General features: G+C 41.1%; 36 protein-coding genes and 2 tRNA genes. 14 read left to right on the top strand and 24 right to left on the bottom strand.

All coding sequences use genetic code 11. The annotated features are described in order from the left end of the window. Both H5202_RS01450 and rluD read right to left on the bottom strand, forming a co-directional pair. Positions 1-389, bottom strand: a 389-nt coding sequence (locus H5202_RS01450; RefSeq protein ID WP_182770305.1) for a polyphenol oxidase family protein, incomplete at its 3' end; no start/stop codon positions are given. After that, a complete protein-coding gene (gene rluD, locus H5202_RS01455) occupies positions 389-1,363 on the bottom strand; it encodes a 23S rRNA pseudouridine(1911/1915/1917) synthase RluD (protein WP_182770307.1) in 975 nt (324 codons plus the stop codon). The genes rluD and H5202_RS01450, both read right to left, overlap by 1 nt. Before the next feature lie 123 nt (positions 1,364-1,486). Between rluD and H5202_RS01460 the strand changes: the two genes are divergently transcribed. The 3 genes from H5202_RS01460 to H5202_RS01470 all read left to right on the top strand — a co-directional run bounded on the left by H5202_RS01460 (position 1,487) and on the right by H5202_RS01470 (position 2,797). Continuing rightward, positions 1,487-2,248 carry an outer membrane protein assembly factor BamD gene (locus H5202_RS01460; RefSeq protein WP_182770309.1) on the top strand — a complete coding sequence of 254 codons (762 nt, stop codon included), beginning with the start codon at positions 1,487-1,489 and terminating at the stop codon, positions 2,246-2,248. A gap of 327 nt (positions 2,249-2,575) precedes the next feature. After that, positions 2,576-2,651, top strand: a tRNA-Phe gene (locus H5202_RS01465). 59 nt (positions 2,652-2,710) lie between these two features. Next, positions 2,711-2,797, top strand: a tRNA-Leu gene (locus H5202_RS01470). A 281-nt stretch (positions 2,798-3,078) separates the two neighbouring features. On the opposite strand, the gene recJ is transcribed toward H5202_RS01470, so the two are convergent. The 4 genes from recJ to brnQ form a co-directional block, all read right to left on the bottom strand. Further along, positions 3,079-4,803 (bottom strand): single-stranded-DNA-specific exonuclease RecJ, encoded by a 1,725-nt coding sequence (recJ, locus tag H5202_RS01475; protein WP_182770311.1) that lies wholly within the window; start codon positions 4,801-4,803, stop codon positions 3,079-3,081. Positions 4,804-4,918: 115 nt separating this feature from the next. Next, the gene (gene dsbC, locus H5202_RS01480) at positions 4,919-5,647 is read right to left on the bottom strand and encodes a bifunctional protein-disulfide isomerase/oxidoreductase DsbC (RefSeq protein WP_182770313.1); all 729 of its coding nucleotides are present in this window, start codon (positions 5,645-5,647) and stop codon (positions 4,919-4,921) included. A 144-nt stretch (positions 5,648-5,791) separates the two neighbouring features. Then, entirely contained in the window at positions 5,792-6,697 is a 906-nt protein-coding gene (xerD, locus tag H5202_RS01485) for a site-specific tyrosine recombinase XerD (RefSeq protein ID WP_182770315.1), read from the bottom strand. 89 nt (positions 6,698-6,786) lie between these two features. After that, on the bottom strand, positions 6,787-8,118 hold the full coding sequence (gene brnQ / locus H5202_RS01490; protein WP_182770318.1) for a branched-chain amino acid transport system II carrier protein: 1,332 nt from the start codon (positions 8,116-8,118) through the stop codon (positions 6,787-6,789). Positions 8,119-8,599: 481 nt separating this feature from the next. On the opposite strand from brnQ, the gene H5202_RS01495 reads away from it, so the two are divergent. From H5202_RS01495 to H5202_RS01520, 6 genes are all read left to right on the top strand, one after another. Next, complete coding sequence (locus H5202_RS01495; RefSeq protein ID WP_182770320.1) at positions 8,600-9,355, top strand: tRNA1(Val) (adenine(37)-N6)-methyltransferase; 756 nt, start codon at positions 8,600-8,602, stop codon at positions 9,353-9,355. Positions 9,356-9,408: 53 nt separating this feature from the next. Continuing rightward, positions 9,409-10,629 carry an ATP-dependent RNA helicase SrmB gene (gene srmB / locus H5202_RS01500; protein ID WP_182770322.1) on the top strand — a complete coding sequence of 407 codons (1,221 nt, stop codon included), beginning with the start codon at positions 9,409-9,411 and terminating at the stop codon, positions 10,627-10,629. A 453-nt stretch (positions 10,630-11,082) separates the two neighbouring features. Continuing rightward, positions 11,083-12,282: an efflux RND transporter periplasmic adaptor subunit gene (locus H5202_RS01505; RefSeq protein WP_182770324.1), complete on the top strand. Its 1,200-nt coding sequence runs from the start codon at positions 11,083-11,085 to the stop codon at positions 12,280-12,282. 2 nt (positions 12,283-12,284) lie between these two features. Next, positions 12,285-15,437, top strand: a complete 3,153-nt coding sequence (locus H5202_RS01510; RefSeq protein WP_182770326.1) for an efflux RND transporter permease subunit — start codon at positions 12,285-12,287, stop codon at positions 15,435-15,437. Positions 15,438-15,582: 145 nt separating this feature from the next. Continuing rightward, positions 15,583-16,215 (top strand): TatD family nuclease-associated radical SAM protein, encoded by a 633-nt coding sequence (locus tag H5202_RS01515; RefSeq protein ID WP_182770328.1) that lies wholly within the window; start codon positions 15,583-15,585, stop codon positions 16,213-16,215. Positions 16,216-16,305: 90 nt separating this feature from the next. Beyond that, positions 16,306-18,567 carry a PAS domain-containing protein gene (locus H5202_RS01520; protein WP_182770330.1) on the top strand — a complete coding sequence of 754 codons (2,262 nt, stop codon included), beginning with the start codon at positions 16,306-16,308 and terminating at the stop codon, positions 18,565-18,567. A 167-nt stretch (positions 18,568-18,734) separates the two neighbouring features. Here the strand turns inward: H5202_RS01520 and H5202_RS01525 are convergent, their stop codons facing one another. The 9 genes from H5202_RS01525 to tkt all read right to left on the bottom strand — a co-directional run bounded on the left by H5202_RS01525 (position 18,735) and on the right by tkt (position 30,174). Beyond that, entirely contained in the window at positions 18,735-20,171 is a 1,437-nt protein-coding gene (locus H5202_RS01525) for a hypothetical protein (RefSeq protein ID WP_182770331.1), read from the bottom strand. An 89-nt stretch (positions 20,172-20,260) separates the two neighbouring features. Further along, on the bottom strand, positions 20,261-20,830 hold the full coding sequence (locus tag H5202_RS01530; protein ID WP_182770333.1) for a hypothetical protein: 570 nt from the start codon (positions 20,828-20,830) through the stop codon (positions 20,261-20,263). A 16-nt stretch (positions 20,831-20,846) separates the two neighbouring features. Then, positions 20,847-21,593 carry a hypothetical protein gene (locus tag H5202_RS01535; protein ID WP_182770335.1) on the bottom strand — a complete coding sequence of 249 codons (747 nt, stop codon included), beginning with the start codon at positions 21,591-21,593 and terminating at the stop codon, positions 20,847-20,849. Between the two features lie 508 nt (positions 21,594-22,101). Then, a complete protein-coding gene (locus tag H5202_RS01540; protein WP_182770336.1) occupies positions 22,102-22,842 on the bottom strand; it encodes a DUF481 domain-containing protein in 741 nt (246 codons plus the stop codon). Positions 22,843-22,958: 116 nt separating this feature from the next. Then, a complete protein-coding gene (locus H5202_RS01545) occupies positions 22,959-24,299 on the bottom strand; it encodes an MATE family efflux transporter (RefSeq protein ID WP_182770338.1) in 1,341 nt (446 codons plus the stop codon). Positions 24,300-24,494: 195 nt separating this feature from the next. Then, entirely contained in the window at positions 24,495-25,559 is a 1,065-nt protein-coding gene (fba, locus tag H5202_RS01550; RefSeq protein WP_182770340.1) for a class II fructose-bisphosphate aldolase, read from the bottom strand. Positions 25,560-25,714: 155 nt separating this feature from the next. Further along, positions 25,715-26,890 (bottom strand): phosphoglycerate kinase, encoded by a 1,176-nt coding sequence (locus H5202_RS01555; RefSeq protein ID WP_182770341.1) that lies wholly within the window; start codon positions 26,888-26,890, stop codon positions 25,715-25,717. A gap of 79 nt (positions 26,891-26,969) precedes the next feature. Next, positions 26,970-27,989 carry an erythrose-4-phosphate dehydrogenase gene (gene epd / locus H5202_RS01560; protein ID WP_182770343.1) on the bottom strand — a complete coding sequence of 340 codons (1,020 nt, stop codon included), beginning with the start codon at positions 27,987-27,989 and terminating at the stop codon, positions 26,970-26,972. Between the two features lie 190 nt (positions 27,990-28,179). Beyond that, entirely contained in the window at positions 28,180-30,174 is a 1,995-nt protein-coding gene (tkt, locus tag H5202_RS01565) for a transketolase (protein WP_182770345.1), read from the bottom strand. A gap of 532 nt (positions 30,175-30,706) precedes the next feature. Here tkt and metK point away from each other — a divergent pair. Then, positions 30,707-31,858: a methionine adenosyltransferase gene (gene metK / locus H5202_RS01570; RefSeq protein ID WP_182770346.1), complete on the top strand. Its 1,152-nt coding sequence runs from the start codon at positions 30,707-30,709 to the stop codon at positions 31,856-31,858. Between the two features lie 172 nt (positions 31,859-32,030). Continuing rightward, positions 32,031-32,618, top strand: coding sequence for a GNAT family N-acetyltransferase (locus H5202_RS01575; protein ID WP_182770348.1), 588 nt, complete (start codon positions 32,031-32,033; stop codon positions 32,616-32,618). A gap of 195 nt (positions 32,619-32,813) precedes the next feature. Here the strand turns inward: H5202_RS01575 and H5202_RS01580 are convergent, their stop codons facing one another. Genes H5202_RS01580 through H5202_RS01590 form a run of 3 tightly spaced genes read right to left on the bottom strand, consistent with a single transcriptional unit; the run spans position 32,814 to position 33,987 of the window. Next, a complete protein-coding gene (locus H5202_RS01580) occupies positions 32,814-33,170 on the bottom strand; it encodes a hypothetical protein (RefSeq protein ID WP_182770350.1) in 357 nt (118 codons plus the stop codon). Positions 33,171-33,216: 46 nt separating this feature from the next. Then, the gene (locus tag H5202_RS01585) at positions 33,217-33,765 is read right to left on the bottom strand and encodes a GNAT family N-acetyltransferase (RefSeq protein WP_182770352.1); all 549 of its coding nucleotides are present in this window, start codon (positions 33,763-33,765) and stop codon (positions 33,217-33,219) included. Between the two features lie 3 nt (positions 33,766-33,768). Beyond that, complete coding sequence (locus tag H5202_RS01590) at positions 33,769-33,987, bottom strand: hypothetical protein (protein ID WP_182770354.1); 219 nt, start codon at positions 33,985-33,987, stop codon at positions 33,769-33,771. 122 nt (positions 33,988-34,109) lie between these two features. Here H5202_RS01590 and H5202_RS01595 point away from each other — a divergent pair, with 122 nt between their 5' ends. Both H5202_RS01595 and argR read left to right on the top strand, forming a co-directional pair. Beyond that, on the top strand, positions 34,110-34,535 hold the full coding sequence (locus H5202_RS01595; RefSeq protein ID WP_182770356.1) for an META domain-containing protein: 426 nt from the start codon (positions 34,110-34,112) through the stop codon (positions 34,533-34,535). Between the two features lie 166 nt (positions 34,536-34,701). Continuing rightward, a complete protein-coding gene (argR, locus tag H5202_RS01600; RefSeq protein WP_182770358.1) occupies positions 34,702-35,172 on the top strand; it encodes a transcriptional regulator ArgR in 471 nt (156 codons plus the stop codon). A gap of 8 nt (positions 35,173-35,180) precedes the next feature. Here the strand turns inward: argR and H5202_RS01605 are convergent, their stop codons facing one another. The 6 genes from H5202_RS01605 to H5202_RS01630 all read right to left on the bottom strand — a co-directional run bounded on the left by H5202_RS01605 (position 35,181) and on the right by H5202_RS01630 (position 42,141). Continuing rightward, positions 35,181-36,173: a Dyp-type peroxidase gene (locus H5202_RS01605; protein ID WP_182770360.1), complete on the bottom strand. Its 993-nt coding sequence runs from the start codon at positions 36,171-36,173 to the stop codon at positions 35,181-35,183. 493 nt (positions 36,174-36,666) lie between these two features. After that, positions 36,667-37,698, bottom strand: a complete 1,032-nt coding sequence (locus tag H5202_RS01610; protein ID WP_182770363.1) for an ABC transporter ATP-binding protein — start codon at positions 37,696-37,698, stop codon at positions 36,667-36,669. A gap of 2 nt (positions 37,699-37,700) precedes the next feature. Then, a complete protein-coding gene (locus tag H5202_RS01615) occupies positions 37,701-39,332 on the bottom strand; it encodes an ABC transporter permease (RefSeq protein ID WP_182770365.1) in 1,632 nt (543 codons plus the stop codon). An 82-nt stretch (positions 39,333-39,414) separates the two neighbouring features. After that, positions 39,415-40,422, bottom strand: coding sequence for an extracellular solute-binding protein (locus tag H5202_RS01620; RefSeq protein ID WP_182770367.1), 1,008 nt, complete (start codon positions 40,420-40,422; stop codon positions 39,415-39,417). A gap of 214 nt (positions 40,423-40,636) precedes the next feature. Continuing rightward, entirely contained in the window at positions 40,637-41,386 is a 750-nt protein-coding gene (locus H5202_RS01625) for a ferredoxin--NADP reductase (RefSeq protein ID WP_182770368.1), read from the bottom strand. 137 nt (positions 41,387-41,523) lie between these two features. Further along, on the bottom strand, positions 41,524-42,141 hold the full coding sequence (locus H5202_RS01630; RefSeq protein WP_182770370.1) for a DUF5610 domain-containing protein: 618 nt from the start codon (positions 42,139-42,141) through the stop codon (positions 41,524-41,526). A gap of 206 nt (positions 42,142-42,347) precedes the next feature. Here H5202_RS01630 and H5202_RS01635 point away from each other — a divergent pair. Continuing rightward, positions 42,348-43,271 (top strand): FMN-binding glutamate synthase family protein (locus H5202_RS01635; RefSeq protein ID WP_182770372.1); only part of this gene is annotated, 924 nt, incomplete at its 3' end.

The raw sequence follows: 43,271 nt of genomic DNA on the forward strand, positions 1-43,271 counted from the left end.
CATAAACCACGCCATCCAGCATGGACTGCGGCAACTTCAGTACCTTGTTGATTACACAATAATATTGGTAAGCAATCGGCTGTCATTACCGTACATACATGTCCAAACTGATTACTGTAACTACCATCGGCTAATGCTACAGCGTTACCCGTCATCAATGTTGTTAAATCTACAACATTAGTACCATGAACTTGCTCAAGCCAGGTTGGCTCGGCAGGTAACGATAATTGCTGAGTTAATATTGCACGATTAGCGAATACATCTTGAGGCTTATCACCGACATGTAGCCCTAAATTTAAACTATCAAACGGGCTAATACTGACACCACCATCACGATTTGTCATCGCGATGGCAACGTTAGCTGGTATTGGCCAATCGTGCTCAAGCATTATAAATACACTATTGGATTAAGCTCTGTATCGACCCGCAGTGCTTTTGTCAGCTCAACCATGTCATCAGGGATCGGCGCATGCCAAGTCATGATTTCACAGGTGAATGGATGAGCAAGTTCTAAACGCACTGCATGTAAAGCCTGGCGCTTAAAGTTTTTGAGTAATTCAAAAAACTCTGGGCTTGCAGATTTAGGTGGACGAGGACGACCACCATAAACAGGATCACCAACTAACTCATGGCCAATATATGCCATATGAACACGAATTTGGTGAGTACGACCTGATTCCAAACGCAAACGTAAACGCGTATGAGCGCGGAACTTTTCAGCTACGCGATAATGAGTCACCGATGGACGACCACCATGGATAACGGCCATTTGAGTTCGTCTTGTTGCATGACGTTCAATAGGTTCATCAACCGTGCCACCCGCTGTCATAGTGCCTAATACAATCGCTTCATACTCGCGAACAATATCACGCGCCTGTAATGCGGCAACCAAATGCGTTTGTGCTTCAACCGTTTTAGCGACAACCATTAGCCCTGTTGTATCTTTGTCTAATCGATGGACAATACCCGCTCTTGGAACATGCTCAATATTAGGGCAATGATGCAATAGTGCATTCATCAATGTGCCGTCGGCATTACCCGCACCGGGATGTACAACTAAACCCGCAGGCTTGTTCACCACTAAAATATGATCGTCTTCATAAACAATGTTAAGGTCAATATTTTGTGCTTTAGCACTCACTTCTTCTTCAAGTGTTGCCTCAACTTCTATCAACTGAGACTCGAAAACCTTTTCCCGTGGCTTGTCGACTGTGATACCGTCAACAGTAATTGCACCAGATAGGATCCATTCCTTGATGCGTGTGCGCGAGTAGTCAGGGAACAAACCAGCTAATGCTTGGTCTAATCTCAGACCGGTTTGTATTGCTGTTATCTCGCTTTTTAGATTAATCTCTTGTGTCATAGGAACCGTACCCCAGTTTAGGGGTCCAAAGTGAATGTGCTATCTGTTACAATCGGATGTTTTCTATTTTACCGTGAAATGGAAAAATTCTTAACAACAACTTAAAAAGAATTGAATTCAAGTATGTATAAAATTGCCAAAAGTGCCGCCCTAGTATTACTTTCACTGGCTATAACAGCCTGTAGTAGCAGTCCAGAAGACGATGATGTTGCCAGTAAAGCATCACCTGATGTCCTGTACTCTCAAGCAAGAACGTCAATGGAATTAGGTAATTACTCTAAAGCCGTTCGTTCACTTGAAGCATTGGACTCTCGTTTTCCATTTGGTCCGCACAAAACTCAAGTTCAATTAGACTTGATTTTTGCGTATTACAAAATGGATGATGCTGCATCAGGAATTGCCAATATTGATCGCTTTTTACGCCTCAATCCAACGCATCCTAATATAGATTACGTCTATTATATGCGTGGTTTAACTAATATGCAGGCAGATAATTACTTATTTCACGATTTAATGAATATTGATCGTACCGATCGTGATCCCAAAAATGCCCAAGATGCATTTAAAGATTTTGATCGATTGATTAAATCGTATCCAAATAGCAAGTATTCTGCTGATGCACAACAACGTATGCAGTTCTTAAAGAACCGTTTGGCTAAATATTCAATTCAAGTTGCAGAATATTATATCAAAATGAACGCATGGAGTGCAGCTGCTGTTCGTGCTCAATCAGTTATGGAGAAGTTCCCAGGAACACCTTCAACTGAACGCGCGTTAGAAATTATGGTTGAGGCATATGGCGAGTTAGGTCAGGAAGAATTACAGCAACACGTTAAAACTGTGATGAAAGTAAACTATCCAACTAATGAGATATTATCTAACTAGTCATTATTTAAGACTTATCGACAGTTAACTAATGTTTCGCATTAAACGCTCCTCGGAGCGTTTTTTTATACCTGGTTTATCAACATTGGCAATTTGAAACGCCATTATTCTATATTTTTTACTTGTTATGGTTACCATACAAGTAAGACGGCACCATAACACTATTTACAGTAGCAACCTTCATAGAAATTAAGTATTTATTAACTATGCCACTTCGGCTGAATAACATTCGATACGCCCAAAATACATCCAAACGAATCGAATTTTGATATAAATATTAAAAACAGGTTGACTCAGTGGGGCAAAATCCTTTAAATTGCGTCCGTCGCCCGAATAGCTCAGTCGGTAGAGCAGAGGATTGAAAATCCTCGTGTCCCTGGTTCGATTCCGGGTTCGGGCACCATATTTACATTGGTGGCGATAGCGACTAATAAAATAAAGTTATTTCGCGATACATGTTTTGCAGGTGTGGTGGAATTGGTAGACACGTCAGCTTCAGGTGCTGATGCTCGTAAGGGCGTGGAGGTTCAAGTCCTCTCACCTGTACCAAATAACTTTATACATTTTAACAAAAAGGCCTCGCTATGCGAGGCCTTTTTGTTTCTGTTACCTGGACATTATGACGAATGTTAAGGTTATACAATACTTAGCGACTCAGATGGCATATAAAATAATCGCCTCACAGCAGCATCACAATCAGTTAATTGGCAATAAAGTTCAGCTGGGCGTTAACGCTAAAATATCGATATCTAGTGACACTCGATCAAACACTTTATTTGCATGTAAGTCAGCCAACTAGCCATAAAATCCGCCACTACATAAAATAGCGATTACATTGGCTCAATATAATCCACCATTAATTGCACAGTTTGATTGCCTCTAAACTCATTCACATCAAGCTTATAGACCACCCGAGCATGTTTAATGGTTGCGTCAGGCCATATGGCTAAATCGATATTAAAAGCAATGCCGTCTAACATTATGCTACCGCATTCAGTCTCAAGTAATAATTTTAAGTGTTTTTCACCAACGATACGCTGTTGGACTACCTTGAATACCCCATCGAACAATGGTTCTTCAAACGACTGCCCCCACGGCCCGGCATTTCGTAATAAAAAGGCAGTATCAAGCGTCATTAACTGGCTCGACAACTCACCATCAGAGAGTAATTCTCCCGTCAGTTGCTCATAATCCAATACTTCTCTTACCGCATCATCGTAAGCTTGTTTAAACTGCTCAAAAACATCTGCTTTTAACGATAACCCCGCCGCCATAGCATGACCACCAAACTTAGTTATCATTCCAGGATAGCGGCCATTAATGCGTTCGAGTAAATCTCGCATATGCAGACCTTTAATCGACCGTGCAGAACCTTTTATGACACCATCACCAGCATCGGCAAAAGCAATAACCGGACGATGATAACGATCCTTAATCCGTGAAGCCAAAATACCAATAACACCTTGATGCCAATCATCCTGAAAAATGGCAATGCCCCACGGTAAGTCTGCTTCATTAAGAGACACTTTCGATAAACTTTTTAATGCCTCTTGCTGCATACCCGTTTCAAGCTCACGGCGCTCTTGGTTTAACCCATCCAATTCGGCTGCCATTCTTCTCGCTAACATGATGTCTTCACACAGTAAGGTTTCAACTCCTAATGCCATTTCATCTAAACGGCCAGCAGCATTTAGCCGAGGCCCGACTGCAAAACCAAAATCAGCGGCAACAATCTTTTCAGGACTCCGTTTCGCCACCTCAAGCAATGCTGTAATGCCAACCCGACAGCGGCCACTTCTAACCCGCTGCAAACCAGCATTGACTAAAATACGGTTATTAGTGTCTAGCGACACAACATCAGCGACAGTACCTAAAGCCACAATATCAAGCAATGTGCCCAGATTAGGCTCAGTGATTTGCTGTTCCTGATACCAATTACGCTGCCTTAATTGCGCACGTAAAGCAGACATCAGATAAAACGCTACCCCAACACCGGCAATAGACTTACTGGCAAACTGACAACCTGGCTGATTTGGATTAACAATAACATCAGCATTGGGCAAAGTACTGCCAGGTAAATGATGATCTGTAACGACAACGGTCATTCCCAGCAACTTTGCTGCTGCCACCCCTTCAATTGACGAGATGCCATTATCAACAGTAATGAGTACATCTGCATTTTTAGTAAAAGCCACCGCTACAATTTCAGGGCTTAAGCCATAACCATAATCAAACCGATTAGGAATAAGGTAATCAACATGCTTAGCCCCCATCATTTTAAGCGCCAGCATACACACACTAGTCGACGTCGCACCATCTGCATCAAAATCCCCAACTATCAGAATTGATTGTTGGGCAGCAATAGCATCCGCAATAATCACGGCGGCTTCTGCAAGCCCTTTCATGGTATCTGGGCGTAATAACTTACTTAGCACTAAATCGCAGTTATCTTCATTGACGCCACGGCGAGCATAGAGCTGTTTTAATAATGGCGGTAAAGTAGCAGGTAAATGACTATCATCAACCTGAGGGCGACGGACTATTTTATGAGACAAAAGGCAACCTTAAACGGGCAATTAGAGAAATGAGCATAACAAAAAGGTGAGCCTAAGCTCACCTTGATTTTACGTTTTTAGCACACGCTTTACGACTTTGATTTATCGGTCTAATTTATAGGTTTGATTCAATCGTACGTAATAAGTCTGCCGGAGCTTGATAACCGGGTACCATCACACCATTTTCTAAAATCAAAGCTGGTGTTCCGTTAACACCAAACGACATACCTAACTTATACTGCGCTGCAATATCAATATCACAACTCGCCGCTTTAACATTGCCACCATTTTTAGCTTCTGTCATCGCTTTTAAAGGATCTTTAGCACACCATACCGCTTGCATCTCGTCTGCATTAGCAGATGGAATGCCCGCACGAGGATAAGCTAAATAACGAATCGTAATACCTAAATCATTATAGCCTTGCATTTGATTATGCAGCTTACGGCAATAACCACAATCTACGTCGGTAAATATTGTGACCACATGCTTTTCGTTTTTGGCTTTGTAAACCAACATCTCATCTTCAAACGGCTTAAGTAACGCTATACGAGGTCCAGCTAAAGCAGCCTCAGTTAAGTTTTTCATGCCTTTATCCATGTCATACAGATTGCCATGAAAAAGCTTTGCGCCATCTTTGGTGACGTAGAGGACTCCGCGGTCTGTTAGTGCTTGATATAAACCATCTATTGGAGATTGCTGAATGAGTATCACGTTGACACCCAAGGTTTCAGTGAGCTTTTGCTTTAACGCTGATTCATTGGATACATCGGTCGCAGATGCCGCGGACACAATAGGGGCAATAATAAGGCTGGCAACAAGGGCTAATGCTTTAGTTAACTTCATAGTAATTCCTATATTACACGGGTTCATAATCAATAGACCCGACTTCGTAAGCAAAACTTACAGATTTAATTTCGCTAACGCAACAAATACTCATTATCTAAAATGTAAGGATTTGAAACCCACACGGATACACAACCCGCTAAGCTAACCGCGTGGATGATGTTGGCTATGTAGTTGCTGTAAGCGTACTTTAGCAACATGTGTATAAATTTGAGTGGTCGATAAATCACTGTGACCGAGTAACAATTGTACCACACGTAAATCAGCGCCATGGTTAAGTAAATGGGTAGCAAAAGCATGGCGTAACGTGTGTGGTGATAAATGACACTGAATTCCCGCTCTAGCAGCATACAATTTAATTCGATGCCAAAAGGTTTGTCTGGTCATCATTTGTCCACGACGAGAGGGAAACAATACATCAGACTGTTTCATATTTAATAACTCAGCACGTGCAAACTTGATGTACTGCTCAACAGCTGTAATGGCCAGTTCACCTAAAGGGACCAAACGCTCTTTGCCTCCTTTACCCATCACCCTCACTAAACCTTGGCGCAAACTAATCTGCTCCATCGTTAAACTTACTAATTCAGTTACCCGTAGCCCTGTGGCATACAAAAGCTCTAACATGGCTTTATCTCGGTGCTCGATCGGATCATCAATATTTGGCTCTGATAACAAATTGTCTATTTGCGCTTCAGACAATGTATCCGGTAATTGGCGAACGAGCTTAGGTGACTTGATTAATGCAGTCGGGTCTTGGCTAATTTTCTGCTTAACCAATAAGTAAGCATAAAAACGCCGTAAACTACTGAGAAGTCTCGCTGTACTACTTTTAGCAAATTGCTTATCAAAACGTTCAGCAAGATAGTCACGCAGTAAGGCCTGGTCAACTTGCAGCAAATCCTTACCTTTAGTCAAAATGTAACGTTCTGCATTTTGTAAATCTGTACGATAAGATACCAAGGTATTATCACTTAGCCCGTTAGTTGACCATAAATCATCAAGAAACTGGTTAATTAAAGGATCGGGTTGATAAACAGGTTTGGCCAAAGCGGTATCCAATAAATAATAAAAAACGACGTTAGATAATCTATCATAACGTCGTTATATTGCTCTGTTAATTATGATCTATTTAACAATTAAGCATCCGCTTTTTGATCCAGATTTTTGGGTATAAACAAACACACAATTGCCGTTAACGCAGTAGGTAGCAACCAAGCCATCCCCTCTGCATGCAGCGGCATAAAGTCAAGGAAGCTCATGTCCATGCCTGCCGTCTGTAGTCCATCAAAAATACCGAAAAACAGTGCAACACTGAGTACTACTCGATGCGAAAAAGCTGGCCTAGGAAAGCGTTCTGTCAAAAAAGTCACCAACACCAATGCTATAGCAACCGGGTAAATAGTCATTAACACTGGAATACTGATACTAATCAATTGCGATAAACCAACGTTAGCCACGGTTGCACATACCACACTTAATAAAATAACCAGCAACTTGTACGATAGTTTTGGCATTAATTCATTGAAGAATTCAGAACAAGCGGTGACTAAACCTACCGCCGTCGTTAAGCAAGCAAGTGTCACAACCGTGGACAGCATTAAGGTGCCAATACTGCCAAAATGATGGGTCACATAGTTTGTTAAAATTTGGCCGCCATTATCTGCCCCAATAGCAAAGTCGCCTGCAGAAGCCCCAAGATAAAACAACGAAACGTACACAAACGCTAAACCACCAGCAGCAATAAATGCTGCACGAACTAAATACTTAGTTTGATCGGCGGCATCGTTAACGCCTTTTTTACGCAATAAATCGATAATGAGCATACCAAACATCAATGATGCCAAGGTATCCATGGTGTTATAACCTTCAATAATTCCTTTAGTTAATGGGTTATTAATATACTCACCTACGGGAAGGTTCACTTCTGCGCCAGGAAGAATAATCACTGAACTGGCTAACCCCACCAATAGTAAAATTAATACTGGTGTCAGTATTTTGCCTACGCTATCGAGTAGTTTCCCTGGGAATAAAGATAAAAACATCACGATGGAGAAAAACACTAAAGTATAAATAAGTTGCGCAATACTAAACTCTTTGCCACCGAGCATCATTAACGCATCAGGATTACTAATAAAGGGTCTTGCGCCAATTTCGAACGCTACCAACGCAGTGCGCGGGGCCGCAAATGCTGGGCCAATGATAATATAAATTGCAATGGCTAATGCTGTCGCAGCAAACGCAGGTAATAACGCCATCACTTTACCGTTAGCTTTAGCAACGGCAATTAAGCCTATCAGTGGCATACCCACTGCGGTAATTAAGAAACCCAACATCGCAAAAGACATATTCTCACCAGCAAGCATGCCAGCAAAAGGTGGGAAAATTAAGTTACCCGCACCTAAAAAAAACGCAAAGGTCATAAACCCCAACCCTAGCGTATCAGTCACACTCATTTTAGTTGTTTGCACTACTAGCCTCGTTTTATTGTTATGTTTTTTAACAAACCTAATTGATTACGCCATAATTAGCTACTGCTGAGCTGAACGAATAATAAATTGTAAAGTTAAAAATACACTTAAAAAATAGTAAACTTTGTTTAGAGAGTAACGAAAATGACTCGTTAGCTCAGCAATCAGCGTTGCATCCCTGTTAAACAGCCTTAATTAGACTATTTACTCGATTTAATGGGTAAAAAAGCGCGCAAACTAATATCAAATATCACCTAAATACTCAAGCATCAGCACGCTAAACCATTAAAAAAAACAATTTAGTTAACATTTATGGCAAAACTTGTGTACATATTCGCCACCGCTATGATTTTTAAGTTAATTTACTATAACAAAAAATCAACTATGCCGGACTGAGGCAATTAATACGCGACAGTAAAAATCAAAGCAGCTATGATCTTATTTGAATAGTCCAGGCAGCCCAAAGAGTAATCAATTATCTATGTCTTTTACGTTTAAGCAATTTCATATCGATGATCAACAATGTGGTATGGCAGTCAGTACTGATGGTGTTTTACTCGGCGCTTGGGCTGAATTATCGCAATCAAACCATATTCTCGATATTGGTGCAGGAAGTGGCTTGTTAAGCCTGATGGCTGCACAGCGAAGTCCACATCACACGAGTATTATTGCAGTAGAAATAGACAATGCAGCAGCAAAGGCCTGCCAATTTAATATTCAGCAAAGCCCTTGGTCAGAGACAGTGCAACTATTTCACGGTGCTATTCAAGACTTTCAACAACTGCACAGTAACAATGATGATCCATTATTCGACCATATTATTTGTAACCCGCCCTACTTTGAGCAGGGCACTCAGGCGAAAAATAGCGCTCGAGCAGATGCAAGACACACCAACACTCTGTCTTTCGCTGAGTTACAAAACGTGATCAGCAAATTACTTGACCCACAGGGCACGGCAAGTGTTATTTTGCCACGGCAAAGTTTAGATAGCTTTACTCAACAACTTAATGCTTATGGCCTATTCGTTGCTAAGCAGCTTGATATCATTAGCATTGAGGGAAAGATAGCTAACAGATCAATATTAGCAATCCAACACACCCCAACAACAACTGAACCACAAACACTCACTAATCCTCCTGTTGAAACTGAGTATCATCAAATGACGATCCGCGATAAACAAGAGCGATACAGCGAAACGATGATAGATTTATGTCGTCCATTCTACTTAAAGCTTTAGCCTGCTCATTAGGTCAGCTATAATACTCAACTATTTTTCAGCGAGACCAGCGCATGCAATTTGAAGATTTCCAGCTCGACCCTAGCTTATTAGAGTCACTCAAGGCCATGGGACACAACACCCCTACCACTATTCAGCAGCAAACTATTCCATTGGCCATGGATCAGCGGGATATTTTAGCGCGTGCGCCAACCGGCACCGGTAAGACGGCCAGTTTCTTACTGCCGGCTTTACAGCACCTTATTGACTTCCCGCGTCGTTTTGAAGGCCAAGCACGTATTTTGGTACTAACGCCCACTCGCGAATTAGCCAGCCAAATTCATCGTTATGCAAGCCATTTAGCCACTGGGCTTGAGCTTAATATCGTCATTATTACTGGTGGTGTGCCATATGGCCCACAAGAAGAAGCACTTGCAGACAATGTTGATTTATTGATCGCCACGCCGGGGCGATTAATGGAATACCTAGATAAAGATAAATTTGACGCGACTGAAGTTGAAATTTTAATTATTGATGAAGCTGACCGTATGCTTGATATGGGTTTCTCATCCGTAGTGCAATCAATTGCTATTGAAGCTCAAGGCCGCAAACAGAACATGCTGTTTTCTGCCACGCTTGAAGGTAATGGAGTTAATCGTTTTGCTCGCGACTTATTAACCGATCCTGTAATGGTCGATGTTGAAGCACCACGCAGTGAAAAAGCTAAAGTCCATCAGTGGGTGCATTTGGCTGACAATCAGGCACATAAATTTGCATTGTTGTGTCATATTCTTCAACAAGAAAATGTTACCCGCACCATTGTGTTTGTTAAAACTCGCGAAATGGTCGCCAGCCTTGAAGGCTTATTGCTAAAAGCTAATATTCCATGTGCATTTATGCGTGGCGATATGGAACAGAAAAAACGCTTCCAAGCTTTAGGCCGTTTTTCTAAAGGTGAAGTTAATGTGCTTTTGGCGACAGATGTTGCTGCTCGAGGAATCGATGTTGACGACATTACTCATGTGATTAACTTTGACATGCCACGTTCTGCTGACGCGTATGTACATCGAATTGGCCGTACTGCTCGCGCTGGCGCAAAAGGAACAGCAATATCACTAGTAGAAGCACACGATATGCGTATTGTGTCTAAAATTGAACGCTACATTGAATTGCCACTGAAACGCCGCGTGATTGAAGAGCTTCGCCCTAAGCATAAAGAAGCCAAGGTCCCAGGTAAGAAAAAAGCCAATGCAAAAGATGCACGAGTAAAATCGAAAAAATATAAGAAAAAGTAACTTTTAGACAAACTTTTTGTTAGCGCCTAAAATACATTGACCAACCAATATTAAAGCGAATTACTCAGTAATTCGCTTTTTTTATCGCTAATGTCTATTTATCATCATTAACTAGCCCTAATACAGCAAAAAGGTGTCAAGATATGTCAGTTTTTGCACAAAAAACACCCACCAAGAAAACCCCCTCTAAACCATTAATTGATATAGATTAAAAATTTAACAGTGTATTTCAACTTTGCTCAAACATATCAAAAATACCCGTTTATTAAGCTTTAATCGTAGAATCATAAAAAACACAAAATTTTGAAACATTTTATTTACATCAAACTATTTAGATAAACGTCATACTCTGTTAATTTAGATGTAATGAGTAATAAAATGAATCCGAATGAACATGTTAGCCAACGAAGTTAACTGTCTTTAGCATTATTTCAGCATGGATACGCAAAAGAAATGATAAAAATCATACTAAGAAGACTGTCACCACTCTTGATCATTATTGTATTTGTTGGGTTAGCCCTAGCACTTATTAGCACCCAAGAAGCACCCGAGCAAAAAGATGAAGCCATCAGTGTACCAATTATTGATGTGCAAACTGTCACGCCGCAAACCTTATCGCTCAACTTACCCTCATATGGCGTGGTTAATCCTAAATATAAAACTCAGTTAGTCACCGAAGTTCAAGGGCGCATGCTAAGTATTTCAGCCAATTTTGTTGCCGGTGGTGTGGTTAAAAAAGGCGAGCAGCTAGCCATTATCGAACCATCAGATTACGAAGCGGACCTTATTCAGGCTGAAGCGACTGTTGCTCAAGCAACCGCTGCATTAAATGAAGAAAAAGCCCGCGGTGTAGTCGCTAAAATTGAATTTAAAGACTTTGGTAAAGGCTTACCGCCAGAACTTGGATTGCGAATTCCACAGCTGAAAAAAGAGCAAGCTAACGTCAAATATGCCGAAGCCGCATTAGCCCGCGCACAACGTAACTTAGCGCGCACCGTTATTCGCGCACCATTTGACGGCATCATTAAAGCTCGCAATGTCGACTTAGGCCAGTATGTCACTCTAGGCACAAATTTAGGTGAGCTATACGACACCAGTATTGCCGAAATCAGATTGCCGTTAGCCAATGAAGATCTCGCGTATTTAGAGTCAGTTGATAATCCAGAAACAGCAGTGACGCTCACGGCACTATTGGCGGGAAAACAAGTCTCTTGGCAGGGCAACATAGTGCGCAGCGAAAACGTCATCGATGAACAAACTCGCATGGTATACCTCGTAGCTGAAATTCATGATCCCTATCTGCGCAACAACAAAACAGAAGGTCAATTACCCTTAAAATACGGCAGTTTTGTTAATGCAATTATCACAGGGCGAACCGTTAATGATGTAGTAAAACTACCTCGCCATGTGGTGCGTAATGGTCAGGTTGCCGTTGTGAGTGCAGACAATATTATCGAAATTCGCAAGGTGAACATTATTCGCTCAGACATTGATACCATTTATATTCAAGGCAGTTTCAAGGCAAATGAACGCGTATCAACCACTAGCATTAACAGCTTGAACTCGGGACAGGCTATTAAAGTACTGGGTGAAGAAACCAAGGTAGAGCCAGTCGATACTGACACCCAAGCCGCTACGACTGCAGGTGAATAATAATGGATACTAATAAAGGAATTATCGCCTGGTTTGCTCGCAACAGTGTCGCCGCCAACTTACTGATGGCAGCCTTGCTTATTGGCGGTTTGTTTAGTGCTGTACTGATTAATAAAGAAATATTTCCAACATTTGAATTAAACCTCATCAATATCAATGTGGCTTACCCCGGTGCTGCGCCACAAGAAATTGAAGAAGGGATTAATATAAAAATTGAAGAGGCTATTCAAGACATAAGCGGCATTAAAAAAGTCACTTCTGTTGCTAGTGATAGTGTTGGCTCTGTGACGATTGAAGTCGAAGACGGCTACGAAGTACAGCAAGTTTTAGATGAAGCCAAGCTGCGTATCGATGCCATTGCGACCTTTCCAGATAACATCGAAAAACCCAATATTTTCCAAATAAAGCCAGAAAACAATGTCATTTGGGTGTCGGTCTATGGCGACATGACCTTGCACGACATGAAAGAAATGGCGAAGAGTATACGCGACGACATTACCGATTTACCCGCGGTCACTCGAGCAAAGGTCACCGGCGTTCGCGACTACGAAATTGGCATTGAACTGTCTGAGGACAAGTTACGCGAATATGGCATTACTTTTACTCAAGTCGCTTTAGCAGTACAAAACTCATCGATTGATTTACCCGGTGGATCTATTCGTGCCCAGGACGGTGACATTCTACTGCGCACAAAAGGCCAAGCTTATACTGCTGAAGATTTTGCCCAAATAGTAGTAGAAACCCGTGCCGATGGCAGCCGGATTATGCTACCGCAAGTGGCCACCATTAATGATGATTTTGAAGAGCGTTTAGAGTACACACGCTTTAACGGCAAACCTGCTGCCGTGATTGAAATTACAAGTATTGACGATCAAAATGCGTTAGATATTTCTTCGCAAGTTAAAGCTTATGTTGCCGAACGTAAAAAGAGCTTACCAAGTAATATTCAACTTGATACCTGGGGTGATTTAACTCACTACCTACAAGGCCGTTTAAACATGATGTTATCGAACATGTTTTATGGCGCCCTGTTGGTGTTTATTATTTTAGCTTTGTTCTTAGACCTTAAACTCGCTTTTTGGGTAATGATGGGCCTACCGGTGTGCTTTTTGGGCACCATGTTACTCATGCCGCTTGAGCCGTTTAACATGTCGATTAACATGCTGACCTTATTCGCGTTTATTCTGGTGCTGGGGATAGTCGTCGACGATGCTATTGTCATCGGCGAAAGTGCCTATACCGAGTTAGAGGAAAACGGACACTCGTTGGATAACGTCGTAAAAGGAGTGCAAAAAGTAGCAATGCCCGCCACATTTGGGGTACTCACTACCATTGCCGCCTTTATCCCGATGATTATGGTCTCCGGGCCCATGGGTATTATTTGGAAATCCATCGGTATGGTGGTGATTTTGTGTTTAGCATTTTCGCTGATTGAATCAAAACTGATTCTACCCGCGCATTTAGCTCACATGAAAATCAAAAAACGCAGAGCACCAACCCATTTTTTATCGCGGTTTAAATTTGCCCTCAACGAATGGTTACAGCATTTCATTCATAACGTCTATCGTCACTTTTTAGAGCGTTGCATTAAACAACGTTACAGCGTGGTGGCAGTGTTTATCGGGGTACTGATTTTGTCGATTGCGTTAGTGCAAAGTGGCAAAGTGCGTTGGGTTTTCTTCCCTGATATTCCATCCGATTTTATTCAAGTACAACTTGAAATGGAAGAAGGCAGCTCTGAACAAAACACCTTAAAAGTGCTACAACAAGTCGAAGATGCGTTGTACAAGATGAACGCCAAACTTGAAGAACAATACGGTTACCCAATGGTGAAACACAGCTACATTGAGCTTAGTTCTCGCAGCAGTGCGTTTGTGTTTACCGAACTGACCAAAGGCGAAGACCGCGAAGTCGACGGCGTCGCAATTGCAGAAGAATGGCGTAAACAGCTGCCCGAGTTATTGTCAGTTAAAAAGCTTAACATCAATGCCAGTACCAACGATGCTGGCGGAGATTTATCATTCCGCTTAACGGCAACCGACCTAGGCCAATTGTCTGAAGCGGCCAAAGTGCTTAAAGCTAAGTTGGCCACTTATGAAGGCGTGTATGATATTACCGATAACTTCTCATCGGGCTCACACGAAATTCGTTTAAACATTCGCCCTGAAGCAGAAGCACAAGGACTAACACTGTCTGATTTAGCTCGCCAAGTGCGTTATGGCTTTTATGGTTATGAAGCCCAGCGTATTTTACGTAATAAAGAAGAAGTCAAAGTCATGGTGCGTTACCCATTAGAACAACGCCGTACTGTAGGTGATCTTGAAAACATGCTTATCCGCACTCCGTCTGGCGCGGCGGTGCCGTTCTCAACAGTGGCAGATATCGAATTGGGCGAGTCATATGCGTCTATTACTCGTGTCGATGGTCGACGAGCTATCACCATTACCGCCAATGTGAATAAAAACAATGTTGAACCATCGAAAGTGGTCGCTGAGATTCAGGAAGATTTTTTACCTGAATTAACGGCACGATTCCCTAAAGTGGCTTCAGCATTAGATGGCGGCAGCTTGGATGAACAAAATGCCATGCTAGGGTTAGCGCAGGGCTTCTTTTTTGCCATGTTTACTATTTATGCCTTAATGGCTATTCCATTAAAATCATACACTCAACCGCTCATTATCATGTCAGTGATCCCGTTCGGCATGATTGGCGCCTTGTTTGGTCATTACATTCTTGGCTTATCAATGAGTGTATTGAGCTTATGCGGTATTGTGGCGTTAGCTGGGGTAGTGGTAAACGACTCGCTCATTTTAGTCGACTTTGTTAACCGAGCACGTGAAGAAGGTAAATCGCTAATGCAATCGGCTATCGACTCTGGTTGTTATCGCTTTAGAGCAATTATCTTAACCTCGCTAACCACCTTTGTTGGCTTGGTGCCGATTATTATGGAGAAAAGCTTACAGGCTAAAATTGTCATCCCAATGGCTACATCGTTAGCTTTCGGTATTTTGTTCTCTACCGTAGTAACGTTAATTTTAGTACCGATTTTGTACATCATTCTTGATGATATAAAACGTCTATTAAGACGATTTTATATTTGGTGGTGGCAACCTAAACCTCCTGAAAGTGAGTTCAGCTCTGACGAGCACCATTAAGCAAATTAATCTCAATGGTTACCAAAAAAAACAGAGCTAAGTCAGCTCTGTTTTTTTTGCAGCAAAATCTGCGAGCTGAGCAACATAGTCACCATTAAAATTCAGCTAAAATAACCTTCATAATATCCATGAAAGACAGCCTGACATGACCGACACAACGTTATCAATACCAACCTCACCTATACCAACGTTAGTTTACGATATTGGTAAGCACCGCTATCTCAATATTACCGCCAGGTGTACCTTAAGATGTCAGTTTTGCCCCAAACATAATGGCTCCAAGCAAGTGCATGACTATGACTTATCACTCACTCGACGTATTACCGCAGAGGACATATTCCCCTTGTTAGGTGATGTGCATGAGGTTGAAGAATATGTCTTTTGCGGTTTTGGTGAACCGACCTTAAACCTTGACTGCTTATTACAAGTTGCTCATGCAATAAAAGCGCAAGGCGGTAGGGTCCGCCTAAACACTGATGGGTTAGGTAATCATTTCCATCGGCGTAATATTTTGCCTGAGCTCAGTCAATGCATCGACAGCTTGTCTATTTCGCTTAACGCCGATACACCTGAAAGCTACCAACAGCATTGCCGCCCAAAGCTTGCCAATTCATACACGGCATTACTTGAGTTTATTGAGCTTGCACCTCGTTACATTCCTCTCGTTCAAGTAAGTGCAATTAACGGACTCGCTAATGTCAACATTGACCGTTGCCGCGATATAGCACAACAAAATGGTGCCATATTTAAACAACGCGAACTTGATAACATCGGTTAAACAAATACCGTCTAATCACAGCTAGACGTTTTCGCCACAGCTGGCTTCATGCTAGTATTGCCACCAAGAGAATGCTAAAAAAGTGGCACCATGTCTAAACACAAAGCAGTGAGTTCTACAAACTCGTTATTAATTTCTTCGCAGGCGACTCATTGGTCGCAACAGCACATTCTTTCGCTGCTAAGCCAATTGATTATTTTATTAATTGCAGTGTTTATTATCACTAGTATGGTGGTCAATTTAGGCGAGCGTCGTCTACAAGAAGATTGGGCAGACCAACGCTATAGTGAGTTACAAACAGTAGCCTCTTTAGCGTCAGACAAAGTGTCATTTTTGCAGTTTAGAACCCAAATTATCGCCAAAGGTGAGTTACTGCGACAATACCTGCAAAATCCATCAGAACAGCTGCAATTAAAAACCATCGAAAACTGGGACTCCTTGACTGACAATATTCCAGAACTGCTTGGGCTGGCATTGTTTAACCCTCAAGGACAACTCCAATTTGCCACTACTGGTAGTTTCAATAACATGCAGCTACCCGCTGCGTTATTAGGCTCGGGCAGAAATATGGGCGGCAACGACATTTACACTTCACCGATGGCATTTACGCCTATTGATGGAATATTAGAGCCCTATTTTTATCAGTTATCATGGATAGAAAATCCAGACCAAAGTATTAAAGGCTATTTGGTCACTTACAATTCGATTGTTAAATTACTTGAAACAATAAAACCGGCTTTTTTTAATCAAAACTCACCATTACTCATGCTTGATACTCAAGGCTTCCTCTATGCTGGAGCCAACCAACCTGCACCACTAGACAATATGCCAGACGCACTTGGCGCAAGTTTAAAGCAATCTTACCCAGAATTGTGGCGTGTGATGGCCATGAATAACTTTGGCCAATTTCACAGCCATGATGCCACTTTCGTGTATTTAAAAGTCGAGCTAACCAGTCAATATGAGACCAAAAGAGAATATTTTTTATTGTCTTATATTCGTCATGACGACATTGCCACTCGATATGCACAATGGCGAACTGTGATTATTATCGCTGGCTGCTTAATCGCACTGTTAGCCAGTTTATTGATTATATTAAGACATCGATTTGTACTTGAGCGACGCGCAAAGCAAAATAGCGTTCAATTGAGCAACGGTTTATTTAACAGTGAATTAAGCTGCTTAATCGTTAATGATAGTGGCCGAATTCAGAGTATTAATGCCAAAGCAGCTGCCGAACTATCTTTGCCCGTTGACGCACTCAAAGACCGCAGTTTGCAACGAGTACTGCATCTTGATGATGATCGCTTCAACCAAATTAAAGAAGCGTTAATTCATCATAAGCAATGGCATGGTGAGATCAGTTTAGAAACGCTTAATAGTAGTATGTTACAAACACATATTCGTAGTAATAAGTGTCCGAACAGTAATGAACATTATTGGTTAGTGACATTTGAAGACATTACCGCATTATTTGAGAGCCAGCGCCAAGCTTATCTCTATCAATTGATGAGCAGCGGAGCGGTTGCTACTGCATTAACAGATGCCAATGGATTTATAATAAAATGTAATAACCAATTTGATAACCTGATGTCTTTACATGGAGACACCCATATTTCGATCACCGAATTACTCGGCGATGAGTTGAAAAATCAATGGCAAAATATTACTGCACAAATTAGCTTACAGGGAGAATGGACTGCGCAAATTATGCCATTTAGCCACAGTCGTTATGAGCATTGTTTAAAAACAACACTAGCAGGTCAGTTGACATTTGAAGGTGATATTGAATACCTTATCTGCACATTTGAGGAGACAACTCCGGCTGTGTCGGCCCAAAGCAGCAGTAACATCATTGGTCATAGAAGTGCCATAGTATTACGTTTAAATGAACTTGAGAATTACTTCTTCAAGCTTAGCGAGCCCACGAAAGAACATTCAAGTTTACTGGTAATGGACATTAGCCCTGAAGGCATTTTCAGCAATATGGGTAATATGAGCCAGCTTGAAAAACGCCAAAAAGACATTGAACTACAATTATTGATTGAGTTACCGCTTAATTATCAAATTGCGCAATGGCAGCTCGGAAAGCTTGTTATCCTGCTGACCGAAACAAATGCAAACTCAGCCCATCAATATGCGATTAATATGCTTCAACGTCTTGAAGAAAAGAATTTAGGTGAAGGAATTAACATTGGTATCGCAAGCTACTTACAGCCACAAAGTCTGGATACATACCTTGCTAACGCAGAAATAGCCTTAAAAAGAGCTAAACAATCTGTTGACCAAAATATTTGCCAAGCCTTTACTCGTCCGACAAATAAGCAAAGTAACAAGCAAAGTAACAATTAAATTAGCAATAACCTCTAACATTGATAGATTAAATAACCTGACGCAATCTTGTTGAACGTCAGGTGATACTCAATTGGGACTGTTGTTTAATCAATGGATAACACCCATTATTTAGGCGACTCGATGAACATCAACATACTGGAATTGGGTCCAATCTAGCGTTAAGTTTACGGCTTGGGATGACTCACCACTTCAGGAAGGATCTCTTCGGACTCAAGCCTAAAAGGCTGAACATTATCAGGCAGTTTACTTTCAGTAATTTCAACAATGCTTGAACGATTCATGGTCACTTTAAAGCGAGCATATTCAGGTTGCTGCTTTCCGTCACGCAAAACCGCTACCAAATTGACTTGATAACGACGTTCTACAGATTCATTGCTAATATTACCTTCGGTTTCTGAGTATATTTTAGCTTTCCCACGTTCTAAATGGCGGGCAAAAGGCACTAAACTGAAATTCACTTGTTCTTGAATTTGCGAATAGTCGGCTTCAAAAGGCTTATTTGTCACCTTAGTGGCAATACGATAATGCAGTACTGCCGAGTCTACTTTGTTCTGGCTGTGGCGTTGCCTCATGATATCGGAAACCGTTTTGGGAATATCTTGGCTGCGCATGAATTCGAGCCAAACTAACTGCTTGGCCACCACGGTTTGAGTGGTGGTATCGCGTAAAATCCGGCTCCATCTTGGACGACCTCGTTGGATAAGCCGCCACATCGCATTACGAAAATCCTCTTTAAATATTTCCCTGAAACCATAAATAACCGCTAATGTCAGTAATAAGGTCAAGGTTAAGCCATTAAAGAAACCTTGGGCTTTTATAATCAACGCCGATACCACCAACATCACTAGCCCTGTGGCGACTCCAGTAACAAATTTCTTAAGCCCTACCCCAAGCGGTTTTAATTCTTCTTTTAATACTACGCCTTGTTGAATAAGTCGACGTAATAGCAACATTTTATTAGAAATACGGTTGGCGTCTAGCTGGGTTTGCATTGAGTTATATTTACATACTTGTTCGCGGTAGTGATTCTCGTTACGACATAAATTGAGTACTTTTTCTTTAACATCACTATAATCTGCACTTCTAGGACTACGTGCTAATGTCTTTAATAATTGCTGCTCACAAAACCAGGACAAGTAATTATCGGCATGCTCAAAATAAGATTTCCACTTAGGATCATTCGGTTCATTGCGTCGAAACTTTTTCAATAGTTGGGCAACCACATCACAAAGCTCATCTAAAGCAGGATAAAACTCATTTAGGTCAAGTTTCTGGTGTAACTCTTTAACATCAGTTTCAATGGCAACAGCAAATTGGTAAGCGAATAAATTGAGGTATAAGCGAAACTCTTCTAAAGTTCGTTTATTTAAACTGACGAAGCGGGACTGAACTAATGGTAAATGCAGACCTTTAGAATAATAAGAACGACGACCAAGAATACTACTGTGATAATAATCCTCTTCGTCTAAAGTATGCGAACCAATACCCATTTCTGTTGGCAAATAAAAATACAGATCAAATACCCGCTGATCACCAGGGCCCATTTGATGGCTGAACTTTATTGATAACGCTTCTTCTTGTTTTACTTTAACTTTTGCCACTATAGATTTCACACACCTTTTAAAATTGACACTGAACTACTATACCGCAAAGGGAATATTAAGCTAAAAGTTAATTTATTCAATCAAAATTAGTTGGAAGTATTTGCCGATAGTAACTGACAGGACCAGATGTTATTGCTTGGAAGAAGTTTTAACGTTGCTCTAGTCATTGTACGATCTAAGTCAATCACCTGAACCTGCTGAGATACGCTAGAGCCTTCCATAAAGTGAGGGGACGTAATACCATATTCATTGCGTAAATATGGTTGTAGACGACTGTTTTGTTGCCAATGGGTAGGTTGTAGCGTTAATTCGAGGTGATAAGTAAATGAGCCCATATCAACATGTTTGACCTTACCTAATAGTTGAGCAATTTCGGTGGCATCTGCATCTGTTGGGGAATCAAGTTTATAAGTCAGTTGAGCTTGATTGTGCTCAATGTCTAACATTAACCATAAATTGCTTTTATCAACGGTTAACGACGATTCTCCTTGTTGACTAAAATAGCCATCGGCATGGCAATTGAAATACCAAATATTATGGGTATTTGCAATTCGATTAAGCACACTAGTAGCAATGAATATAATGAACAGGAAACTTAATACAAAAAAAAGTTTTCCGCGCTTTGACTGTAGTAATCGGCGGGTTTTAATATGCATTAATCGGTTCATTATTCTAGCCACAAATGTGCACCTTTTGCAGCCATTGCTGAGTGATAAATGGCGTATTCATATTATCGATACTGACTTTGATGCTATTAACTAGTGGGGGCGCTTCACTGGAATCAGTTAATGTGAAACTCATATAATCTTGATTTACCGACAAAGCAACCTGAATGGAATTCCAACGAATATTATGACAAAGACGTAATTGCGATGATAAGCAGTCCGCATGTAATATGGCATCTTGCTGATTATTATTGCCGAACACAAACAACTCAACAATACGTCCGTCTGGGGTTAACACTTGCCGCAATACATCGGCTTGAGCAAACTCAGGAGGATTAAGCTTAGAGTAAACAAATAATAATACACATAGTAGAATGACAATAATAAACAGATACTGACCTAAAGATAAGAGCCGTTCAGGTAGTTCCAATATTTTGGTACGCTTAGTGGCTGCAGTTGTATATAAAATGACGCCTTGCTCAGGTACATATTCAATGAGATTGGTATGGCGCTGACACATGTAATTGATAATTTTGCCGATAATATCGAGTAATTCGGCATGAGATAATTGATGAGGACATTCGCCTGAAATAGCCACCGTTTCAAGCATAGATAGCGGAACAACTTGGCCACGATGCTGTACTAGCTGGCTCAAAACCCAATACTCGTGATCATTTAAATGCCACTGGGTTGCAGCGGTCTGATCGACCAACAAACGTCGTGTATTGTCGAACCAACAACATCCTATTTGCATCACACTATCTCAGTGTATCGACTGATTTGAAAAGTATACTCTCAAAGTGAGAGTTGAATGGGTGCTAAGTCAGCTATCCTGTGGATAATATTGCTAATTCGTGAACTAGTTCGCGAATATGGTGATTATTTGCGCAAGGTATAATTGCATGATGACGAATGTAGAAATCGCTAATTTATATCATTATTAATCCCTCCCGATTTAAGATGATAATGGTTAATGCCATCTTAAATACTGGGCTAATAATAGGGCTCGTCATTGAGCTGGTAACAACAGAAATCGAAAGGGGTAATAGTAAGATGATTGAAAATAGCGATTGGATATACATTTATAAGCGAGTTAATGGTGCGATGCCAAAACTGATGAATGAGCATGCTACGAATTGAAAGTGCCTCATCAGTAAGTATCTCTTGGCATACAGACAAATATTGCTGGTAACTATCTATAAAAAAAGCTGGCAAAGCCAGCTTTCTGTTACTTACACTCAAGTTAACTAAAGGTTATTAACTTAAAATGCGTAAAGTAATGTCATGTTTGTTTCAGTGTCAGTACTTTCTTTGTTATCAAGCGGTTCACTGTTATAACGAACAATCACGGCAAATTTCATCGCTAAAGCACCCACAATATTTGCAGTTAATGAGGTTTCAGAGCGCGCATCTAATTTACTACCCCAATCGGCAACAAATTTCTGCTGGAACTTAGAGGAATCGCTGATTTTGGTTTGAAAATCAATCACCGCGTGAGCAACAACGCTGTCGTCGCTATCATAACCTTCTGCCAGTGCTGATTCTTCATCGAGTTGTTGATAAATATAACCAGGACCCGCCTCTGCTTTTAAAGACATTCTGTCGGTATCAATAAAACGGTGACCATAACCAGCTGAAGTCGTAGAAGTGAAATCGTAACCCGTGAATGGATCAACTTCATAGTTAGTGTTAGCAAACAAATAGCTCACATCATTAATTTGATAGTCGCCTTGCACACCAAGGAAATAGCGCTTTGCAGTCACTTCTTCTGTGTCTTCTTTGTATAATCCTTCAAACACATACTCGTTTTCCCAGTCACCTAATTCTTGTTTCAACGCTAGACGCGCTTTAAACGAAGAAGTATCGGTATTACCTGTGGTTAAAGTCGCACCTAATTCTGCTTCACCAGCAAGAGTGGCATCGCCTTCAACAAACTCACTTCCAGCATGTGCTGCAAATGGCATGGTTAGTGTAATAGCTGCAGTAAGTAGCAGTTTTTTCATGTCATTTCGTCCTTTATTTACAATTTACAAAATCTAATGGAGGGGCATGCGCTTAAAATTCCCACGCATACTAACACTTTGATCGCAGAATTGAAAAATAGTCATACTCTTAAGCGCTAAGCAACAAGGCTCTTAGCTTGCCAACGGCCACTGCGCCAACGCCACAACATTGCCAACCCTCTAACCCATTCATCAAGCGCTAAGGCAGCCCAAATGCCCAATAAACCATACTCTAAGTGGATCCCGAGATAATAAGCACCTGGTACTGCAATACACCACATGGAAAACAAACCCATAAAAAACGGAAACTTGGCATCGCCGCTAGCTCTTAGCGCATTAATGACCACTAAGTTAAATGTTCTACCGGGCTCCATGACCAACGTGAGGACAAATAATTGCCCTACAAGGACAATAATGTCCTGTTCATCAGTAAACAGACCAACAAGATTTGGTCCCCATATGGCAACGAATAAAGCCACAATACTGGTCACAATCAAACCTAACTTTAATGCGCGATACATTTGATGCTCTGCGGCTTTTAATTGCTTAGCACCCACCATATGACCAATAATAATTTCATTACCAATACCTATCGATAGACCGAACAATAAGATAAACATACAAATTTGAAAATATAATGACTGCGCCGCTAAGGCTTTATCACCCATTAAACCAACAAATGAAGTGACTACCATAAATTGCAGCATCCACGAGACGTTTTCGCCCGCTGCAGGTAAACCAATATGGAATACCTTTTTAAGCATCGCTTTATCGGGACGTAAAATACTTGGAATATGTAATGGTATTTTGGTATACCGTACAAACAACACCATCATAATGCTCACACCCACTAGTCGCCCGACAACAGTACTAATCGCAACCCCCGCTACACCCATTTGTGGCAAACCAAACCAACCATAGAGTAATAATAAGTTGCCGATAAAGGTGATCACATTCATCGATAATGTTACCCACATGGCTTGCTGGGTAAAACCATGAGCACGCATTCCCGCCGCTAAGCACATGGCCATTGCTTCAGGAATTAAACATAAACCGACAATTTGTAAATACAATTTACCATCGGCCATAAGCTCGGCTGGTAAGTTCATTAAATTCAACATCATGGTTGAGCCGGTTAAAATACCTACCGCTGCGACCAAGCCAACTAAGAAATTGAATCCGATAGATGAATACACCACGGCACTGGCTGCAGTTTTATTATTGGCGCCTAAATACTGGGTAATGACAACACTAGCGCCAATACTAACGAAACTAAATAACGTAATCGCTAGCTCAAACACCATGTTACCTACAGACAACGCCGCCACTCCCTGATACGACACATGGCTTATCATAAAGGTATTAATTGCGGCGGTTAAAAAGTGCAGAGCAAAATCGACGAATAATGGCCAAGTTAATGAAAATAATGATAAAGGTGCATTTGGCTTAACAAGCATAGAATGAGTTCAACTATTGAGAATGGCTAACAGAATAAGGTTATATCAGTAAATAATGACGTTTTAGCGTCAATTTTTAAGGCGAGGATGATGCTAGATAGCGTTTAAAAAAACAACGTTTATCGTAATTTATTTACAAAAAAAATCAGCTCATTCAAAAAATGAGCTGATTTGCTGTTTTACGCTAAAACTGGTTTACATGATTTTAGGATCAAGTTCACCAGATTGATAAGCTTTATACATGGCTTGCAGTGACTTAGGCTTAATTTTAGAGCCCATACCCGCACAACCAAATGCTTCATAACGAGTAGTACAAATGTCAGCCATTGCTTCCATTGATGCTTTCAAGAATTTACGAGGGTCAAACTCTGCAGGATGTTCAGCTAAGAATTTACGCACTGCACCTGTTGACGCTAAACGTAAATCGGTATCAATGTTCACTTTACGCACACCGTGCTTAATACCTTCAACGATTTCTTCTAATGGTACGCCGTAAGTTTCTGGAATTTCACCACCATACTGATTGATGATTTTTAGCCACTCTTGCGGTACAGAAGATGAACCGTGCATCACTAAATGCGTGTTAGGGATACGCGCATGAATTTCTTTAATACGGTCTATACGTAACACATCACCAGTAGGCTTACGACTAAACTTATAAGCACCATGACTAGTACCAATTGCAATGGCTAATGCATCAACATGAGTATCGGCAACAAAACGCGCTGCTTCTTCAGGGGTTGTTAGCATTTGGTCCATGCTTAGAATACCTACAGCACCAACACCATCTTCTTCGCCTGCTTGGCCAGTTTCTAAACTGCCTAAACAACCAATTTCACCTTCAACTGACACACCACATGCATGAGCAAAAGCCACGGTACGACGAGTCACATCAACGTTATACTCGTATGACGCTGGTGTTTTACCATCGGCCATCAACGAGCCATCCATCATTACTGATGACATACCCAACTGGATTGAGCGCTGACAAATGTCAGGATCAGTACCGTGATCTTGATGAATACATACCGGAATATCCGGATACTGCTCAAGTGCGGCAGCCATTAGATATTTTAAAAACTGTGGGCGAGCATATTTACGTGCACCAGCAGATGCTTGCACAATCACAGGGCTGTCTGTTGCTTCAGCCGCTTGCATAATTGCACGCATTTGTTCAAGGTTGTTCACGTTAAATGCAGGGACGCCATAACCATGCTCTGCAGCATGATCAAGCAGTTGTCGTAGAGAGATAAGAGCCATTTTGTTCTCCATTAATAGGGTGATTACTCACCTAGGTCGCTATCGTTTGGACGGATTTTACGCTCTGGCACAACCTACATCCTGTAGGTTATGACAGAACATTTTTTTATAATAATTATTATTAGGTTTTACGGTACAAGTACTTGATGTGTGATCTAAGCGCCACGCTTTTCAAGCATTGCTACAGCAGGTAATTCTTTACCTTCTAAAAACTCAAGGAAAGCACCACCGCCGGTTGAAATATAAGATATTTTATCAGCTATATTGTACTTATCTACTGCCGCTAGCGTGTCACCACCGCCTGCAATAGAAAACGCTTTAGAATTAGCAATAGCTAGGGCAATACGCTTAGTGCCTTCACCGAATTGATCAAACTCAAACACGCCGACTGGACCATTCCAGACGATAGTCCCTGCTTGTTCAATAATTTTAGCCAGTGCTTCTGCGCTATCAGGGCCAATATCAAAAATCATATCGCTGTCGGTCACGTCCGCTACTGACTTTAATGTGGCTGCTGCTGTTGGGCTAAACTCACTTGCTACCACTACATCTGTTGGTACAGGAATATCACCACCACGGCTTCTAGCATTTGCAATAAGACGCTTTGCTTCTTCCACTAAATCAGCTTCATACAATGATTTACCGACTTTATAACCCGCTGCAGCAATAAACGTATTAGCAATACCGCCACCCACTACAAGCTGGTCAACCTTAGTTGATAAGCTTTCAAGCACGGTTAATTTAGTCGACACTTTAGAACCACCTACTATCGCCACCATTGGACGAGCTGGGTTATCAAGCGCTTTGCCTAATGCATCTAATTCTTGCGACAATAATGGCCCAGCACAAGCAATAGGAGCATAAACACCTACACCGTGAGTAGATGCTTGAGCACGATGTGCCGTACCAAATGCGTCCATTACATAGACATCACATAAGGCTGCCATTTTTTTAGACAGAGCTTCATCGTTTTTACCTTCGCCAATATTAAAGCGAACGTTTTCAAATACAACGACTTCACCAACGTTAACATCAACGCCATCAAGATAATCACTCACTAAGCGCACTGAGCAATCTAACGCTTTAGCTAAATAATCGACTACCGGCTGCATTGAATATTCAGTGTTAAACTCGCCTTCTATTGGGCGACCTAAATGAGACATCACCATTACGGCTGCGCCTTTTTTCAATGCGAGTTGAATGGTAGGTAATGATGCGCGTAAACGTGCATCACTTGTTACAACACCGTCGGTGACAGGTACGTTTAAATCTTCACGAATAAGCACGCGCTTATTTTGTAGATCTAAATCTGTCATGTTAATAATTGCCATAATTAGCAGTTCCTTTTTAAGTTAATACAAAGTCTTGCTGCGCAACGGGCTTAACCCATTGCGACATAATCTATTGATATTACCGATCTAACTTTGCTTGAATCATCGCTAAGCTAGTATCAAGCATACGGTTGGCAAAACCCCATTCGTTGTCGCACCATAATAATAATTTGACCAAGTGGCCGGCACTGACACGCGTTTGGGTTCCGTCTACAATACTCGAACGTGGATCGTGGTTAAAATCACACGATACCAGAGGCTCGTCAGTATAACCTAAAATACCATTAAAACTGCCGTTTGACGCACGTTGCAGCACACTGTTAATTTGCTCAATATTGACTTTTTTCTCTAACGTGACTGACAGGTCGATCGCGGTCACATTTATGGTTGGAACTCGGACAGAAATCGCCTCAAACTTATCTTTCATGTGAGGCAAGATACGCTCAATGCCTCGCGCTAATTTCGTGTCTACCGGAATAATGGATTGACCCGCTGCCCGAGTTCGGCGCAAATCATCATGATAAGCATCGATCACTTGTTGATCGTTCATCGCCGAGTGAATGGTGGTAATGGCGCCGCTCTTAACTTCAAAATGCTTATCCAATACATCGATAACTGGGACAATACAATTGGTAGTGCAAGATGCGTTAGAAATAACGGTGTGCTCTGCGCGCAATAAATCATGATTAACACCATATACAATGGTCTCATCAACATCTGCAGAAGAAGGATGGCTGATCAGCACTTGCTTAGCACCGGCATGAATGTGTGCTTCGCATGCTTGACGATCTATTAAGCTGCCGGTGGCTTCATAAACGATATCGATATCAAGTTCAGCCCAAGGCAATAAATTAGCATCGGGTTGATTGAGTAACAAAATACTGTCATCACCAATAAGCAACTGATCACCTTGTAGCTTAACGGTATGCTTGAAACGACCATGAGTCGTGTCATATTGAGTTAAATGACATATGGCTTCTGGCTTTGCCAACTCATTGATCGCCACAATTTGGATTTGTTGACGTTTTCCAGATTCGTACAATGCACGAAGTATTGAGCGACCAATCCGGCCATAACCATTAATTGCAACTCGAATCATTTAGGGTCCAGAGTAATTAACCGAAGCACTTATTATTAAATCAATTATGATAAAAAACACTGATTAATAAGTGACTTAGCATATATTATTTTACGTGAATTAAAGACATAAAAAAACGGCCTACAATAGTATTGCAGGCCGTTATTATACAGATTAAACACCTAATAGATAAGTGTTTAATCTCAGATGATTATCCTAAAGATTGGACAGTTTTTACGACATTATCAACAGTGAAGCCGAAATGTTTAAGTAAATCACCACCAGGAGCAGACTCACCGAAGGTCGTCATACCCACAACCGCGCCATCAAAACCAATATATTTGTACCAGAAGTCAGCATGTGCCGCTTCAACAGCAACACGTTTAGTGACACTTTTTGGTAATACAGATTCTTTGTATGCTGCATCTTGCTTATCAAACTCAGTAGTAGAAGGCATAGAAACTACCCGCACTTTTTGACCTAGTTTGGTTAACTCAGCGGCTGAATCCATGGCTAATTGCACTTCTGAACCGGTTGCAATTAAGATGACATCAGCAGTGCCTTGGCAATCAGACAGTACATAACCGCCTTTAGCTACGTTAGCTAATTGCTCAGCGTTACGTGCTTGGGCTTTAAGACCCTGACGGCTAAAGATTAATGAAGTTGGTGCATCACGACGTTCAATTGCTACTTTCCATGAAACAGCAGTTTCTGCTGCATCACATGGACGCCATACTGCCATATTAGGCGTTAAACGTAAGTTAGCTAATTGCTCAATAGGCTGATGTGTTGGACCATCTTCACCTTGACCAATTGAGTCATGGGTGTAAACGAAAATGTTTTGAATGCCCATTAACGCTGACATACGTACCGCGTTACGTGCGTATTCCATGAACATCATGAAGGTTGCGCCATAGTTAATAAAACCACCATGTAGTGATGCGCCGTTCATAATACCGCTCATACCGAATTCACGTACACCGTAATAGATGTAGTTGCCGGCTGGATCGTCTTGAATACCTTTTGAACCAGACCAAAGCGTTAAGTTAGAACCCGCTAAGTCTGCGCTGCCGCCGAGTAATTCAGGCAACATAGCACCAAAGAAACCAATAGCATTTTGAGACGCTTTACGGCTCGCAATACCTTCAGCTTTATCTTGGCTTTCTTGGATAAAGGCTTGTGCTTTAGCTTCGAAATCAGCTGGTAAATCACCCTTTAATACACGGCGATCATATTCAGCAGCAAGTTCTGGGAATGCTGCTTGGTAAGCAGCAAACTTGTCATTCCATAACGACTCGTTAGCAACACCTTTATGTTTAGCATCCCAACCAGCATAAACATCAGATGGAATTTCAAAAGGTGCATGTGGCCAGTTTAAGAATTCACGAGCGGCTGCAATTTCAGCATCACCTAATGGTGCACCATGACAATCATGGCTACCAGATTTGTTAGGTGAACCAAAACCAATAATGGTTTTACAGCAAATCATTGATGGCTTATCAGTTACAGATTTAGCTTCTTCAATTGCTGCACGGATAGCATCTGGATTATGGCCATCTACACCAGCAACAACATGCCAGCCATAGGCTTCAAAACGCTTAGGAGTATCGTCAGTGAACCAACCTTCAACATGACCATCGATTGAAATACCGTTGTCATCCCAAAATGCCACTAATTTACCAAGGCCTAATGTTCCGGCTAATGAACTGGCTTCGTGAGAAATACCTTCCATTAAACAACCATCGCCTAAGAAACAGTATGTGAAGTGATCCACAATGTCGTGGCCAGGACGGTTAAATTGTGCAGCTAATGTTTTTTCAGCAATCGCCATACCAACAGCGTTACTGATACCAGCACCTAAAGGACCCGTTGTGGTTTCAACACCTGGGGTATAACCATATTCAGGATGACCAGGCGTTTTAGAATGCAACTGACGGAATTGCTTTAGCTCTTCAATAGGCAATTCATAACCAGATAAATGGAGTAAAGAGTAGATAAGCATAGAGCCATGACCGTTTGACAGAACAAAACGATCGCGATCGACCCAGTTAGGATTAGTTGGATTGTGCTTTAGAAAATCATTCCATAGCACTTCGGCAATATCAGCCATACCCATTGGGGCTCCTGGATGACCAGAGTTGGCTTTTTGAACCGCATCCATACTTAGGGCGCGAATAGCGTTAGCGAGTACTTTACGAGAAGACATGCTCTCTCCTGCTTATTTGTGAGATCTAGTGGGCAATTGTGGATAGGCATTTTCCCCTACTAGGCGATGGGACGCAAATTAAAAATTTTCGGGTTTCTTTTTAACCGTTAAATAAACGGTGATTTCATACAATGCCAATAAATAAACATCGTAAACACAGCATCAAATGGTCAACGCGACCATAACATGAGATAAATACAGAGTAATTATTTATTGCCACTTATAAATAAAAAGTATTGTGATTGGCAGAGTTATGGCTCTGATTAGACAATATAATCTCTAATCTATCAAAAACATTGTCTATTTTTATGATAAATACACCGCGCAAACCGATGAACTTTAAAATAAAGTAATATGAATCAAACACTTGATTTTTCACCAGCATAAACATATCTATAATTAACAAAAATAATTATGCTCCATTGCACAATTCTCCAGTTAAATTCGTACAAAGGGGTGTTATCAAATTAGATTTCGACTAAAATAGACGTCTAGACGTATATTCAAATGCAACCAACGAGATTCTCCTATTATGGCAAAGCACTTGTTTACCTCTGAGTCAGTCTCAGAAGGTCATCCAGATAAAATCGCCGATCAGATTTCTGATGCGGTATTAGACGCAATACTTGAGCAAGATCCAAAAGCTCGTGTTGCGTGCGAAACATATGTCAAAACCGGTATGGTATTAGTGGGCGGTGAAGTCACCACTTCTGCTTGGGTCGACATTGAAGAAATCACCCGTAAAACCGTTCGCGAAATCGGTTATACCAATTCAGATATGGGCTTTGATGCAGATTCATGTGCGGTACTTAATGCCATCGGCAAACAGTCACCAGACATCAATCAAGGTGTTGATCGTTCAGACCCTGCTGAACAGGGCGCTGGCGATCAAGGGTTAATGTTTGGCTATGCCAGCAATGAAACTGATGTATTAATGCCTGCTCCGATCACTTACGCGCACAAATTAGTTAAGCGTCAGTCTGAAGTGCGTAAAGACGGTACTCTACCTTGGTTACGCCCAGATGCTAAAAGCCAGGTAACGTTTGCTTATGATGATGGCAAAATTATCGGTATCGATGCAATTGTGTTATCAACTCAACATCGTGAAGACGTTAAACAAGCTGATCTGATTGAAGCGGTAATGGAAACAATCATTAAGCCTGTTTTACCTGCACAATGGTTAAACAAAGACACTAAATACTTTATCAACCCTACTGGTCGCTTTGTGATTGGTGGCCCTGTTGGTGACTGTGGTTTAACAGGTCGTAAAATTATTGTAGATACCTACGGCGGTATGGCACGTCACGGTGGTGGTGCTTTCTCTGGTAAAGACCCATCAAAAGTAGACCGTAGTGCGGCTTACGCTGCACGTTACGTGGCCAAGAATATCGTTGCCGCTGGTCTTGCTGACCGTTGTGAGCTGCAAGTGTCTTACGCTATTGGTGTTGCAGAGCCAACGTCTATTAGTATCGAAACATTCGGTACCGGCAAAGTATCTGAAGAAGTATTGATTAAATTAGTACGCCAACACTTCGAATTACGTCCATACGGCTTAACGGCAATGCTAGATTTGGCTCGCCCAATCTATCAACAAACAGCTGCTTATGGTCACTTTGGCCGTGATATCTTCCCTTGGGAAGCGACTGATAAAGCTGAAGCACTTCGTGCGGATGCCGGTTTATAATCAACCTGCATAATTATCGTCTTAAGCTAGTATTTGTATTGAGCTAAGATGATAAAAAATAAAACCGCCAACTGGCGGTTTTATTTTATCTAATTGGCAACACAATGATTTGATCTAAACATTTGATCTCAACATTTGGTCTCAACATTTTATATCAAGAATGGCTCAGGTTATGTATCAACCTACTTGGATAGACACAAAGATCATAGCAAACCACCAGCCATCAACGGCAACTAATTCCAGTGCGATAAACAGGCCTATTACTGACATCCCAGCAATTAAACAGTGGTCTGCAATCAAGTTATTCTATCGTCAGCATATGCCTTATGCTCGATTAGCCCAGAAAGAATCTGTTGCTGTTATTCATCATCTAAGCTCATCAACTATTGATGGAACAGATGATATTGATGAAGTTGATATAAGCCAGCAAAAAATAATCGCGGCGATACGAGTTAAACCTATTGGCCAATATCAATTAATCAATGGGTTGTTGGTTCATCCAGACTACCGGGGACAACAGCTTTCAAGTCAGTTATTGAAATTTATCGCGCCTCAATTAACCACTAAAAATTGCTTTTTGTTTGCTCATCCGTGGTTAATAGGTTTATATCAACAGCATCATTTTATCGTTATAGATCAAAATGTCGTGATAGGTCAAAATGGTTTATCAGCAATACCAGCAGAAATCACTCAGTTGTATCGTCGCTATCACAGTGAACAACGACCACTAGTGTTGATGCAGCTCAAGAATCAGGATTAATAACTAAGTTAATCATCTAATTCAATAGATTCAACAAGCCAAATTCAGACAAAAATCTGACTCGTATTAACGCAGCTCAAATCTATTGTGCATCAATAAACTCAGCCCGAATAAACGTAGATATAATAAACCTAACGCTATTAGAGTGAGGTTTATTTAAACTAAGCCAGCATAAGTACAAGGGGATTGAACTGGTTAACAATGATCGAAATGCGAATTTTCAATACACATAAACGACACTTGCTGCATTGTCATTACAGGTACCACTTTGACACTGACAGACGCTAAGTTAATCCGCTCGACATCGGTAAATAGTGTAATCCCTGCTTGATAATTATTGGTTACGCCACAAAATAGCCACATGTCTTGCCAGCGGACAAAATACCCCGATAGCTGCAATTGCGGATTATCTGGATTTTGTACATCCGCTTCAACACACTCATACAACTCTGTCGCGTCTGCCAACACCGCGGCTATCAGCTTCATATTATCAAAAGCAGATAGCCTTAAATCCAAATAGGGCGAAAAGAGTCTGTCAAAGTTAGTACTCATCACGTTCCTCATAAATAATCACTTTAACAACACCCTAGCTTGACGATCACGTAATGTTAGCCGTTGCCAATAAACAATAATCACGTTGCTCGAAACTGAATTGATCAATCTCTGTCATTGTGGCTTTTTGTTGATGGGCTGCCAACGAACGCGCATTATCAGCGGCAACATACGTCACCATAAATGGAAAGGTATCCGCCACTTGTTTTTTTAATTCCATCACCAACGCCGAAAACACCCCTTGACCACGTTTCGATTCTTGTACCCAAACAGGTCCATATTGGCAGGTGTTAGTGGTCGATAAAGCTTGTCCTTTTAAATCGGCAAACTTAAGTTTTTGAATAATATGTCGGTATAAAGGTTGTGCGGAAAAAAATGACCATTTTGCCGCCATCACATAACCAATGATCACTCCTTGCTCTTCAGCTACGATAAACCAATGTTGATTAATCAACTGGCTCACCTCTGATTTGGTAAATGAATGAGCATGAAGTTGGCTATTTGAACCTAACAACTCATCATCGACATGGGCACGTTCTAACTGCACAATAGCAGCAACATCGGTTAATAACGCCTTACGGATAATAAATGACAATGATTATTCCTTTGACCCTGAATTGGGAGATTGTTTCTTAGCCCATTCTACCACTAGCGCAACGGGCAGCGGAGACATAATTAATGTTCCAACGCCAATGAGTAAAGCAATAGCCAACATACCACTGACTTGTTGACCGATATCACTTTGCCAATATAAGCCGACACCCACCAACAACATGATTAACCCAACGAAATGTAACACTTTAGCTAATTTGATCATTTGCGACTCTTTAATACGTTAAATAATGTTCATTAACCCAAAACATGACAATTATTTACTCTCTTGTTAATCCTCAAGTAGTAAGATAACGGCAATTTTTTCGTATATGGAACCCTCTCAGCATGATAAAGCATATTCTCGGCGCCACTGTTATATTTTTAGGCCTCAGCGCTTGTCAAAACCACGCTCAAATTGTCTCAAATGAGCAATTAATTGGTACTTGGCATGTCGAAGTTGTCCTCGACACTCCTACCATTAATAATAGCCCAGCAAATTTAGTTTTTGCTCCAAACGGTGAGCTAACCGGTAATAATAGTTGTAATCAATTTTTTGGTCGTTACGCTCTGCAAGGCCACTTACTTCAACTTGCACCATCAGGTTCGACCATGAAAGCCTGCGTCGATAGTTTAATCACCCAAGAAGCTGAACTGATGCAAGCAATTTCATTAGTACAGCAAGTTGATTTATCTAAAGGAAAACTCAATCTATTGTCTATAAATGGTGATACGCTATTAGTACTGACAAAACAATCGTTACCTTTATCCTAAAGCCTATGGTTTAACTAAGTCACCGGATTAGCCATTAGTGTCAGTTTAAAGTTCCATTGAAAAATGAATTTTTATTCAACAAATCTGATTTTTTCTTGACTTAATAAGTCAATCTATTCAAAATGTGCTAGATTTTTGAATAACAACTATAAGATGAATAATCACTATGCCAGCGACAAGAAATCAGGATGAGCTCGTACGAACTTTTAAAGCAATTCTCAAAGAAGAGCGTTTTGGAAGCCAAAGCGAGATTGTTATTGCGCTTCAAGCCGAAGGATTCGGTAATATTAATCAATCTAAAGTATCACGCATGCTCAGTAAATTTGGTGCTGTACGCACTCGCAACGCTAAGCAAGAGATGGTGTATTGCCTCCCAGCCGAGCTAGGCGTACCTACTGCGGGTAGCCCAGTTAAAAATTTAGTATTGGATGTTGATCATAACCAAGCCATGATCGTGGTAAGAACTAGTCCTGGTGCAGCACAATTAATCGCCCGTTTGCTCGATTCAATAGGCAAACCAGAAGGGATATTAGGTACTATTGCCGGTGATGATACTATTTTCATCTGTCCAGCAAGTATAAAAACGATTGATGAGACGTTAGAAACCGTTAGATCATTATTCAATAATAGTGAATAAAAAACCATTTAAATAAAAAAGCAGTGCAATGGCATTGCTTGTTTATTGCCGAAAACAGGCGTATATGCATCATCAAATTGAGTTAAAAAATCCAATGATGGCACAAAGAAAGACGATCCCGTCAGCGCTTTAGTAAACTGCATTAAATGATCATGGTTACCGTGACCATCACCGTGCACCATGCTGCGAAGCATGGCTTCAAAATTATCTGGCGTACGACATACTGAAATAAACATCAAACCTTGTTGTCTAATCGAACCGTATGGCATGCTTTGTCGTAAAATTTCTAATGAGTTCCCATGTGGATCTTTCAAGTTAACTCGTTTTGTGTGACTGGTTAATGGCTTCTCTTCTGACTCATACTCAATATCATCAACTTTGGTACGACCAAAAATATCTTCTTGTTTTTTAAGAGGTAAACGATTCCACTTACTTAAATTATGCATGTATTTTTGAACATGAACATAACTACCCGAGAAAAATGCTTCATCTTCATCGCCGACAAGTGCAACCTGTTGGCGATGTCGGCCTTTAGGGTTTTCAGTACCATCTACAAAACCTGTTAAGTCACGACTGTCCATAAAGCGAAAACCGCGATCTTCATCGACTAACTCGACCAAGTCTTCAAACATTTGGTTAATTTCATTAGCAACAAGATGCAAAATATCATAACGATCACAACGGATATGAATAAATAGGTCATATTCCATTGCCGGTGCGTCACGGTTGCCTTCATTCATGGCAGGAAAAGGCTTTAATAACGCAGGGCGAGCTTCTGGATAAAAAGTATCCCAAAAATTAGCCCCAATACCCACAAAGCCATTAAAAGCACTGTCGGCATATTGATCCGTTAGTTCATAAATATATTGCGCTACATTAGCAATAGATGGACGTAACTGATCTTCAACACCGTCATTGGCATTAAACATCAGGTAAACACTGTGTAAATTTCCTTCTGCGCAAATCCCTAACTGTTCACGAGGCATAACTTGGTTACCCATATTAACTTCATCCACCTTAATACTAAATGTCGGCCTAAACGGTGATAATTTAACGTTTTAATGTAACTGATGAGCGATTAACACCGCTCATCAATTAAGCTTATCATTAACTTAACTTAATCAAACGTAAATTACTTGAAGAGTACTCACATTTAGCCAGTTTGTAATCCCTATTGTACTCATATTCGTGCAGATAACAGCTTGATCATTCATTACAATGGTTAACTAACTCAGCTAAGTTAAAAGAAGAAATAGTAAGCCCAAAAACAGATGTTGGGACTATTTCATCGAAAACTTGCCAATTATTATTACGAATAAGGACAAGCCTTTTATTACTAGCGGTGTATAACGCGTATTCATTGCAAATTAATGCAACGCCGTTAGTAAGGTTGTTAACAACACTGTTAGCAACACAAAGGGCTAATTGGTAAACACCTTTTTCCACAGCTAAGGTTAACTATAATCTAAACTATTGATATTGCTGCATTGATAGCTATTTAAAAATTACCAGTGGATGTGCTGCAATACTAATACCCACTCTTTGACCTGCCATTAACATTGTTGATTGACTACTAACATTCAAAATATCAGCGCCAATTTGGACTTGATAATGGCATACCGTACCAAGAAAATGCCTTTCTACAATGCACCCTCGGCCATTGATGCTAGGATGTAATTCAATTTGCTGTGGTCTCAATAGTAATAGTCCTTGGCTGCCGACAGGCAAAGACAATGCTTCTGTGCTGCTAAGATCGCCCAAGGAATAGTGCACTTGATGGCTGGAGCTAACCGTAACAGGTAAGTAATTACCCGCCCCTAAAAAATCGGCAACGTAGCGATCAGTTGGTGCACTGTACAAGGTTTCAGCTTTACCATGTTGAATAATGGCGCCATCTTTAAATAAAGCCAATTTATCTGCAAACACAAATGCTTCATCTTTACTGTGGGTCACAAACACGGCACTGACATTACGTTGTTTCAATATGGCACGAATTTCCAACATCATATCGTGACGAACTTGCGCATCAATATTAGAAAAAGGTTCGACTAACAATAATAATTCTGTTTGATATGCTAATGCACGTGCAATCGAAACTCGTTGCTGTTGACCGCCAGATAATTCATGAGGGTAACGAGATGCTAATCCGGTTAATTTGACCAGCTCGAGCATTTCCTCTAATCGGGTTAACCGCGCAGCTCGATTAACCTCGTTAACCCCAAATAAAATATTATCAGCCACAGTTAAGTGCGGAAATAAGGCATAGTCTTGAAAAATCATTCCAACGCCACGCTTCTCACTCGGAACAAACACGCCATCACCACTCAACACTTGGCCATTGATGCTGATGCAACCTTGACTAATGGCTTGTAAGCCAGCAATAGCACGCAGTAGGGTTGTCTTACCACAACCACTGGGGCCTAATAATGCGACAATTTCACCTTGCGCCAAGGTAAGATCTAAATGGCGTAACACCACTTGACCGTGATAATCGCTGCAAACATTTTCAATGGTTAAGGTTGACATAATTAGCCTTGTTGCTCCAAAGAGCGATTAAGATAAATCAAGGGAACAAGCCCAACTAACACAATCACAATAGCGGCCAATGCGCCATGTTCGAGTTTTTCATCTGAGACGAACTGGAAAACATAAGTCGCCAAGTTTTCAAATCCTATAGGACGCAATAATAACGCTGCGGGTAATTCTTTCATGCTTTCAATAAACACCAGTAAGGCACCGGCAAAAATCCCTTTGCGTAATAAAGGCAAATGTACTCGCCATAGTAGCTGAGTAGGCGTTCGTCCTAAGGTAATACACGCCATGTCTAAAGAAGGGGAAATACGCTTATAACTGTTTTCTAAACTGCCGATGGATATAGCAATAAAACGAACACAAAAAGCAAAAATCAGTGCAAACACGCTCCCAGTGAGTAATAAACCTGGGCCTTGGGCGCCAAACCAATCGTAAATATCGTTAATCGCAAAGTCGATAAACGTCAGAGGTACTAATACACCAATCGCCAACACCGTTCCTGGTAAAGCATAACCAGTACTGCTCAATCTCGCGGGAAGCTGATCACTTTGTCGCGGACTCACACGGCGTACAAACATTAATATCAATGATAGGACTACACACACACCACTGACAATAGCGGCAATATATAAACTGTTTAGGCTATACTGCCAAAATCGAACATCCCAACTTTCATTGAAATAATCGATAGCATATCCACACAACACAATGAAAGGTATTAAAAAGGCTGTAAATAACAAAACAGCGCAATAGCCTAATGCGACCCAAGCCATTTTTGGTGACAACACATATCTGTCAGCTTCATTAAGAGAAGATTGTTTTTGAAATAATTGTTGTTTCCGCCGGGCAAAACGCTCAACCCCAATCATAGAAAATACCACTAACAGCATAATGGCTGACAGCTTTGCTGCCGCGGTTAAACTGCCATAGCCGAGCCACGTGTCGTAAACAGCTGTGGTTAATGTCGGTACAGCAAAATAACTCACGGTGGCAAAGTCTGCTGCGGTTTCCATTGCCACAAGTGCAACCCCTACAGCCAAAGCGGGTCTTGCCATTGGCAGCGCAAGACGCCAAAAACTGCGCCACGGACTACATCCCATTACACGCGATGCGTATAACAAACTGGAAGACTGCTCCATAAACGCAGTACGCGCTAATAAATAAATATAAGGAAACAATACTAACGATAATATTATCGCTGCTCCGCCCAGACTGCGTATTGCGGGGAAGTAATAATCGTGGGGAGATTGCCAGTCAAACCAGGCTCTTAATACACGTTGCACCGGACCAGCATAATCAAGCATGTCGGTATAAACATAAGCCACAATGTAGGCTGGCATCGCTAACGGGAGAAGGAGTAACCATTGAAAGTAACGGCGAAAGGGAAAGTCACAACGGGCAATTAACCAAGCAGCTGGAATCGCTAAAAGTAGAGTTCCGAGTCCAACCAACAACATGAGCAATAAGCTATTGCCTATGTATGTGGGTAACACTGTATTGAATAAATGGCTAAATACAGCTTGATCTGGAAGCGTGGATTGCACAATTAAGGCAATCAGTGGCAAGATTAATATTGCCGTAATAAAATAACCAGCAAGCGACCAGCTTCTGGTTAAACCTAAAATCATAAAAAATACCGAGTTAACTCAGCGCGCTATCAATCTATCTATCATATCGATAGTGCGCTGGTAATGTTTAAACAAACTTTAGTTAAAGATCAAATTTCACTTCATCAAGCAGTTTTACAGCAGTTTGATGATATTCAGCCAACTTATAGATAGGCAAACTATCGGCTTTAAAATCCCCCCATGACGCCACTAATTCAGATGGTGCCACATCAGCTTTTACCGGATATTCCATATTAACTTCTGCATACATTTTCTGCGCAACGTTTGAAGTAAGGAATTCCATGAGCTTAATCGCACTATCTTTATGCGGTGAATATTTGGCTAATGCCATACCTGATACGTTTACATGAGCACCACGGTTCTGTTGATTAGGGAAGTTAATTTCAACCGCTTCAGCCCAGCTTTTCTGATTTTTATCCATCAGCATATTGCCGTAGTAGTAGCTGTTACCGATAGCAATGTCACACATGCCCTCTTTAACGGCTAGCACTTGGTCACGGTCATTACCTTGAGGCTTACGAGCCAGATTAGCTTTTAGCCCTTCTAACCAGGTTTTGGTTTTCGCTTCGCCGTTATGAGCAATCATCGATGCCACTAATGCAACGTTATAAGGGTGTTTACCGCTGCGGGTACAAATTTTACCTTTATATTCTACTGAAGCTAAGTCTTCGTAGTCGATGTCAATTTTACCGCTCCGCTCTTTTGAAGAATACAGATTACGAACGCGCATCGTCAGCGCATACCAATTGCTTTGTTGTGATCTATATTGAGCGGGAATATTGTTGTTAATCACTGTGCTTTCGACGGGAGACACAAGATCTTTTTCCACTAATTCCATTAAACGAGAGAAGTCAGATGTTAACACCACGTCAGCGGGAGATAGGCGACCTTCACGAACCATACGTTCTGCAATGCCATCTTTAGCAAAAACAACGTTGACGTCGATACCACTTTGTTCGGTAAACTTTTCTAGAATAGGTTCAATCAGGAAAGCTTGGCGATAAGAATAAACCGTTAATGCATCTGCGGCACTCACAGAAGAAGCAACACAAGCCAAGCCCAATAATGCGACACTTTTTAGCAATTTCATTAATCAACGCTCCCTAACTGAATCAATATTCCGCCGCCATCGGCTCAATTGATAATGGTTATCAATTGCAATAGGGTAAATGATCATATCAAAAGGAGCAAGTGCTGTTTCACATTCTGCGGTTAAAACGCCAAGGCTAAAACATCAAATTGTCATGTAGTAGCCAATATGGCAAACTTAAGCAACTATGATGGAATTATGATTGACTAAAACACTACCAGTATTTTTCGACCGTAATTTGCCCAGGCGCTCGTCGAAGATTTTTTACTAAGCCTTTTTCAACTAAAGCGGTTTGCGCATCATTTATCATTCCTGGGTTACCACAAATCATCACTTGAGAATGTTCCGCATTAATCCCTAAGCCTGCTTTCTGCTCAATTAATCCGCTGCTAATGCCATCAGGAATACGACATGATAAGCCTTCGGGATAATCTTCACGGGTCACAATGGGAATAAACACAAACTGTTGAGGATATTGACTAATAAACTGTTTAATCGTTTCTAAATAAGCTAAATCTTCACCAAGCCTTACACCATAAACTAGCACGACTTTTTCAAAGCGTTGCCAAGGCTCATCGGTTGCAAGCATAGAGATAAAAGGCCCCACTGCAGTGCCTGTTGATAACAACCATAGGTGTTTACCTTGCAACGCCCCTTTAGGCACTTCATCTAAGGTCATAAAACCGGTCGCTTTGGGCGTAACTTGAATGGTATCACCTGGATTTAATGCTTTTAGATCTGGCGATAACTGACCATCCTCTACCGCAACAGCCAACACCTCGACATAATCTGTACCAGGGGGATTTACAAGCGAATACGCACGCGCTACGCGTTTATCATCACGTATTTGGCTGAGCTTAATAAACTGGCCTGCGATAAAAGTTTCGACATCGGCTTTGATACGCAAAGAGAATAATTTATCATTCCAATCAATGCGTTTTAGCACGGTACCGGTAATCCACATGGCTTTAATCCTTTTAGACTGGCGTATTTATTTACTATAATACCAATCTATACGGATATTGGCTTAATTAAAAGCCACTGTTTTTCTACACCAAATAATCTTATGCCATTAGCTTGCCTAATTGAACTGGGCTAAGTTTAGGCAGTTGATGAATCTTGCTTAGCTGAATTGGCATCTAGGCGGTCTCGTTGAAACTGAGCAAGTTTTTGCTGTATGATCTCATAAGTTTGATCAACTCCTGCTGCAATATCGCCTTCTAATACTTTGAGCCCAGATAAAATATCGCTAGCCTCTTTAAAACCTTTATCTATCGCATCACCAATTTTCACCATAAAACTGCTAACTTGCTCATCAAACCCCATGGATTTATTTTGTTGTTGATGTACGGAGAAAAAATTTGTCGCAAAGCTGACAATACGATCGGCTGTCGCTTCAGGTGAATAATCCACTCCACTTTCAACGCTCTTTTGGACTGAGTTTTCTCCCAACGTAGGCGCAAGCTCTTCGTTAATGGCTTCAATCGCGGCGCGATAAAGTAATGCCATAGACTTATCACCAGCAGCAATACTAACCTCTTCTTGCGCCGCTAAAATCGAATTATTCATCATTTGTCGACTTAGCTGATTGCTGGTTAATTTAGGCTCAACCGGCGTATTTTTTTCCGTTTGGTGGGTTGAAGACATTTGCGACGAATTCACTGTTTTATTGTCACGCAGTGGACTGGCATTATTGCTATTTGGTTGTTTAATTTCCATGATATTGGCTCACATACAATGACCGATAGCTTAATTATCGACCAAAATATATATTTCTAAAGCCAAGAATTAAAACAATTGATGGAGATTTATTTATACTCAATATGTAGAAGAATAGCTTGTTGATTAATATCATTAATCTAACTTGTTCAAATGAATACCTGCTAACATGGTAATTAAATTAAAAGACAGATAAGGATAACAACATGCCGCAACAACATTGGTTTATGTGGGGAATAGATATTTTTTCTGGTCTTTTCTTAGTGTTATTCTGGTTATTGCTTATTGCTGTAATTTACATGTTTATCGCTGATAAACTGCAAACCAAACAAGCTATTAGACACAACTATCCTGTTATCGGTCGTTTTCGATATATATTTGAAAAACAAGGTGAGTTTTTTAGACAATACTTTTTTTCTCAAGATCGCGAAGAACTGCCGTTTAATCGAGCCGAACGCAGTTGGGTATATCGCGCAGCTAAAAATGTTGATCGAACGATTGCGTTTGGGTCGACACAAGTTCTGGATAAACCGGGAGCGGTAATGTTCATGAACTCAGCATTCCCCGTCAGTGATCATGACACTCACCAAACCATCGCGGTAATCATTGGTCCTGAATGTAAACACCCTTACACAACCGATAAAATTTGCCATATCTCGGCCATGAGCTTTGGTGCCTTGTCTCGCCCAGCCATTACAGCACTATCCCATGGTGCAGCAAAAGCAGGCTGTTGGCTCAATACTGGCGAAGGTGGGTTAAGTCCTTATCATCTCAAAGGACATTGTGATTTAGTGTTTCAGATAGGTACCGCTAAATATGGTGTGCGTAACGAGCATGGTCATTTAGACCCACAAAAACTGACCGATATTGCCGCTCATCCTGAAGTAAAAATGTTCGAAATTAAATTAAGCCAAGGTGCTAAGCCTGGCAAAGGCGGTATTTTACCGGCAATAAAAGTCACCGACGAAATTGCAGCCATTCGCGGCATCCCAGCAAGACAAGACTCCATAAGCCCCAATGGCCACATTGAATTACATAATGCTGCTGACATTGTCGATATGATCAATCAAGTAAGAAATATCACCGGTAAACCAACCGGTATTAAAGCGGTATTAGGTGACATGTCATGG

This window comes from Shewanella sp. SG41-4 (assembly GCF_014164505.1).
In the GTDB taxonomy this organism is placed as follows: Bacteria; Pseudomonadota; Gammaproteobacteria; order Enterobacterales; family Shewanellaceae; genus Shewanella.

Coding starts and splice junctions, on each gene's coding strand:
- H5202_RS01605 (WP_182770360.1), bottom strand. CDS start 36,173: ATGGGTAACCAAGTTATGCCTCGTGAACAGTTAGGGATTTGCGCAGAA.
- H5202_RS01520 (WP_182770330.1), top strand. CDS start 16,306: ATGTCTAAACACAAAGCAGTGAGTTCTACAAACTCGTTATTAATTTCT.
- H5202_RS01545 (WP_182770338.1), bottom strand. CDS start 24,299: ATGCTTGTTAAGCCAAATGCACCTTTATCATTATTTTCATTAACTTGG.
- srmB (WP_182770322.1), top strand. CDS start 9,409: ATGCAATTTGAAGATTTCCAGCTCGACCCTAGCTTATTAGAGTCACTC.
- metK (WP_182770346.1), top strand. CDS start 30,707: ATGGCAAAGCACTTGTTTACCTCTGAGTCAGTCTCAGAAGGTCATCCA.
- H5202_RS01530 (WP_182770333.1), bottom strand. CDS start 20,830: ATGCATATTAAAACCCGCCGATTACTACAGTCAAAGCGCGGAAAACTT.
- H5202_RS01610 (WP_182770363.1), bottom strand. CDS start 37,698: ATGTCAACCTTAACCATTGAAAATGTTTGCAGCGATTATCACGGTCAA.
- H5202_RS01575 (WP_182770348.1), top strand. CDS start 32,031: ATGTATCAACCTACTTGGATAGACACAAAGATCATAGCAAACCACCAG.
- H5202_RS01460 (WP_182770309.1), top strand. CDS start 1,487: ATGTATAAAATTGCCAAAAGTGCCGCCCTAGTATTACTTTCACTGGCT.
- H5202_RS01510 (WP_182770326.1), top strand. CDS start 12,285: ATGGATACTAATAAAGGAATTATCGCCTGGTTTGCTCGCAACAGTGTC.
- H5202_RS01495 (WP_182770320.1), top strand. CDS start 8,600: ATGTCTTTTACGTTTAAGCAATTTCATATCGATGATCAACAATGTGGT.
- argR (WP_182770358.1), top strand. CDS start 34,702: ATGCCAGCGACAAGAAATCAGGATGAGCTCGTACGAACTTTTAAAGCA.
- dsbC (WP_182770313.1), bottom strand. CDS start 5,647: ATGAAGTTAACTAAAGCATTAGCCCTTGTTGCCAGCCTTATTATTGCC.
- H5202_RS01535 (WP_182770335.1), bottom strand. CDS start 21,593: ATGCAAATAGGATGTTGTTGGTTCGACAATACACGACGTTTGTTGGTC.
- H5202_RS01620 (WP_182770367.1), bottom strand. CDS start 40,422: ATGAAATTGCTAAAAAGTGTCGCATTATTGGGCTTGGCTTGTGTTGCT.
- rluD (WP_182770307.1), bottom strand. CDS start 1,363: ATGACACAAGAGATTAATCTAAAAAGCGAGATAACAGCAATACAAACC.
- H5202_RS01615 (WP_182770365.1), bottom strand. CDS start 39,332: ATGATTTTAGGTTTAACCAGAAGCTGGTCGCTTGCTGGTTATTTTATT.
- H5202_RS01630 (WP_182770370.1), bottom strand. CDS start 42,141: ATGGAAATTAAACAACCAAATAGCAATAATGCCAGTCCACTGCGTGAC.
- H5202_RS01590 (WP_182770354.1), bottom strand. CDS start 33,987: ATGATCAAATTAGCTAAAGTGTTACATTTCGTTGGGTTAATCATGTTG.
- H5202_RS01540 (WP_182770336.1), bottom strand. CDS start 22,842: ATGAAAAAACTGCTACTTACTGCAGCTATTACACTAACCATGCCATTT.
- H5202_RS01505 (WP_182770324.1), top strand. CDS start 11,083: ATGATAAAAATCATACTAAGAAGACTGTCACCACTCTTGATCATTATT.
- H5202_RS01515 (WP_182770328.1), top strand. CDS start 15,583: ATGACCGACACAACGTTATCAATACCAACCTCACCTATACCAACGTTA.
- H5202_RS01580 (WP_182770350.1), bottom strand. CDS start 33,170: ATGAGTACTAACTTTGACAGACTCTTTTCGCCCTATTTGGATTTAAGG.
- tkt (WP_182770345.1), bottom strand. CDS start 30,174: ATGTCTTCTCGTAAAGTACTCGCTAACGCTATTCGCGCCCTAAGTATG.
- epd (WP_182770343.1), bottom strand. CDS start 27,989: ATGATTCGAGTTGCAATTAATGGTTATGGCCGGATTGGTCGCTCAATA.
- H5202_RS01625 (WP_182770368.1), bottom strand. CDS start 41,386: ATGTGGATTACCGGTACCGTGCTAAAACGCATTGATTGGAATGATAAA.
- fba (WP_182770340.1), bottom strand. CDS start 25,559: ATGGCTCTTATCTCTCTACGACAACTGCTTGATCATGCTGCAGAGCAT.
- H5202_RS01595 (WP_182770356.1), top strand. CDS start 34,110: ATGATAAAGCATATTCTCGGCGCCACTGTTATATTTTTAGGCCTCAGC.
- H5202_RS01555 (WP_182770341.1), bottom strand. CDS start 26,890: ATGGCAATTATTAACATGACAGATTTAGATCTACAAAATAAGCGCGTG.